Source organism: Bradyrhizobium sp. GW821-FHT13H05 (assembly GCF_058804065.1).
In genome coordinates, this window is sequence record NZ_JBXAPO010000003.1 from 188273 (window position 1) to 245943 (window position 57671).

Here is a 57671-nt window from a genome sequence, read left to right on the forward strand (position 1 = left end):
ATGCGGCCGGCAGCAGCGCGGCGGTGGGGTCACTGGAGACAACGCTCCACCAGGATCTCAATGGCGATGGGATGATTGGTCTGCCCTCCAGCACAATCGAGTCCGCGGGTTCGACCAGCTTGGTCCAAGCTGGTTCGAACTTCTACCTCGACAGCATCAGCACCGGGACCGGCCCGATGCTGAAATACCTGGGCTCGTCGGTCACGGTGGGCTTCTTCGGCGCGGCGTGGTCACCGGTCGGCGCCGAGCAGGTCTCCGGCGGCGGCTATGACGTCGTCTGGAAGAATTCGGCGACCGGGATGTTCTCGTTCTGGAGCGTGGACACCAACGGCAGCTACGTCACGAACTTCGCGTCGGATGCGGCCGGCAGCAGCGCGACGGTGGGGTCACTGGAGACAACGCTCCACCAGGATCTCAATGGCGATGGGATGATTGGCAATGCAGCTTCAGCTGATACGAACGCGGCGTTCGTATCGGATCAATCTGCGCTCCACGATATTCATGTGACGGACCCCGCGAGCCCCCTGCTCCTGGATGTGCACGATGGAGGCTTCTTTATCCGTTGACGATGCCGGGCGGGTGACCCGATGATCATGGTTATGCAAACGACTCTAGTGCACCCCATCAGCCGCTCAGCCCCTTTAACTGGCAGAAATGCCGCATTTGATGTCAAGATGGCCCCTTCGACAGGATCGAGGGCGGGGCGCCGCCGTGGCCGATGTGACATTCCCCGGCTCTTGAAAGCTGACGGCGGCCAAATCTCCAATCTGTCATTCTCGGGTAGCCCTTCTACAACTTGACGTCGCATGTGCGTCTATACCAAAGCTGGCCAGACGTTCAGGGTGCTACATGAGCCGCTTGAATGGCTCAGCCGTTGGTCGGCTGTCTACGTTGGCGGCGTCAGCGCTCGTGCCTCCTTCAGAACTTCAATCTGCCAATCGCCCGGTCCGATGCTTATCGGCCCGAATGCAACTTTTCGTTGCCGCTCCGCGCCTGCCGGCTTGCAGAGTTCGCCCGACTATCGGCGCGGAGATCTACAAGGATCGTTCATGCCCAGCGAAGCGTTTGCCTCGGCGCAGGGCCAGATGCAAGCGGCGATCAATTTCGTGATCGGACTGATCCTCGGCTGCACCAGGGCAAGCATCGTGCAGCTTGCCAATCTCGGCAACGGATGCGGCGTTGGGCTTCGCCTACAACGCAATTTCTGACAACAACGAGGCGCGGGCCCGTATCGACAAACGCCAGCGGCGGCTTGTATCTCGTTACCTGACGATCGCGCTTGCGTCACAGGCCCAGCATCAAGCATTTGCGATAGCTCGTCGCAAGCCGAACAGCCGTGTAGACGCGGTTGTGTCAAAATCGAGCCGTGTACAAGTGAACACTCGCGCGACAACCAGTCGATTTCAACGGTCGCGAGAGCTCCGAAATTCATTTTTCCTCTCATCAGCGCGAAGCGGTAGAAAAAGCATCCAGAGGCTTGAACCTCGCTCTGGTTGCAAAGACCAATCCAAATAGGTTCCGACGTGCAGGGTGGTTGCGTCAGATCATTGTGGGCGTATCAATCTCTACGACGGCATATCGCAAGTGCGTTGCACGATCCGAATTAGGAGCTTGCGGAATAACGACAAGCCGAATGGCGAATTTGATAGGGGGGCTGTCCAATTTTCGAAAACGCATCCGTTGTCCCGTGCCTCCCCGAGCTACGAGTATCTGCTCGCGGAAAGACAGCATTTTCAAGCAAACCTCACTTCATTTAAAGGAGATACATCATGCGTCGCATTGCCCTGGTGGCTTTGGCCGTCGGATTGTTCCTGCCCTTTCTCGCGTCGGCACCCGCCAACGCGCAAGCGACCCGAACCTGGGTGTCCGGTGTCGGGGATGATGCCAACCCGTGTAGCCGCACTGCACCCTGCAAGACCTTCGCAGGTGCGATCTCCAAGACCGCCGCGGCCGGCGAGATCAACTGCCTCGATCCGGGTGGCTTCGGTGCTGTGACGGTCACCAAGTCGATGACGATTTCCTGCGAGGCGGGATCAGCGGGTGTGCTAGTGTCGGGCACCAACGGCATCATTTTCAACGGTGCCGCGACCGATTACCTGTTCCTCAAGGGGCTCGATATCGAAGGTCTCGGAACGGGCGTAAATGGAATCACCATGCTTAACGGCGGTTTCCTGCATGTCGAGGACTGCGTCATCCGTCGCTTCACGGGCAGCGGCATCTCGATCACGGCGGGCGGCGCCACCGGCTTCGAAATTACCCGCACGACGGTGTTCAGCAACGGTAACGGCTCCACAGGAGGCGGAATTCGCATTGCACCGGCAGCCGGCGGGACGAGCAAGGGTGTGATCGACCGCGTGATCGCTGATCGCAACACCTTCGGAATCGCTAGTGATACGACCGGCGGCAGCCTGAACCTCAACATCAACGACAGCACTGCGACCAACAGCACGCTTGCCGGTATCATTGCCACCGGCGGAGCGTCAGGCCTGAATGTGATGGTTATGCGCTCAACGGCCTCCAACAACGCCACTGGCATCCAGAACGCCGGCGGCAACACCTCAGTTCGGGTAGGCGAGTCCACGATCCAAGGCAACACGACCGGCGTGTCGGGTACAGTGTCGTCCTATTCGACAAACCAGCTCGACGGCAACGCCTCGAACGGGACCATGTCCGCGACCTCGTTGAAGTAGGCTGCTGCATTAACGCTTCGACCAAGGCGCCCCGGACGATTGTCTCGTCCGGGGTTTTGTCGCAATAGCCTTCAGGCGCGTACGATATGGCGCTTCGCTTCTGATCGGGAGCCTCACAGCAGGTCGAGTGCTGTGACTGACGTATGAAGTCGCGACGCCGCGGGCGGTGTTCGGGATAGCCGCGGTGTCTCATCCATTCCGTTGTCACGCCGTCGGCGTGGAATATCACCACGTCGAAATGGGTGCAGGCCGCGGGACGCTCGGATGGCGCGCCCCGCGCCGGCGGCTCCGTCAAAGCGTCAAATCGAGGGCGCGGCCGTGCTCTGGATTCCCTTACAGCGGCGGACTAGTCTGGCGCACAGGCAGGGAAGGAGCGGCATGACATCTCTCGGCGAATGCAATTCCAGGCGTTGGCGTCAGGCCGGCCTCATCCGGCGGGCCGGGTGGGCCGTCGCGATTGCGCTGCTTCTGCTAACGGCGATGCCGGCCCACGCCCAATCGGTCCGCCAGGGCCTCGCGGCGTTCCAGCGCCAGGACTATGTCGCGGCCTCCCGCATCTTCATTCCGCTTGCCGAGCGCGGCAATGCGGCGGCGCAGACCCATCTCGGCTTGCTGTTCGAGACCGGCCGCGGCGTGCCGCAGAATTATACGGAAGCGGCGATGTGGTACCGGCGGGCGGCGGAGCAGGGCGACAGCCGGGCCCAATACTCCCTGGGCCTGCTCTACGACCGCGGCTTTGGCGTGCCGCAGGATATCGTCGAGGCCTCCAAATGGCTCAATCTGTCGACGGCCGCAGCGCCGCCGCCGGTGCGCGAGGCGCGGGCCCGGATCCGCGATGCCGTCACCACCAAGATGACGCGCGGAGAGATCGCCCAGGCCCGTCTGCGGGCGTTGGAATGGGCACCGAGCCGCGAGCACTGACGGCCTTCCGGCGCCCGCTTTCTCCGGGCGTTCCGGCCTCCCAAAACAAAAAACGCGAAAACAACCCCATGCACAGTAGAGGGCGCCCGCCGGCGCGGCGCGCCGGCAGGACGATTCTGGCCGGTATCATCAGGCCTTAGCCGGGCCAGCTGCCGAGCCAGTCCGCATACCAGGTTTCGCCCAGCCAACCGACCCAGATGGCCGGAGCCAGGAACAATCCGAACGGCAGGAAGGCGGTCGCGCGCAGCGCTTTTCCTTGCAATGCAGCATTGGCGGCATAGGCGCCGATCGCGAGCAAGGCCGCCAGCTCGATCACGGCGACCACGGTCGCAAGATCGAGCCAGGCCCCGCAGACCGCGGCGAGCTTGACGTCGCCGAGCCCGAGCCCGTCGCGACCGCGCCAGCGCCGGTAGAGCGCCATCAGCAGCAGGAGCGGGATCGCCACCGCGGCCGCACGGGCCAGCGGCCAGAGCAGGGCCTCGGTGCCGACGTCCGGCACGAACGCGGCGGCACGGAGCAACGCAAGGGCGAAAGCGGCGCCCGTCAGCGCGTTCGGAATGAGATAGTGGCGAGCATCGTGCGCGGCGATCGCCAGCATCAGGGCAGCCAGGAACGCGCCAAACAGGCCTTCGGCACCCGGCGCGGCGACGAGGCTGGCGAACACCCCGAACAGCAGCGCGATGCCCAGCGCGAGCGCAGGGCCCGTCCCGTCATTCGCCTCCGGATCGGTCACGCGATTAGCGTGCCGCCTTAGGCACGGTGACCACAGGATTGCTGGTGCCGACCAGGCGGCTGTTCATCTTGCTGCGCATCTCCTCGGCGATGACATGCGCATCGACGCCGTCCTTGATGACGGTGGGGCGGATGAACAGGATCAGCTCGGTGCGGGCGCGGGCGTTGGTCTGGTGCGAGAAGGCATCGCCCACGCCGGGAATGGAATCCAGGATCGGCAGGCCCTGGCGCTGCTTGTTCTCGGTCTCGCTGATCAGGCCGGCGAGCAGCACGGTCTGCCCGCTCGTCACCGCGATCGAGCTCTTGACCCGGCGCTGCGAGATCGTCGGCGTCAGCGAATTGGCGCTGCCGGCGGCGATGTTCGAGATCTCCTGCTCGATGTCGAGCACGACATTGCCGTTGGCGTTGGCGCGCGGCAGCACGCGCAGGATGATGCCGGTGTTCTTGTAGTCGATGGTGTTGACCACGGTGTTGTTGGCGGTCAGCACGGTTGCGGTGCCCGTCGAGAACGGCACCTGATCGCCGACCTGCAAGGTGGCCGGCTGGTTGTCCAGCACCACCAGCGACGGATTCGACAGCACCTTGACGTTGGTGACGCCGTGCAGCGCGTCGAGCACGACGCGCGGCGAGTTTTCCGAGCCGATCAGGAAATTGAAGCCGGGCAATGCGCGCCCGAGTAGCGCGCCGGCCGCGGCATTGACGGCGTTGCTCGCCGGCTCGGTGTTGCTGCCGACCGTGGCGCTGTTGCTGATGCCGGAGATGGTGTTGGAAATCGAGCCTTTCTGGCTCGCCAGGAAGAATTGCACGCCGTAGTTCAACTGGTCGTTCAGCGTGACCTCGGCGATGGTCGCCTCGATCGCGATCTGGCGCTGCGGCCGGTCGATCTGCCGGATGGTCTGCTCGACGATGCGCTGCGCCTCCTGGTTGGCGTAGACGAGCACGGCGTTGTTGGTGACGTCGGCGGTGATCCGCACGTTCTGGAGGATGCCGTTGACGCCGGGCTTCGCTCCGCCGCCCGACAGTCCGCCAAGGCCGGTGTCTTGCGCTGGCGCCGCCGAGGCGGCCGGAGCGGGGCGGGCGCCGAGCGACGAGCCGGCGGGGCCGCTGACCGGTGTTGTGGCGCCGGCGGCGGCTGTCGGCAGCGCGCTGAGCGAGGCCACGGGATTGCTCGACGACGAGTTCGAAACCCCGGCGCCGGGTGAGATCTGGCTCGAGGCGTTGTCGAGCGTGGAGCTGCTCGTCGCGCTCTGGTTGAGCAGCATGTCGTTCAGCAGCGCCACGATCAGCTTGGAGTTGCCGTAGCGCAGCGGATAGGACTTCAGGTTCACTCCTTCGGTATCGGAGCGATCGAGCCGCGCGATCCAGGTCTGCGCACGCTTGAGATATTCCGGCTTCTGGCTGACCACGAGGATCGAATTCTGCCGCGAGATCGGCTGGAACTTGATCATGTTCTGGCTCATGCCGCCTTCACCGGAATCCATGATCTTCTCGATCTCGGCGATGACGGGCTCCGGTGACGAATTGCGCACCGGGAAGATGCCGACGGATTGCCCGCGCATCCAGTCGGCGTCGAAGGACAGAATGGTGTCGACCGCGGTCGCCCGGTCGGTGCCGCCGCCGCTGACGATCAGCGTGTTGCGGGCGCTGTCCGGACGCATGGTCGAGGCCTTCACGCCGAAGGCGTCGAGCAGCTTGAAGATGTTCTGTGCCGAGACATAGCGCAGTGGCACCACCGTGATGCCCTGGCCCGCTGCAGCATTCAACGAACGGTCGATCCCGCCGGGACCGGCTTCCGGCGCCGGCAGCAGGCGATAGCCGGTGCGATCGCGCACCAATGCGACGCCGGACATGCGCAGCGCGTTTTCCAGCACATAGAGCGCGTCCGCCTTGGGCACGGGCCGTACCGAGGCCAGCGTGATGGTTCCCTGCACCCGCGGGTCGATCGTGTAACCGACGTTCAATACGTCACCAAGGATGACCTTTGCGACGGTGGCGACGGGCGCGTTCTCGAAATTGAGGTCATAGCCGCTGCCGCCGGCATCGTCGCGCTCGGCAAGCGCGCCGCCTTGCGGCGTTGCACCATCGCTGAGATAGATCGCGGGCTTCGACGATTTCGCCTGCGCAATGCCGCCCGCTCCGGTATCCCCGGGCTGCCGCGGCTGAAGATCGAGCGAGCGAATCTTGTCGGCGATGTCCTGGGCGCGGGGATCCTTCGGGTCAGCTTCGACCGACTGATCAGCCGTGACGATGCAGGCCGTGAGAAGGAAGGCAGACGAGCAAAGGACGAGCGTTCCAGTCAACGCTGAGCGCAGGCGCGAAAGCGGCTGGACCACTTCAAACAAAATACGCCCACCAACGCTGCGAGAAAAAAGCATCCGATCCCCCTTGGCTCGGACGCGCAATAATTTGCGCCACGATTATGTTTTTGCTAAGAAATAAGTCAAGGGCAAAGGGCCTCCTGTGACCCGTCGAAGTTGTTGCATTCAAGTAACAAGGTCAATGCTGTGAATGCGATGCGCGACCGCTCCGCAGATAGCTTCCGGCAGCATCTCCTCGACAAATACTCACTGCCGCCGCGGGCGCATGCCCATATCGACAAGTCAGCCAATCCCGCGCTGACGCGTCCCTTGCGCGAATTGTGGGAAGCCACCGATCTGTCCGCAGCCGAATTCGCCGACGAAGTCTCCGATTATTTTGCTCTGCCGCGGCTGAGCCTTCCGCAATTGCTTGCGGCCACGCCCCGTCTTGACGGCTTTTCGCGCCGTTTCCTGCGTGAATCCACCATCTTTCCTTTCAGCGCGACGAATGACGTCTTCCGGCTGGCGGTCGCCGACCCCTCCGACACGGCGGCCATTCGCGCCGCCGAAATCGTGTTCGGAACTCCGGTCGATGTCGTCGTGGCGTCATATGAGGACATTACCACAGTCCTCGATCAACGGGCCGATGCCGATGACGCCAATGCCGATCGAAGCGGCAGGGGCGTTGCGCAACAGTCCGACGACGACATCGAAAGTCTGCGCGATCTCGCCAGCGGTGCGCCGGTGGTGCGCGCGCTCAACGACCTCCTGGAGCGCGCGGTGGATTTGCGCGCGAGTGACATCCACGTCGAGCCGTTCCGCGCCGGGCTTGCGGTGCGCATGCGCGTCGATGGTCTGCTCCGCGCGCTGCCCTCGCCGCACGGCATTCCGCCGCAGGCGTTGATCTCGCGCATCAAGATTCTCGCCAGCCTCAACATCGCGGAGCGGCGGCTGCCGCAGGACGGTGCCGCGCGCGTGCGTGTCGGACGCAGCGAGCTCGACGTCCGCGTCGCGACCATGCCGACGCAGCATGGCGAAAGCGCCGTCATCCGCCTGTTGCCGCGCGACCGCGGCCTGCTGGAGATGAGCAAGCTGGGTCTTGCCGCACGCGACGAGAGCGTGATGACGCGGCTGTTGGCGATGCCGCACGGCATGATCGTCGTGACCGGCCCGACCGGCAGCGGCAAGACCACGACGCTCGCGACCATGCTGTCGATCCTCAACGAGCCGACGCGCAAGATACTCACGATCGAGGATCCCGTCGAATACGAAATCCCCGGCATCAACCAGTCCCAGGTCAAGCCGTCGATCGGACTGACTTTTGCGACCGCGATGCGCGCCTTCGTGCGCCAGGACCCCGACGTGATCATGGTCGGCGAGGTCCGCGATGCCGAGACCGCGCATATCGCGATCCATGCCGCACTCACCGGCCATCTCGTGCTGACGACGCTGCACACCGAGACGGCGGCGGCCGCCGTGCCGCGTCTGATTGATCTCGGCATCGAGGGCTTTCTGCTCAAGTCGACGCTGCGTGCTGTGGTCGCGCAGCGCCTGGTGCGCATGCTCTGCGACCGCTGCAAGGTGCCGCACACGCTGACCGAGGCCGATATCGCCAAGGACCCGCGCTTTGCCGTGATCGGATTCAAGTGCGGCGAGGTCGTGCACGAGGCCGGCGGCTGCGAACGCTGCGGCGGTACCGGCTATCGCGGCCGCAACGGCGTGTTCGAGATCCTGGAAATGTCCGACGAGGTGCGCACGCTGGTCGGCCCGCAGACCGACTCCCATTCGATCGACGCGGCCGCGATGCGAGGCGGCATGACGACGATGCTGGAGGACGCGGTCGCCAAATGCCGGGCCGGGCTTACCACCGTGCCCGAGGTCTTCCGCGTCACGACGGTGCGTTGACGCTCATGCCGAACTATCGTTATCGCGCGCTCAATGCCAACGGCGAACTGGTCTCCGGCGCCATCGCCGCGCCCGCGCCGGGTGACGTCGCGCAGCGGATCGAACAGCTTGGTCTCGTGCTGGTCGACAACGTCACGCCGGAAGAGGGCGGCGCGACCGGCAGTGTGTTCAGCCTCTTCAACCGGCCGAAGCCGGAAGACGTTACCATCCTCACCCGCGATCTTGCCTTGCTGCTGCGCGCCGGCGCCCGCATCAATGACGGATTGGAGCTGCTCGCGGCCGATCCCGATCTCGGCCGGCTGCGCCCGGTCGTCGCCGACATCCGCTCGCGCGTCGTCTCCGGCGAGAGTTTTGCCGAGGCGCTGGCGCGGCACGAAGGTCTGTTTCCGCCGATGTATATCGCGCTGGTGCGGGTCGGCGAGGCCTCGGGATCCCTGGATCAGGTGCTGGAGGTGCTGGCCGGCGAGCGCGCGCGCAGCGAGGCCTTGAGGCGCCGGCTGTCGGATGCGATCCGCTATCCCCTGTTCGTGCTCGGCGCGGCCGGCTGCGTGCTGCTGTTCTTCCTCACCTTCGTGCTGCCGCAGTTCGCATCCGTGCTCCAGGATTTCGGCGCCAAGGTCGATCCCATCGTTGGCGTCTTCCTCAACATCTCGACCTTCCTGCGCGGCAATTCCGATGCGGTGCTGGCGGGGCTGGCGGCGGCCATCGCAGCCGTGTGGCTGCTGCTGCGGCAGCAGCGCATCCGCCACGGCCTCACCAATGCGATCACGCGGCTGCCGGCGATCCGCAACATCATGAGCGCGTATCGCACCGCGTTGTTCTGCCGCAATCTCGGCCTGCTGCTCGGCAGCGGCGTCAATCTCACCATCACGCTGCGCATTCTGATCGACATGATGGCGACGACCGGCCCGTCCGCGGTCTGGAGCGATGCCGCAGACCGCGTCCGTCATGGTTCTAAACTTTCCGACGCGCTGGCCGAGACGGAGGCTTTGCCCGCCATGGCGGTTCGCATGCTCCGGCTCGGTGACGAAACCGGGCAATTGCCGATGTTGTCCGGACGCGTCGCCGAATTCTACGAGACCAAATTGCAGCGGACGCTCGACCGCGCCGTCGGCATCGCAGGCCCTGCGGCGATCATCGCCATCTCGCTGGTCGTCGGCGGCCTGATCACCTCGGTGATGACGGCGCTGATGTCGGTGAGCCAGATTGTTGGTTAGGGCAGGAATGGGCAAGGAACAAGTGAGGCTTGAAGTGACCAAACATCGATCCGCAACGCGCGGCCGCCGGCGAAGAGGCCGAGGCGAGGCGGGCTTCACCCTGGTCGAGATGCTGGTCGTCATCACCATCATCGGCATGATCATGGCGCTGGTCGGCCCGCGGGTGCTGAACTATCTCAGCGAGTCCAAGGCGAAGGCCGCGAAGATCCAGATCGAGAGCTTCTCCAGCGCGCTCGACCTCTATTATCTCGATCTCGGGCGCTATCCGACGTCGAACGAAGGCCTCGCTGCGCTGACCCGCAACACCAATCAAGCCGGCTGGAACGGGCCGTATTTGCGCGGCGGCCTGGTGCCGAACGATCCCTGGGGCCACGGCTATGTCTATCGCTCGCCGGGCGCGAGCGCACCCTATGACATCATCTCGCTGGGCTCGGACGGTCAGGAAGGCGGCAGTGGAACGGCGGCCGACATTGTCAGCGGCACGCGCTGAGGACATCCGCGATGCGCGCGGCTTCGCGCTGATCGAGATCCTGTGCGTGCTCGCGATCATCGGCCTGCTTGCGGCGATCATCCTGCCCGCGATCCCGCGGACGACGACGCGCGCCAGGCTGGAGAGCTATGCGGTCGAGACCGCGGCGCTGCTGAAGGGAGACCGCAACGCGGCGCTGCGCCGGCAAGAGAGGGTGGCGACACAGGTGGATGCGGAAGCACGCTCGATCCGCTCCGGCGTGACCGGGCGGACCATTCGCCTTCCGGGCGACGTGGTCGTGCAGGCGACGCTGGCCGCACGCTGTGCCGATCGCGCAGTGGGGCGGTCGATCGATTTCTTTCCGTCGGGCATGTCGTGCGGGGGAACGATTGCGCTGGCGCGGCCCGGCATGGGCTATGAGGTGCGCGTCAACTGGCTGACCGGAGGCGTCGAGATTGTCCCGCAGAAGCTGCTCTGACGCCGCCGGCTTCACCCTGATCGAGGCGCTGGTCGCGCTCGCGATCATCACGGTCGTGCTCGGGGCGATCGGCTCGGTCATTGCCACGACGACGAAGGGCACGCGCGCGATCGACCAGCACCTGGCGCTTGCAGGCACGGCCGAGACGCTGCTTGCGGACCTTCCGGCGCGGGGGCTGCTCAAACCCGGCCGGCAGAGCGGCGAGCTCGCCGGCAGCCGCTGGCGCGTCGACGTTGCGCCGATGAACGTGGCTGGCGGCAATCCCGACACCGATCGCTTCGTGCCGATGGCCGTCAATCTGCGCCTCCAGCGGGCCGACGGAGCTGCGATCCAGATCACCACGGTGAAGCTGGTGCCGAGGGCATCGCAGTGAAGGGCTTTTCTTTTCAAGGCTTGTCCATTCAAGGCTCTTCCTTTCAAGGCCTGGCCACGAAACGGCTTCACCGCGCGCTCGCCGATGAGGCAGGTTTCACGCTGCTCGAAGTGTTGCTCGCGACGCTGCTGATGACCGTCATCCTGGCGGCGCTGGCGACCGTGACGGCGCAATGGCTGCCGAACTGGAATCGCGGCATTGCCCGTGTGCAGCGGGCCGAGCGTCTTGCGACGGGGCTCGACCGCATCGTCGCAGACCTCTCGGTCGCCGAGCAGATGACGGTCAACGGCGACGCCAAGGTGCCGCTGTTCGACGGCGCCGAATTGTCGGTGACCTTCCTGCGCACGGCGCTCGGCCCGAGCGCGCGCCCGGGCCTCGAATTCATCCGCCTGATCGAAAAGGCCGATGCGCAGGGGCTGGCGCTGGTACGCGAGCGCGCGCCGTTCCAGCCGATGCCGACCGACGGGCAGATCCGTTTCGTCGACCAGGTCGTGCTGATCCGTGCGCCGTTCCGTGTCAGCTTTACCTATGCCGGACCGGACGGTCAGTGGCAGCCGACCTGGCGCGGCCAGACCCAACTGCCGGACCGCATCCGCATTACCGTGCGCAACAGCGCCACCGGGCAGGTGCTGGCCGTGTCGGCCGCGGCGATCCCGCACATCACGGCACCGGCCGAATGCGCGCGGGCGAAGAATCCGACGACCTGCGTGGCGTCGCGCACCCGTCCGCAACAGGCTGAGAAAGAGGAGCAGCAGCTGTGAGCGGCGCGAGGTCCGACCAGGCGAGGCTTGGTGACGACCGCGGCTTCATCGTCGTCGTCGTGCTCTGGATGCTGGCGGCGCTGGCCGCGCTCGCGCTGATCTACCTGACCTATGTCACCAACACCGCGGTCACGGTCGCCGTCAACGCCGACCGACTGCAGGCGGATGCGTTGGTGAACGCAGGCCTCGAGCTTGCGGCCTACCGGTTGACGGCGCAGAGCGAAGCGACGCGTCCGACCAGCGGCACCTTCAATGCGCGGGTCGGAGCCGGCCGGGTGAGCGTGACCTTCCGCTCGGAGGCCGCACGTGTCGATCTCAACATGGCGCCGAAGCCGATGCTGGCGGGCCTGATGACGGCGCTCGGCGTCTCCGCGACGGATGCGCCCGCCTATGCCGATCGTATCCTTGCCTGGCGCTCGTCGACGGAGCCGGGTCTCGATAATCCGGAAGATTCCTACTACCGCACGCTCGGTGCGTCCTATCTGCCGCGCCATGCGCCGTTTCCGCACAGCGACGAGCTCTGGCTCGTGCGCGGCATTCCGTCCGCCGTCGTCGAACGCGTGCTGCCCTTCGTGACCGTGTTCAGCAACATGCGGACGGTGAACGTGCTGGACGCCGCGCCGCAGGTGGTGGCGGCGCTGCCGGACATGACGCCGCAGACGCTGCAACAGCTGCTGCGCGACCGCACCGATCCCAATGTCGACCCGCGATCCCTGGTCGGACTTGCCGGCAGCACCAATGCGACGATCGAGGGCTCGAAGGCCTATCGGATGACGGTCGCCGTCGAGGCGCCGTCGCATCGCCGGAGCTCGGCCGAGATCGTCATCCTGCTTCTCGAAAGCGGCGATGAGCCCTATCGTGTATTGTCGTGGCACAACGCCTTCGACGGCTCCGCCGGAAAGCCCCTGTGAGATGAGCTCGCTCAATTCCATTCGCGGCATTCTCGATGCCTGGACCGGCACCGTGGCCGGCGCAATCGTCGCCGGGCTGGAGCGCGTGGTGGCGCCGCGCGTGGTGCGGCTGGTGGAGACCGAGACCGGTGCGTTCGCGCTCGAGGTGACGAAGGCGGAGAATGTGCCGAAGGAGATCGCGTTCGAGGACGGCAAGTTCGCCGGCGCCAATCTCGGGCAGATCGTCCGCGGCAGCCGCGTCGAGATCGTGCTGCGGCCGACGCGCTTCCTGTTCCGCCCGCTGGAGTTGCCGGCCCGCGCGGCCGGCTTCCTCGACGGCATCGTGCGAGCGCAGATCGACCGGCTGACGCCGTGGAGCGCGGCCGAAGCCATGTTCGGTTGCAGCGCCCCGGTGGCGCATGGCAGCGAGAGCATCACCACGGAGATCGCGGCCGTGCCGCGCAGGCTGGTGATGGGCTATGTCGAGGCGGTGACCCCGTTCCATCCGTCGGCGATCGCGATCGTGACGGAGGCGAGCGGGGGCGGGCGCATCAAGGTGTTCGAGCAGAGATCGCGCGGCGCGATCGACCCGGTGCGGCTGAGCCGGACGCTGCAAGCGGTGCTGGCGCTCGCCGCGGTCGCCGCGGTCATCGGCTCGGTCGCCGCCGGTTACCTCGCCGACAGCCTCAGTGCGCAGGAGAGCGAGCTCGAACGTCAAATCACCCAGCGCCGTGCCGCGCTGCGCGGCAGCGATGGCGGCGAGCGCTCGCCGCTCGCGCTGCTCGAGCGCCGCAAATACGAGATGCCGGCGAGCGTGATCGTACTGGAATCGCTGAGCCGGCTATTGCCTGATCATACCTATGTCACCGAGCTGCACCTGTCCGGCAACAAGATCCAGATCGGCGGCATCACCCGCGATGCGCCCTCGCTGATTCCGCTGATCGAGCAGTCCCAGCATTTCACCCGCGCGACCTTCTACGCCCCGACCACGCGGAGTTCCTCTGATCCCGGCGAGCGCTTCCACATCGAGGCGCAGGTCGAACCGAGAAATGCGCCATGAACAGCAGCATGAGCAGCACCAAGGTCGGCGGCGGAAATGTCCTGGCGCGGCTGACCGGCTCGCCGCTGATCGCAGTCACGCTCTATCTCGCCATTGCGGGCGGGCTGTTGCTGATGGCGGGTCTGTCGATCGCCGAAATCATCGCTCACCGTCAGGCATTGGCGCAGACCGCCGACCTGCTCGACCAGCTGCGCGGCCGCAAGGGCGGCGCCAAGAATGCCGCGGCCATCTCGGCCGAGCATCCGGGCACGCCGTTCCTGGAGGGGCCGACGGTGACGGTTGCGGGCGCGAATCTGTTGCAGCGGGTTGCAGCCGCCGTCGGCAATGTCGGCGGCTCGGTGCAGTCGTCGCAGGTCGACGTCTCTGGCGCGCAAACCAAGGACGGCTTCGTCGGCCTCGTCGTGAGCTGCGAGCTGGAGCAGCCGGCACTCCAGAAGCTGCTCTATGATCTCGAAGCCGGCATGCCGTTCCTGTTCGTCGACCAGCTCGACGTCCAGGTGCCGCAGACCACGGCGCTGAGCGAGCTCGCCACCGGCCGCGTCAGGGTGATTTTGGGCGTCTCCGGCCAGTGGCAGGCGGGGAAGTAGGGCGCTGGGCTTTTGTTTGGACGCGTTTTCTTGACGCGAACCGGTCCCCACGTCGCTCGAAAACGCTCTGGATCACCAGCTGTATTTGAACACGCCCTTGCCGGAATAGCTGGTGACGTTGCCGGAGAACTCGCCGTCGAACGTGCCGGCGATCGAGAAGCCGCTCAGCCACTTCATTTCGGCGCTGGCGCTGACGAGCGCGGAGTCGGCATCGACCCTGGCGCCGTTCACGACGAAGCTGGTGCCCGGCAAGGTCTGGAACAGTGCGGTGACGGCGCGGCTCGGATTGTAGTCGTGCGCCCAGGCGGCGCGGCCGCGCAAGGTCAGCACGCCGTTCTGCATGGCGTAGGCCTTGTCGGTGCGCAGGCCGAGCTCGGAGCGGGTGTCGGTCAGGGATTGCGAGGCGTAGTTCAGCGCGAACAGGCCGCCGCCGTTGAGGCTGACTTCGGAATAGTTCGGCAGGTTGAAGTTCGTCACCTGGGCCGCCGCGTAAGGCGTGATGCCGATCCAGGGCGTTGCGAAGCGGTAGCCGCCTTCGAAGCGGGCCGAGAAGGTGTCGGCCTTGAAGCGGCCCTGGAGCTGGTCGAAGCCGCCGGGCGCCACGGTGCGGTTGGTGGTGACGTCGTGCCAGCCATAGGCGAGCGCGGCCGAAACGTAGGCGGGTCCGAAATTGTGCCGGCCGTAGATTCCGGCCTGGAACATGTCGGCGGAGCCCGAGCCCATTGCATTGGCGAGCGAGTAGTTCAGCCCGCCGCCGCCGAGCGCGAAGCCGACCAGCGTGTCCACCGAGATCCTGTAGTCGGCGCCGGCGGCGCCGCCCCAGACCCGCGCGGTGAGGTCCTGCGAGCCGACCGCCGCATTGCCGCCGACGTCGGCCGAGCCGCCATAGCCGGCCGCCCAGACGCTCCAGCGGCTGCTCGGCTGCGAGGACAGCAGCGGCGCCTTGGTCGCCATCGCATAGGCCTCGCGCTCGCGCGCGTTGGCGAGGCGCATCGTGGCATAGGCGGCCGCGTCATCGCCCTCGGCGAATTGCGCGACGCTGCCCGCCTTGGCGAAGCCGCCCGAGCGGCCGATGATGGTCGGATCGAGCATCAGGTTCAGGAACTGGCCGTCGGCGTTGATCGCGGACTGGATGATGCCGGTGCCGAGCTCGCCCGAAGCGGTGGTCAGCCCCGCAGGCGACAGCGCGGCGAAGGCCGCGGGAATGCCGCCGGTGGTGTTGAAGAAATTGGTCAGCGTGTTCGCGACGTTCTGCTGGTTGACGTTGAGGCCGCCGGCTTGCGCGAAATTGACGTTGACGTTGAGGAACACGTTGCTGGTGTCGTAGCTCAGCGTCGCGTTGAGCGTCGGCATGTTGGAGACGACGGTCGAATTGAAGGTGGTGTTGGTGAGCGTGCCGGCCGCAGTCAGGATCGTGTACTGCTTCTTGACCGTGCCTGAGAGGAAATTCACGTTCACCGTCGCGCCGCCCAGATTGGCCGCGCCGGTGACGTTGGTGAGGCTGGCATTGGTCGAGGAGACCTGCACCAGATAGGTCGAGGCGGCGGTGAAGATCAGCGATCCGTTCACCGTCAGCGGGCCGAACGGGCTCGCGGTGCTGCCCGGCGCCAGCGTGCCGCCATTGACCGCGACGTTGCCGACGGTGCCGGAACCTGCCAGCGTGCCGCCGGTGTTGACGGTGCTCGCGCTGACGATCGAGCCGTTCACCTCCAGCCTGCCGCCGTTGACGGTGGTGGGGCCGGTGTAGGTGTTGTTGCCGGACAACGTCTGCGTGCCGCCGGCCAGCGTGAGGCCGCCGCCCGCGCCGGCATCGTCGATGACGCCCGCAAACGTGCCGTTGCCGTTGGTGATGGTCAGCGTGTTGGCGCCAAGATTGACGTTGCCCGAGCCCGAGAGCGACCTGATCGAGGTGCCGGCGCTCAGGCTCGCGATGTCGAAGATGCCGTTGGCGATGACGTTGCTGGAGGTCGCGATGCTGCCGTCGCCGCCGCCGAAATTGATCAGGTCGAGCTCGCCACCGCTCGCGATGGTCGTGGTGCCGGTATAGGTGTTGGTGCCGAACAGCTGCTGCGTGGCGCCGTTCGAAATAACGACGTTGCCGCCGGTGCCGCCCGCGATGCCGCCATCCTGAATGACGCCGCCGAAGAAGCTGCCACTGGTGATCGTCAGTGTCTTCGATCCGAGTGCGACGATGCCGCCAGCGGTGAACGAGACCAGAGCGTTCACAGTGGCGCCGGAGGTGGTTTGCGAGATGTCGAACGTACCGCCTGCGCCTGGCGTGAACGTGACGCTCGCCGAGTTCGCAATCGATCCGCTGCCCTTCAGCGCCAACGTCGCACCGGCATCGATCTGCGTCGTATTGGAGTAGGTGTTCACCCCGGAGAGGGTCTGCGTTCCGCCGAAGACGTCCAATCCACCGGTGCCCTGGATCACGCCTGCAAACTCGGTCGAGCCGTTGGTGATGAGCAGCCCGTTGGTGCCCATGTTGACGACACCGCTCGAACTGCCGGCGAGCGTCGTGATAGCGCTGAGCGAGAACGAAGATGACGAGATGTCGAACGTCGCGTTCACTGTGACAGAGCTCGAGCTGGAGATGTCACCAAAGCCCGACAGCGCCAGCGTTCCGGCCGAGACCGTCGTCGCGCCTGTGTAGCTGTTGAGGTTGGTCAGGGTCAGTGTGCCGGTACCGACCTTGGTCAGTCCGCCGCCGGTGCCGGAGATCACGCCGTCGACCTGGGTCGAGGTGTTGAGGCTGCCGGTGGTGAGCGTGTTGGCACCGAGCACGTAATGGCCCGCGCCTTCGATTGAACCCGCGGTCGTGCCGCCGTTGGTCAGGCCGGAAATATCGACAGTGCCGCCGGCATTGGTGATGAAGCGCGCGCTGCCGCCGGTCGAGGTGCCGGTGAAGCTCGTGGTGCCGCCGCTCTCGGTGGTGATAGTGGAACTGCCGGCGGTGGCGGAGTTGCCGAAGGTCAGCGAACCGCTGTTGGAGATCGTCGAGGTGGCCGCCGTCGCCGTGTTGTTGAACGCCATGAAGCCGGCGGTGGCGTTGGTGATGTTGGCGCTGGCGGCCGAGGTGGTGTCGTTGAAGTTCATCACCACGTTGTTGACGATCGTGGCAGTCCCGGCATTCGAGCTGTCGTTGAATTCGACGTCGCCGTTGTTGGTGATGTGTGCCGTGCCTGCAGTGCTCGTGTTGGTGAAGGCGATTGCGCCGCCGTTGACGTTGTACGTCACGAAATTGCTGCCGCCGCTCGCGCTGCTCGAATTGGTGAACACCATGCTGGAGCCGACGTTGAACGTCTGGACGTTGGTCGAATTGTTGGAGATGCCGGCGCCGTTCAGCACGAAGATGTCGTTGGTGTTGACGGTGTAGGCCTGCGCGTTGGGGGCGGCGGTGAAAACCACGGCGCCGAGGTTGACGAGGCCGTTGCTGTCGACCGTCGTCGGGCCGGTGTTGGTGAAGGTCGCGGTGCCGACGGGCACATCAGGCGTCGACGTCCAGTTCGTGCCATCCGTCCACTCGGTGGAGGTGGCGCCGGTCCAGGTGCCGTCGTCGAGCGCATGCGCGGCGACGACGCCGAGCGCGGTGGTCGCGAGCAGGGTCGCCAGCGTGTGACGGAGGAGGGACCCCAGCCTGTTTCCGATTCTCTCCCCCGCCATTGTCGGTCCGGCCATCGGTGTTCTCAAATTGGAAAATGAAATCATCGCAAAGTTGCAACTGGCGCGGGTGGCGAAACCACGCGCGCGTCATAATCTCAGGCGTCACCGCGCCCCGCAATGAACGGAGGTCCAATAGGGCTGGGTTCCGGCCTGTTCCAAGTGCTATTTCGGCAATCGTGGCTGTTGGGCAACATTTTCATGCATCGCAACATGTTCCGGATGGAAAAGGCGCTTTTCGATCGGCGTTGCCCGACTCGACGCGGCTTGATGGTCAGGCTCATCGGAACTAGTTTGCTGCGGAAGGCTTGCCGTGCGCTGGCGGCTGCAAGGGAATTTCCGAAGGACTTTTTGATGTCCGCCTGGCTGAGAGCGATCGGATTGGCTGCGCTGTGGGCGGTGCCGGGCATTGCCGCAACCTCGGCCGCCACCTCCTCGCGCATGGATATCCTGTCCGACGATGCCGCTGGCAGCCCCGCCGAAAGCGTCGATGTCGGTGCGGTGAGGCCGATCGCGCGGCCGGCACAGGCTGTGAGCAAACCCGTTCCCCGCGGCAATCCGCTGTGGGCGGTGCCGCTCTCGGCGCTGACCATGACCCAGGAGCGCCCGATCTTCTCGGCCTCGCGCCGGCCGCCGCCGCGCGCGGTCGCCGCCGCTCCGGCCGAAGAGGCGCCGGCCCCCCCGCCGCCCAAGCCGGTCGATGCGCCGCCGCCGCTGATGCTGGTGGGGGCCGTGGTGGGTGAGGGCGAGGCGATCGCGATTCTCGTCAACCGCACCGACCAGAAGGTGGTGCGCCTGCGACAGGGCGAATCGCTCGGCGGCTGGTCGCTGATCGCGGTTCAGCCGCGCGAGGTGACGCTCAAGCAGGGCGATCGCAGCGAGGTCCTCGCGCTGCAGCGGCCGGACGGAACGGCGACAGCTCCGCCCGCGTCTGCCACCCCACCTGCGGACGTCGGCGGCAAGCTGACGATGCCGACCACGACCGATACGTCGTTCACGCCCTTCGTGCCGCGCTCCACGCCGAAGAACGGCGAGTCGGACGGACTCTGAACGCTGAAGCGCCGATCAACATGCAACCAGGTTCTCAGTGCTCAAGTGACTGATGGCGTGTGGAGAACGGGCGGCCAGACGGCGGATCTTGCCCCCTATGCGGTTCTCCTTGGGTTGGTGCTGGCAAGCCTGTGCGTGCTGGGCTGGGTGCTGCTGCTCTGCAGTTCCGGCTTAGACCTCACGGACGAGGGCTTCTACCTACACTGGATCTCCCGGCCGTCGGACTATCCTTATTCGGTAAGTCAGTTCGGGTTTGTCTATCATCCTCTGTACCTGCTGGTGGGTGGCGACGTCTCGCTGCTGAGGCGTGCCAATCTCCTCATTACATTTGGCCTCGGCTTCACGCTTTCCTTCGCGATGCTGCGGCCTGCCTTCGGGGCATGGGGTTTGGCGGACTGGAGCACGCGCGCTGTCGCTGTCGCTGTCGCGTTTGTCACAGCCATCGCGTCTCTTTCGTTCGTCGCCCTTTGGCAGCCGACGCCCAACTACAATTCGCTTACTTTTCAGTCATTGCTGATTGCCGCGACGGGATTCGTTCTCATCGGCCAGCCGCGCCGACGGCTGCTCGGATGGCTGCTGATCGGCGTCGGAGGCGGGCTGGCATTTCTGGCCAAGCCGACCAGTGCTGCGGCGCTTGCGGTGATTCTGGTGCTGCACACGGCGATCGCCGGCCGGTTCAAGGTCCGCGAGGTCCTGATCGCGCCCGCCGCCGCCGTTTTGCTGCTTGCAGCCGCGGCCTTGTCGATCGACGCGTCGTTTCGCGTATTCTTCAGCCGGCTGGCCCAAGGCCTTGAGATCGGTCAGCTGCTGTTGCCCTTTCAGGCCGACGCTCTCAATAGCTTTGCCTGGAATTCTCTCCATTTCGGCGACGAGCTGTCGCGCAAGTTTGACTATCTTGTCGTTGCCTACATGACGCTGGCGGCGCTGTGCTCCGCTCTCACCCGACCTGCGCGTGCGTCGGCTGCGGTCATCATATTGTCGAGTTCGGCTCTGTCGATTTTCGTACTGCTTGGAGTTGTCTCCAGCGCCATCTCGGATGAATCCGGTCAACCCTATCTTTTTCTGGCAGGCGCTATCGGAATGACCGCCTCGGCAGCGGTGCTCGCTTCGCAAGCCTGGCCGTCCCGCAATGCGATCGCTATCGTTTGCGTTCTCTTTCTACTTCCGTTTGCGTTCGCAGTGGGAACGAACACGAGCGGTTGGATGGCTGCCGGTCGAGCCGGCTTCTTCTGGCTCCTGATCGGTCTCGTCGCGGCATGCAGATTGGCCGTCGCGCGGGCCAATTGGCGTCCACTGCTTGCGGTCGGCTGCTTGTCCCTGGTGGGCACCACGATCGTGATCTATGCCGCGGTGGAGTTTCCATATCGGCAGACGCAGTCCGTCCAACTGCAACAGCGCGCCGCCGATGTCGGTCCGGCGCGGTCGCGGCTTCTGCTGACCGAGCAGAACGGCATGCTCATCTCCGCCCTCCGTCAGTTTGCGACTGCTGGCGATTTCGAATCCGGTCTGCCGATGCTCGATCTCACCGGAGCCAGTCCCGGACTGGTTTATGCCATGGGGGCCCGTCCGCTCGGCGTCGCTTGGGTCCTCGGCGGCTATCCCGGATCGGTGAAGTTCGTGGAGGCGGGGCTTCGCTGGGAAACCTGTGCGGCGATCGGCGCGTCATGGATATTGTCGTCGTCGCAGACGACGAATGCGATTGCACCGGATTTCCTGCGGAAGGTCGGAATAGACGTTCGCGCGGACTATGAGGAGGTCGGAATCATCGAGTCCGCCTTGCCGTATCCACCATTCGCAAAGATCGACTATCATCTCCTCAGGCCTGCGAGAAGTCGGGCCGCAGCCAGGTCGGCTTGCGACAGTGCCCGAGGCGGATAGCAGATGGCTCTAAAGCGCGTGCTCTAGCTTTGCAGATGGCGTCCGAGCACCTCGACGACGCGCTGCTGCTGGCCCTCATCGAGGCCAAGCCACATCGGTAATCTCACAAGCCGCCCCGCGAGCGAGGTCGTTGCCTTGAGTTCGCCATGCGCTCGGCCGACCCGCATGCCGGCCGGCGCAGAGTGCAGCGGAACGTAGTGGAACACCGCGCCGATCCGCTGACGTCTGAATTCGTCGAGGACGCTCTGACGGTCGAACTCGGGCGCCAATATGACGTAGTACATATGCGCATTGTGCTCGCAGCCATCGGGCACGACGGGGCGCCGAATGAGACCGGCTTGCTCAAGTGGGGCAAGCAGGTCGTGATATCTGGCCCAGAGGGCAAGGCGTCCTTGCGTGATCTCGTTGGCCTGCTCGAGCTGGGCCGCGAGGAAGGCCGCCGCGAGTTCGCCCAGCAGGAACGAGGAGCCGACATCCTGCCAGGTGTATTTGTCGACCTCGCCCCGGAAGAAGCGGCTGCGGTCGGTGCCCTTTTCACGCAGGATTTCCGCGCGCTGAACCAGGTTGCGCGCGTTGACGAGCAGGCTGCCGCCTTCGCCCGAGGTGACGTTCTTGGTTTCGTGAAAGCTGAAAGTGCCGAGATCCCCGATCGAGCCCAGGGCGCGGTCCTTATAGCTTGCCATCACGCCCTGTGCGGCGTCCTCGACGATGCTGAGATCATGGCGCCTGGCGATCGCAACGATCGCGTCCATCTCGCAGGCGACGCCGGCATAGTGGATGGGGACGATCGCGCGCGTGCGCTTCGTGATCGCGGATTCGATCAGGCGCTCGTCCAGGTTCAGGGTGTCGGTGCGAATGTCGACGAACACCGGGACGGCGCCGCGGAGCACGAAGGCATTCGCCGTCGAGACGAATGTGTAGGACGGCATGATAACTTCGTCGCCCGGCTCGATGTCCACCAGAAGGGCAGCGAGTTCCAGCGCCGCCGTGCAGGAGGGGGTCAGCAGGGCCTTGGCGCAGCCGGTCTCGCGTTCGATCCATTGGTGGCAGCGCTTCGTGAAGGGGCCGTCGCCCGAAAGCTGATGGTTGGCGACCGCCTCGTCGATGTAGACGTGCTCTTTGCCCGTCGCGTGGGGGCCGTTGAAGGGAATATGGATCAATGCCGGTCCGTGACTTGTTCACGGCAATGCGTGCCGGAGGAGCTGCAGTCTGTTACCGAGCTTGGCTTGGTTTGGCAGCATGTTACGAGGTCGACTGGCAATTACACCGGCTGAGGTCAGTAGGTTTAAGGTATCATAATACTAAAATTGCTGTCGCCCGAGTGCGATCCGCTTGCAACTTGACGTCGTGTGCGCGGCTGTGCCAAAGGCGATCTCACCGGCAGGGGGCGACGTGAAACGTGTGAATGATGCAGTCGTTATTTGGCTGTCTGCGGCGTTGAGGCTGATACGCTCGATCGTCTCGGGACTGCACTCTGCGCTCCGTCTAAACGTATATTGGATGGCTTGGATCCCTCGTAGGCTTGCCGGGCCTTTTCGGACGAGGTCCGCAACGTCCATCATCGCTCGACGAAGCTCAGTCGATCTGGGCGAATTGAAGAAGGTCCTTCATGTCCACTGAAACGTTTGCGATGGCGGTTGAGCGTTCCAAAGCCAACGTCAGGGGACGAACGGTCTGGATCGTCGCGACCGCGATCCCAGCGATATTCGTCCTCTTCTTTATCGCCCTGACATTGCTGGCGGCGCCGGAGCACGATGACTATTGCATCGCCAGTCGATATCTCGCCGACGGTTTGGTGCGGAACGTCATCGGTCTCTATTTCGAGTTATCGGGTCGCGTCGTGCCGTTCGTCCTCATCGAACTGCCTGCTGCAATCGCCTGGGCTACACGCATCAATCTGTTGTCGGCCTACTCCTTGACGATGGCTGCCATTGCACTTCTGTTCCTGGCTGGAACTTCGGTCGCAGTCGCGCGCGCCTGGCCACATGTTCGCGGATTGCCCCTCGTCTTCCTGTCGTTCGCGTTCACGGCCACTATCATTGGCGCATCGCCCAGCGTGCGCGATTTGCTCTACTGGCTACCCGCAGTGTCTTGCTATGTGCCGCCGGCGGTCGCCTCCATTCTGATCCTCGGCGAGTGCGTGCGGGCGCTGGATCGCGAGAGCGAATTCTCGCCGCTCGCGACGATGGGCATGGCGATGCTCGGTTTCGTCGGTGCGCTCTGTAACGAGTATACCGGGGTATGGCTGCTCGTTTTCGTCGCTGGCTCGTTGTTTGCCCGCCGTGCTTTCGGGGACAAGCTCCAGGTCACCCATCATGCCGTTATCGGTGGCGCGATCCTGATCGGCTGGTTGATTGCTGTCCTGGCCAAGGGCAACAGCATGCGTATGGGACAGATGAAGGGGGCCGGCAATATCGTGCGGTCGCTCGGCGAGGGACTGAACTTCTCGCTCATCGGTCTCGAACAGTTCGTTCGCGAACCCGTGATCATTGGCTGGTTTCTCGTCGTGATCGCCGTGACCTTGGCCGAACCCCAGCTAGTCCGGCGCGAAGGCTCCCGGCGTGGACTATTGGCACTCGGAGTGGCGGTGATCTGCCTTGGCTGCTGCTATTTCGAATACTTCACACACGAATATTCCACGGGTACCCGTCTCGTGGAGAGGGCGCAGAACCAGGCCCTGGCTCTGCTCCTGTTCGGCCTCACGTTGAGCGTGTCGCTGCTGGTGCGCTCATATCCTCCGAAGTTCCGCCTCCAGTTTCTTTCGCGAGATGGAGCCCTTGCGCTCGATTCCGCCGAGCTGGCAGCCGCACTAGCCGTCGTGATGCTCGTAGCTATCTCGTTCAGCTCGACAGCCGCGCTGGTCCGCGCCGAGGGGCGGAGCCTGTACCCGTATTGGCGCGAGAGCGTCGAGCGCGACAGGGTGCTATCGACGAGTTCGCAGGCGACCGTAACCGTTTCCAAGCATCGATGGACGCCGTCTTTGCTGATGACGGCGGACATGAACATCGCTTCCGGCTGCGTCGCCGGCTACTATGGCAAGACCGAAGTCCTCGCCGTCGATCCCTCCAGCAAGTGAATTCTGGTGGGACAAGTTAAAGTAATATAATAGCTCATGGCGGGAGTAGCTTGCCCTCGGAGCATGATCGTATAGAAGCGGCTGCGCGGCCACTTGCGGTTGCCGTCGGAGACAGCGGATGAAAGTGGTTATCCTTGCGGGTGGTCTGGGCACGCGCATAGCCGAGGAGACGACGACCCGTCCCAAGCCCATGGTCGAAATCGGCGGAAAGCCGATCCTTTGGCATATCATGAAGATCTACAGCCGCCATGGTTTCAATGATTTCGTGATCTGCGTTGGCTATAAGGGCTATTTGATCAAGGAGTATTTCGCCAACTACTTCCTGCACATGTCCGACGTCACGTTTCATCTCGCCGAAAACCGGATGGAGGTGCATCGTGAGACGGCCGAGCCGTGGCGCGTGACCCTGGTCGACACCGGCGAAGAGACCCAGACCGGCGGCCGCCTCAAGCGGGTGCTTCCTTACGTCGCCGACGAGCCTTTCTTTGCCTTGACCTACGGTGATGGCGTCGCCGATATCGACCTCCAGGCCGAGATCGCCTTCCACAAGGCCCATGGCCGCAAGGCGACCGTTTCCGTGGTGCGGCCGGCGCGAAGGTTCGGCGCGGTGACCATCGAGAACGACCGGGTCGTCAATTTCGAGGAGAAGCCGAATGACGACGGCGGCTGGATCAACGGCGGATTCTTCCTGCTGTCGCCCTCGGTCGGCGACCTGATCGCGGGCGACGAGACCGTGTGGGAGCGCCAGCCGATGGAGCAGCTTGCCCGCAACGACCAGCTCCGCGCCTTCGTGCATCACGGTTTCTGGCACCCGATGGATACCTTGCGCGATCGCAACTATCTCGAAGATGAGTGGGCCAACAACCGCGCGAAGTGGAGGGTCTGGTGACGGATCCGGCGTTCTGGCGTGGCAAGAAGGTCTTTCTGACCGGGCATACGGGCTTCAAGGGCGCGTGGGCATCGCTGCTGCTGCGACGCTTCGGTGCTGAGGTCTATGGCTACGCGTTGCCGCCGGACCATCCATCGTCGCTGTTCGTGGCGGCGAGGGTCGCCGACGACCTCAGGCAGTGCCTTGCCGACATCCGCGATCTCGGCAAGCTGCGTGCGGCGCTGTCGGAATCCCAGCCCGACGTGATCATTCACATGGCGGCGCAAGCGCTGGTGCGGCCGTCCTATGCCGAACCGGTCGAAACCTTCGCGACCAATGTGATGGGGACGGTGCACGTTCTGGAAGCTGCGCGGCATCTGCCCTCCGTGAAGGCCGTGCTGATCGTCACCAGCGACAAGTGTTACGAAAACAACGGCCAGCAAACCGCCTTTCGCGAGGGCGATCGGCTGGGCGGCAACGACCCCTACAGCAACAGCAAGGCTTGCGCCGAGCTCGTGACCCATTCCTACCGGCGCAGCTTCTTCGCCGAGAGTGGCGCAGTGCGCATTGCCAGCGCGCGCGCCGGAAACGTGTTCGGTGGCGGCGACTGGGCTCGTGACCGCCTGGTGCCGGATGCGATGCAGGCGTTCCTGGAGCGTCAGCCGCTGCGCATCCGCAACCCCAATTCGGTGCGCCCATGGCAGCACGCGCTCGATCCCGTTCTCGGCTATCTCACGCTCGTCGAGAAGCTGGTCGCCGATGCGAGCCTTGCCGATGGCTGGAATTTCGGTCCGGACGCGGAGAGCGAGCAGCCGGTACGCAATGTCGTGGAGCATTTGCAGTCGCTGTGGGGCGATGGTGCCGCCTGGACCAGCGATGACGGCCCGCATCCGCATGAAGCCGCATTTCTGAGACTCGACTGCGCGCGCGCCCGCTCGCAGTTGAACTGGACGCCGCGTCTCGACTTGGTCCAGGGACTCGGTCTCACCGTCGACTGGTACAAGGCGTGTCAGCGTGGCCAGGATCTGCGCCAAATCTCGCTCGAACAGCTCGAACTCGTCCTGGACGGTGCGGTCACGACCAGCACGTCGCAGACGCCATCGGAACCATCTCGCGGCGAGGTTGCCGCAGCCAACGCGAAGTGACTGACATGACATCGGCGCCAGCCCCCGCACGCGCGGGTCAACGAAGCCCCGAAGAGATCAGGGCATCGATCATGGAACTGGTGGAGGAATACTCCGCCCTGGCGCATGCGCCGAAGCCGTTCGTCGCGGGCCAATCGCCCGTGCCCGTGTCGGGACGGGTGTTCGATGCGAGTGACGTCAAGTCGCTGGTCGATTCCGCGCTGGATTTCTGGTTGACCACGGGGCGCTTCAACGAGGAGTTCCAGCAGAAGCTCGCCAAGCGCGTCGGTGCGCGTTACGCGATGACCGTCAATTCCGGTTCCTCGGCCAATCTGGTCGCCTTCTCGGCGCTGACCTCACCCTTGCTTCGCGACCGTCAGGTTCCCCCCGGCAGCGAGGTGATCACGGCCGCGACCGGATTTCCGACGACCGTCAATCCCTCGATGACGCAGGGCATGGTGCCGGTGTTCGTCGATGTCGACATTCCCACCTACAACATCATTCCCGAGCGCGTGGAAGAGGCGATCACGCCGAATACGCGTGCGATCATGGTGGCGCATACGCTCGGCAATCCGTTCGACGTCGGCAAGATCGCCGACATCGCCAAGCGTCACAAACTGTGGCTGATCGAGGATTGCTGCGACGCGCTCGGCGCGACCTATGACGGGCGTCACGTCGGCACGTTCGGCGACATCGGCACGCTCAGCTTCTATCCGGCGCACCACATCACCATGGGCGAGGGCGGGGCGGTGTTCACCAGCCATCCGGGCTTGCGCCGTGCGATGGAGACCTTCCGCGACTGGGGACGCGACTGCTATTGCGATCCGGGCAAGGACAACACCTGCCAGCGCCGCTTCGACTGGCAGCTCGGCGAGCTGCCGCGCGGCTACGATCACAAATACATCTACAGCCATCTCGGCTTCAATCTGAAGATCACCGACATGCAGGCCGCGGTCGGCGTGTCCCAGCTCGAGCATCTCGAAGGCTTCATCGCCGACCGGCGGCGGAACTTCGATCTGTTAAAGAGCGGGCTGAAGGAGCTCGAGGAGTTCTTCATCCTGCCCGAGCCGACGCGGAACAGCGATCCCTCCTGGTTCGGCTTCGTGCTGACGCTGCGCGACGGTGCGCCGTTCGAGCGTGACGCCATCGTGCGCCATCTCAACGAGCGCGGGATCGGCACGCGGCTGCTGTTCGGCGGCAATCTGGTGCGGCAGCCCTACATGATCGGACGGAATTTCCGCGTGCACGGCTCGCTCGCCAACAGCGATACGATCATGAACCGGACCTTCTGGATCGGCGTCTATCCGGGGCTCGGCGACGAGCACATCGGCTACGTGCTCCAGGTGATCCGCGATTTCTGCGCTGCGCCGATCCGCAGCGCCTAGTGTGGGAATGACGCGATGAACGGAGCACAGTACATTGCGGAGTTTCTCGCCCGGGTCGGAAGCGATCGGGTCTTTCTGCTGACGGGCGGCGCCTGCGCGTTCATGATCGATGCGGTCGCGCAGCACCCGAAGCTCAGCTACACCTGTTTCCAGCACGAGCAGGGCGCGGCAATGGCCGCGGACGCGCTCTGGCGCGTCAATCACAAGGTCGGCGTGACGCTCGCGACCTCCGGCCCGGGAGCGACCAACCTCATCACCGGCATCGCCACCTCCCATTTCGATTCGATTCCGTCGCTGCACATCACCGGCCAGGTGAACCAGCGCGAGAGCAGCGCATTCCACGGGGCAAATGTGCGCCAGGCCGGGTTCCAGGAAACCAGGATCGTGGACATGGTACGGCCGGTCACCAAATACGCGGTGATGGTCACGAGCGCGGCTGAGCTCCGCGAGGAACTCGCCAAGGCCTATTCGATCGCGACCTCCGGCCGGATGGGGCCGGTGCTGATCGACGTTCCCATGGATATCCAGCAGACTGAGGTCGGAGACGACATCCTGCTCCCCTCGAAACTGCCCGAGACGACGGATACGCCGGCACAGGTGCTGGCGGATCTCAAGCAGACGCTGGGCGAGGCGAAGCGCCCGGTGGTGCTGTGGGGCGCGGGCGTCGGGCTTGCAGGCGTCGAACGGGACGTTGCAGACTGGCTGCAGCGCAGCGGCCTGCCGTTCGTCTCGAGCTGGGCCGGGCTCAGCTATTTCGACCACGATCACCCGGGTTTTGTCGGCCAAATTGGCGTCTATGGCAATCGCGGTTCGAACTTCGTCTTGCAGAACGCCGATGCGGTGATCGTGCTCGGCAGCCGGCTCGACAACCGCCAGCGCTCCGGCAACACCAAGCAATTTGCGACCGGTGCGACCGTCCACGTCGTCGACGTCGACAAGGAGGAGCTCGCCAAATACCGCAACGACGGCTATCGCGTCAGCCATCTGGATTTCGCCGCGCTGCCGGAGGTGTTGCGCCAGCTCGATGTCAGCCCGGCGGGCGCGGAGTGGAGCGACTACGTCGCCGAGATGAAGCAGCGCTATTACCACAAGGAGGTCAGCACCTCCGCGGCGCGACTGAACTCATTGTCGCCCTACGACGTGATTCGCCGGGTCAACGAGATCATCGCGGAGGATGCGATCGTCATCGGTGACACCGGCGCTGCGGTCTGCTGGCTCTACCAGGCGTTCAAGGTGAAGCGCCACACCCTGTTCAATCCGGGCGGCAACTCGCCGATGGGCTACGCGCTGCCGGCTGCGATCGGCGCCAAGATCGACCGGCCGGACCGGCAGGTCATTTCCTACAATGGGGATGGCGGCTTCCATCTCAACATCCAGGAACTGCATACCGTCCGGCACAACAATCTCGATATCGCGATCATCGTCATGAACAACGGCTCGTACGGGATCATCAAGCAGTTCCAGGACAGCTACATGCAGAGCCGCTACAGCGCCTCGCGCGACGGCTTGAGCTTTCCGGATTTCGGCGCGCTCGCGGCCGCCTACGGCCTGCGCTACGCGCGCATCGAGCGTCTCGAGCAGATCGAGCCGGGATTGTTCAGGGGCGGGCCGATCGTGATCGACGTGATGCTGAGCGAGCATACGCTGATCGAGCCCAAGCTCGAGATGGGGCGCCCGATCAACGATCAGTTCCCCTATCTCGGTGAAAACGAATACGCGGAAGGCAACCGCTTCGTGGATTATCCGAGACCGGCGTCATTGCGCACCGTTTAGGATGGCCCCGGCAGCAGGTCACTCCATGGGATCGGCGGGATCGCGATGCGCGTCTTCGTAACGGGCGCCACGGGCTTTCTGGGCTCTTACGTCGCCGAAGACCTGGTCGGGCAAGGGCATGATGTCGCGGTGCTGCTGCGGCCCGGCAGCAAGCCGTGGCGGCTTGCCACCATCCTGGATCGCTTGACCGTCATCGAAGGCACGCTGGATGATCTGGTCGCACTCGGGACGGGGCTTCGTGCCTTTGCGCCGGATGCGGTCGTGCACATGGCCTGGCGCGGGGTCGGCAACAGCGAGCGCAACAGCAAGGATCAGGCGCGCAATATCGCAGACACCGTGGAGCTGGCCGATCTTGCGGCCGATGCGGGTGCGACGATCTTCGTTGGCGCGGGGTCGCAGGCCGAATACGGTCCCTACGATCGCGCGATCGCCGAGAGTGACGTGCCGCGCCCGACGACGCAGTATGGCATCGCCAAGCTCGCGAGCGGGTTGATGGCCGAGCGCCGCTGCGCCGAGCGCGGGCTGCGCTTCGCCTGGCTACGCATCTTCTCCGCCTATGGTCCCAGGGATGGCGAGGCCTGGCTGATTCCAAGCCTGATTCGCACCTTGCGCGCCGGTGGACATATGGCACTGACCGCCTGCGAGCAGCGCTGGGGCTTCCTTCACGCCCGCGATGCGGCGGCCGCCGTCCGCATCGTGCTCGAAAGCCCGGCGGCGCATGGCGTCTACAATCTAGGCAGCCCCGATGCACCGCAGCTTCGCGAGACGGTGGAGCAGATTAGGGACCTGATCGGTCGCGGCGAGCTCGGCCTTGGAGAGGTGCCGTATCGGCCCGACCAGGTCATGGTGCTGGCGGCGGACGTGAGGCGGCTGGAAGCTTTGGGCTGGCGTCGGGCGGTCGGGCTCGACCGGGGACTGCGCGAAACAACTGCCTGGCACGAGGCCGCGGAGCGGGGCGCGAGTTAAATCCTATGGCTGCGGCGGGTCGAAATTGACGCGCTCGCGCTCGAACACGACGGGCTTCTCGCGGACCTGACCGTAGATCGCCAGGATGTATTCCCCGATCATTCCCATGAAGAAGAGCTGGACGCCGCCGAAGAAGAACATTGCGACGATCAGGGTCAGGATGCCGGGCTCGGCAAGGCGCTGATAGAGGAGCAGGCCGAGCAGCAAATTGGCGACGGCATAGCCGATGCTCAGGAGCGAGAGAGTGAAGCCCGCATACAGGCCGAAGCGGAGCGGGGCCGAGGTGAAGGAGACCAGCCCGTTGAGGCCCTGGTCGATGAGCGCTGCCGCGCGATTTTTCGACAGTCCCTTCTTGCGCGCGCGCCAGGTGTAGGGCACGCCGACGGCGCGGCCGCCGCATTCGAACGTCATCATGCGCATGAACGGATATCCGTCGCGCACCTGCCGCATCCGGTCGACCACCTTGCGGTCGACGAGCTGATAGTCACCGACGCCGGGCGGCACCTTGATCTCGGAGAAGCGGGTGAGGATCCGGTAGTAGGCGTTGCGGATGCCGCGCATCAGTCGCCCTTCTTCGCGGACCGCCCGGATGCCGTAGACGATCTCGTTGCCCGCTTCCCACAGTTTGACGAAATCCGGCAACAATTCCGGCGGGTCCTGGAGGTCCGCCGGCAGGAACAGCAGCACGGCATCGCCGCTCGAGGCCATCACACCGTTGAAGGTGTTGCGGAGCGGTCCGAAATTGCGCGCGTTGACGATGATACGCACCGACGGGTCCGCGGCGGCGATCTCCCGCAGGATGTCCACGGTGCGGTCCTCGGAGGCGTTGTCGCAGAAGATGTGCTCGCGCCGATAGCCCTGGAGGTGCTCGTCGAAGACTTTCCGGACTGCTTCGTAGCAATCCCTGACGTTGATCTCTTCGTTGAAGCAGGGGGTCACGACAGTGATTGTCTTCACGGATGGCTTCTCACCAAATTGATATCGGGGCGGGGTAGTGTACGGGTCGGAAGGTGCGCCCCGCCGCACATTCGATCGCGGAACAGGGACGTCGTGATCACGTCAGTCCATCCTGCTCCGCACGGCAAGTGCGTTTCATCGGTTTCGCGCGAGCAGAACCTCGGAGCTGTTTTCGATGACCAGTGACCAGCCTGATCCGGGGGAGAGCAGGTCGTTCACATAGGCTTCGACCTCGGGGGTCGCCTCATAGCGGAGGTCCCGGACGAACCGTCTTTCCTTAAACGAAGTTCCCGGCCGCTTCCAGATATAGTTGCCCGTCGCACCGCGGGTGAGGACGATCAGATCGGGAGCTTCGTCGCCGAGCTGCTTGCGGGTCTGCATGTTCGTGTAGACCACGTTCGTCATGGCCGGCGGGAGATAGGTGTAGGCATCGGCCAGGATCTTGGTCTCGGCGGGGTAATGCAGCGCGACGTAGCTGCCGAGCTTGACCGATTCCGCTTCCGGCTTCTCGGTGGCCGCCGCCATGACGCGCAGATCAAATCCGACCTGAACAGAGACGTAAGCGAGCAGGAGAGCTGCAAATGCCGCGCTGGTCCAGCCGGGCCGAACCACGCTCCTGGTCAAGTTCTCCAACACGTTCAACCATGTTGCCGTGCTGAGCAGAAGGACGAACGGGACGATATGATAGGTGATGCGGGCCTCGCGATCGTGGACGAAGATCGCCAGATGCGCGGAGGCGACGAGGATATAGAGCGCCAGCACGATGCCGCAACGCGTCTCCGCCGACAGGCAGGCCGCACGCCAGCCGACAAGGCGCACACGATCGAGCAGGATCAGGCAGGCTAGGACCCATCCGCTGAATAGGTAAATGAGGCCGAAGCCGAATTGCTGCTTGAGGGGAACAAGCCATAGCGTCGGATCGGACGGCTCGACGAGACCATGGCCCGTACTAGTGTATTTCATCTGCCAGACGAAGGTCGCGACGAAGCTCGGGAAATCCCTGATCGCGTACGGGTTGGTGATGGCGAAGACGGCCACGACGACCGCGATCATCGCCAGGCCCTGCCGGAGGAGCTGCGTCAGGATCCGAACCGAGAACGGATGGCTTGCAAGAGTGGTCAGGGCGAGAGGAAGAAAGCTGAACGGCAGGACGGCGCCGCCGACATACTTCGTGCTGAAGGCGAGACCGGCCCAAAACGCCGACAGCAGCGCGAACCCGAAGGTCGGCCGGACGAGGGACGTGCCGAGGCCGAGAATGACGAAGACGGTCTGCAATGTGTCGGGGTGCATCGTGCGCGAAAAGGCCACGAAATCCGGCATGGAGGCGAGACCTAGCCCCACGCCCATCGCGACGATCCGAGGCAATCCGAGATGCTCGCTCAACCTCCACAACGCGAGAGTGGCGAGAACGCCTGCGATGATGGACATCAGGCGCAGCGTGAAGCCGACGAGCTGGGTGTTGACTGTCCATCCGAACCGCTCGAAGAACGAGATGCAATAGTAGCCGATCGTATCGTAGAGATTGCCGTAGCTGAAGAACATGTCCGGATCGAGCGAGCTTTGCTCGAGGCTCACTTTCAGCTTGGTCACGTATCGTGCTTCATCCAATCCGAACGGTTTGAAGGATTGGACCATGCCGATATTGTCGAGGCCGTAGATCGAAGCGACGGTGTTCGCCGCGATGACGATGGCAAGCAGGGCGAGGGCGTAACCAAAAACGATCCTGTTGATCGCGCTGAGCATAGACTTCCTTCGATATGTCGGGAGCGGATACCGGATCGGCTGACGGATCATCGGATCGCGAGTTTTCGCGACTGGCGCGCCGCGTAGTCCTCGGGCGTCATGAGCCAGCCGACATATCCCACGCCACGGAGCAGGGGGCGTCCTCTCCAGGAATAGTCGAGCTGGATGTTGCCGGCGGTGAAATGACGCCAGGCGCGCGAAAAATCGATGGCATCGGGATCGACGCCGCAAGTCTCGGCCGGCTCGCGATCATCGTTGCGCCGGACCTGCTGACACCAGCCCCGCTCGCCGGTCTTTCGAAATTGGACCGTATAGCTGTCGCCGCATTTGAAGTCGCGCGAGGTGCTTGGACAATCGGGCACGAACAGGATGGGGAGGCCGCTCAAGGCCCGTTCGCGCCATTCGTTGATGACGAATTTCCGATAAGGGCCGCCGAGGAGGAATACTGCACCCGTGATTGCGACCAGGATGCCCACGATCGCGTTGCGGACATGATTGGTCGTCCGCATGGTTCCTGTTGGAAGCGGGCGGTCGAGAGTCCCCTGGCTTTGCAGCATTGCCCCGGCTTTCGAAGCGCTCTAAAAGGCCATCCGAGCGCGGAGTTACGATTTCGCCAAATTGGCGTTTTCTACCGAGAGAATCAACTACCGATTGGTCGAATTGGGTGGACAGCCGTGTTGCCGAAACCGGCGTGGATATCTCACATCTTGTGCGTTGACGAGGAGGGGGTTTGACGAGCGCGTCACACGATGTGCGGGCCAAGTCGGCGGAGCTTGGCGGCGGCGGCCGCTTTCAGCGGTTGATGCAGGGTTGGTCGGCAAATCTGGTTCAGACCATTCTTGGTCTCGTCCAGCAGCTTCTGCTGGTCCCGGTCTTCCTGCACGTCTGGACGGGGGAGATGCTTGCGGCATGGTTGGTCATCTATGCGGCGGGGAGCTTCGCGGTCGTCGCGGATGCGGGACTGCAATTACGCGCCATCAACCGGTTTCTTGCCTTCAAGGCCTGTCGCGGCTGCGACGGACGGACCGCAAACTACTACGCCGCGATGCTGCGGATCTATGTTGTGGTCGACGTCGGGCTCGGCGCGATGGTGCTCGCGGGCGCTCTTGTTCTGCCGCCATCCCGGAGTCTCGGGTTTCATGCGATGGCGTCGTTCGATGCGGCGCTGCTCGTCATGACCGTCGGTGTCCTGCTCGTGCTGCCCGCCAATTTGGTCTCGGGACTCTATCGTGCACAGGGCCGATACAGCCGGAGCGTCTGGTTGCAGAACGGCGCACTTCTGTTCGGACAGATCGCGCAGTTGATTGCTCTCGCCACCAACGGCGGCCTGGTCGCGGTGGCGGTGGCCTTCGTATCGCCCCAGATCCTGTTGATGATCTATCTGGTCGCGTATGACGCGCCGCGGCTGTTTCCGTTCCTGCGTGCGGGCCGCGGCGGCCGGACCTGGCGTTGGCGGCTCGGCCAGTTTCGCCGGGCGTTTCCCTTCGCCGTCGCAAACCTGTCCGAATTGGCGCTGGTGAATGCGCCGGTTCTGATGGTTTCCGCCTTCGTCGTGGATCGCGTCGCGGTCGCTCAATGGGGGCTGACGCGCGTGGTCGCGAGCTTTCTCCGCGGGCTCTGCGCGCAGGTGACGCTGCCCATTGCGGCCGAGCTCGGTCACGACTACGCCATCGGCGACAGGGAGCGGCTGCGTCACCTCTATGCCCGTGGTTCGACATTGGTCGCGGTGATCGCCAGCGTCATTGTCGCCGGTCTGCTGCCGTTCTGGCCCGACTTCTTCACCCTATGGACGCATGGCAGCATCCCTTATGACGCGCCGCTGGCGCACACCTTGCTGCTCGGATCGGCCGCCGTGGCGCCCTCGCTGCTGGCGCTCGCCTTCGCCAATCACAGCAACCGGGGTGGTCTGCTGGTTCGAACCAAGGGACTGCAGCTCGTCGTATTCCTGGTGCTCTCGATCGTGCTGGTCCGTCTGCTTGGACCGCTCGGCGCGGCAATTGCCGTCGTTGCCAGCGATCTTTGCGTTCAATTCGGTCTGCTCGGTTTCGTCATCATGGGAGCGACGTTGCGGCACCCGATCCGCCATACCCTGTTCCTGGCGGCGGTCATGGCGGCTATCATCCTGTCGGGCTGGGCCATCGGCATCGGGGTCGCGTCGCTGGCGCCGGGAGCCGGGTTCGCACATTTCGTTGCCGAGTGCGCGATCTGGTCGATGCTGGTCGGCCTCGTTGCAAGCCCGCTCCTCAACAAGCGGTTTCGCGATGCGCTGATCGTCCGCATTCCGGCCTGAGGCGCGATGGCTCAGTGCGGCGCCAGCGCCAGGCGATGCTTCAGCCGCTCCATCAGCCGCGCGAACTGCGCCCGCCCGATGGCGGTCTCTTCGACGAACTGCTGCAGCCTTCGCTGACCTGCGGTCCGAAGCCTGTCCCGCGTTCCCTCGACGCGAAGCGCGAGGATCGCGTCGGCCAGCGAGCGCGGATCGTCGTAGTCGAACAGGATGGCGGCATCACCCGCCTGCACCTTGAACGCCTCGGGGTAGATCACGGGTGTCCCGACCGCCCAGGCTTCCAGCGGCGGCAGATTGGTCGGCCCGAAATAGGTCGGCATCACCAGCGCCGATGCGCCGCGATAGAGCGCGCCGAGCTCGGTGGAATCGACGAAGCCGATGATGGAGACCTGCTCGCCAAGACCGTAATGCGTGATCGCCCGATCGATGTTCTCGCGGCCGCCCCGGTCGGATCCGCACAGCACGAGCCGTTCGACGACGCCCTGCTCGCGCAGCAGCGCAAGCGCCGCCAGAAGGGTGATGTGGTTCTTGTGCGGCCAGAACTGGGCCGGATAGAACAGATAGCCCGGCTCGAGGCGGTGCTTGCCGAGGACCGCTGCATCGGCCGCAGCATCGGCGGCGGATTGATCGATATAGGTCGATGGCGAGAACGGGATGCAGACCGCGCGGTCCCGCTCCATGCCGTAGCGCCGGCACAGATCCTCGATCAACCCTTGCGCGTTGACGATCACCAGGGCGGCCTTCATGCTCGCGAGGCCGAACAGGATCTCGCGGCGTTCGAACTCGCCGAATGCGCGGACCTCGGGAAATTCCGGCGCATCGCGATGACAGCCGTCGAAGATCGTGATGATGAACGGAAGCTGGTAGAGCAGCAGGTGCCGCTTCGACGTCGAGGTGAAATGCACGATATCGATGCCGTCGCGGACGAGGGCCCGCTCGAACGGCGATTTCAGCCGCCAGGCGATCTGGGCGAGATCGAACGGCCGACAATATTTGAGGAACAGGAACAGGTAGTCGATGACGCTGAATTTGAGCAGCCGGGCCTCGATGCCGAACTGCTTCAGGATCTCCAGCGACTTTTCGTAGGGCGAATACACCACGACTTCGTTGTTGGACTTCGCGGCCCAGTCGCGCAACCAAAGCACGTCGTTCAACGGCTGCTGGAACCCGCCGCCGACCTCGACGGCCTGTTCAAGCATCACGGCAAGGCGCAACGGTCTCACGACGCAGCGCTCTTTCTGGCGACCGAATAGGCGGCCCACGTCTTCGAGCCGGGCGCCTCACTGGACAGCCACGCATAATCGCCGAGAGGCTCGAAGCCGCAGGCCTCGAGCGAGGCGTTGATCTCGAACGGAAACCAGTATCGCATCCGATGAGTCTCATCGACGCGCCGGATGGTGGCGTGATCCGTGTCCTCGCAGAACAATGTGTAGTTCACCAGAACGGTCGCATTCACTTCGTCATGATCGGACTGAGCGATCCGGGTGAGACGCAAGGGCTTGCGTTCGATGACCTTGACGCGGGTCTCGACCCCCTGTGCGAGCACGGCGCCGCCGTACCAATAGTCGAACAAGAACACGCCGGCCGGCTTCAGCGCCGCATGAGCGGTCCTGAACAGCTGCTCGAGGCTTTCGCGGTCGTTCTGGTAGCTCGCCACATGGAACAGCGACACCACGGCGTCGAAGCCTTGCTCCGGACCGGTCTCGCAGGCGTTGCCCTGACGGAAAGGAATGCCAAGCCCGGCCTGCTCGGCCCGGGACTTCGCACGCGCAATCATTTCGTGGCTGAGATCGATGCCGGCGACGCTCCAGCCGCGCCGGGCGAATTCGATCGCATGCAGCCCGGTGCCGCAGCCGAGGTCGAGCACCTTGCCCGATGCGACGCCGTGGTCGCGCAGACGCGTCTCGACGAAATCCACCTCCGAGGCGTAGCTCTTGTCTTCGTACAAGAGGTCGTACCAGGGGGCGTATTCCGCGAACACCGTCACGCCAGAATCTCCTTGAGAGCCTGCGCCGAGCGCGCGATCTCCGCCTCGGTCAATGCAAGGCCGCTCGGCAGGTAGAAGCCGCGGCGGGCGATGCGCTCGGCGTGCGGGTGGGATTCGTCCAGCATGAAGCCCATCCGGCGCAGCACGGGCTGCTCGTGCATGCACCAGAAGAACGGCCGCGTGCCGATGCCCTTCTGCGCCAGGCGCCGCATCGCCTCCTTGGCGTCGAACGGAACGTTATCGTCGAGCACGAGCGCGTAGACCCAGTAGATGTTGTCCGCGTAGTTGGTCCGGGGGACAGGGCGGCGGATGCCGGCAACGCCTTCGAGATGTTCGTCGTAGAGCCGGCCGATCCGGTGCTTGATCTCGACGGTCCGGGGCAACTGCTCGATCTGCGCGACGCCGAGTGCCGCCTGCAGATTGGTCATGCGCGCGTTCCAGCCGAGCTCTTCGTGAATGAAGCGCTGCTGCGGCAGGAAGCAGAGATTGCGCAGGCTCGCCAAACGTTCCGCCAACGCGTCGTCGTCGGTGAGGATCATGCCGCCTTCGCCGGTCGTGACGTGCTTGTTGGGATAGAAGCTGAATGTCGAGACGTCGCCGAAGCTGCCGCACGGCGCGCCCCGATAGGTCTGACCGTGCATCTCGGCCGCATCCTCGATCACCTTCAGGTCGTGCTTGCGGGCGAAATCGAGGATCGGCGCGAGGTCGACGGGCAGGCCGTAGATGTGCACGAGCATGATCGCCCGCGTTCGCGGCGTGAGCGCGGCCTCCACGCCTTCGATCGTCATGTTCCAGGTCGCGGGATCGCAGTCGACTCCCACCGGAACGAGGCCTGCACGGACCACGGCTGCAGCGCAGCTGATGATGGTGAAGGTCGGGATGATGACCTCGCTGCCCGGCTCAAGGCTAAGCGCGTGCACGGCGATGTCGAGCGCCACGGAGCCGTTGGTCACGGCGACGCCGTGCCGACGTCCCGCAGTCTCGGCCATCCCCTGTTCAAAACGTTTGATGAAGGGTCCTTCGGACGAAATCCATCCGGTCCGGACGCATTCGGCCAGATAGGCGGCTTCGTTCCCGTCGAGCAGCGGGGTGTTGACCGGAATGAAATCCAGGCTCACGAGACCGGACCCTTGATCTGGATTTCCGATGCCGGCACTTCGTCGAAGCGGGTCTTGTCGTTTTCCCCGGCATAGGGACCCTGCTTGATCTCGAACATCTCGAGCGGCTCCAGCACGTGGAAGCCGTGGGCGCCGCTGCACAGCAGGATAATGTCGCCCGGGCCAAGCACGCGGCTCTCCAGATAGCGTTCCGCCTCGGTGTAGAAGTCGACCTGAAGCTTGCCCTTCTGGATCAGCAGGACTTCCTGGGTGAAGTGCACCTCCCGCGTCACCTTGTTGTGGCGATGGGGCGCGATGCTCTTGCCCTCGGGGTGGCTCATGAAGGCAAGCTGCTGCGACAGCTCCGGCGGCGAAAAGAACGTGATGCCAGGCTGGCGGAAGGAAGCCCGCACGATGATCGCATACAACTGACCATCGAATCGGCAGTGTTCGATGCTGTCCACCCGAGTTTATCCTAAAATGTGAGAAATTGCAGCATGTTAGCGGCAGTTCGGCATGACTTTGGCCATTTTCGGTGGTGCCGTCAAGACCGCCGGCGAACCGCGAAAGCTAGCGCTTGATGCGCTCGACGAAGTCGAGGATCTCCCGGACGCGCAGGTTGAAGTTGTGTCGCGAAAGTGTCGTCTGCTGCCCCGTTGCGGCGATGGCAAGCCGGGCGCCGTCGTCGCCCAGATAGCGCTCGATCGATGCGGCGCAGTCTTCCGGCGTTCGCCACACCTCGACGTCCCCTGGTGCCTCGAAAAGGGTATTCAGATTTCGCTTGTAGTCCGTAAGCAGGAAGGTTCCGACGCCGGTCGCCTCGAAGAGGCGCATGTTGCCCGCCTCTTCGCCCGCGATGTCGATGTGCGAGTTCAGTGTGATGCGGGAGCGTCTCAGCACCTGATACATCTCGGTGCCCCAGACCTCGCCCTGGAAGCAGCGCCAGAGCGGAGACGAGGCGGGAAGGGAACTCGAGATGTTCCCCCAGAGCTTGAGGTCGAAACGGTTGGCGATGAATTCCAGCAGCGCAATGCGCTCGCGATGATCCTCCGATACCGAGCCGACGAAGGACACGTCGACGTCCTGCTCAGCGACGGGAGGCAGTCTGTCGAGGATGACAGGTTCGAACGCCAGGTGACTGACTTCCGCCGCCACGCCCGCGGCGCGGAAGGCCCGAACGACCCGCGGCAATTGCGACAGCATGAGGTCGTAGACACGCCAATTCTCTCCGCGGGACGGCTCGATGCCGACCTGGCCGACGATCGTCGAGACGCCCATCCCCCTGATGCGCTCGATCAATTCGGTCGTGACGTAAAATACGTCCTGGTTGAGGATGAAGTCCGGCTTGAATTCCTCGATCTGCGCGATGAGAACGCGCTGGAGCTGCTCGCTGAGACGCGGGCTGAGCCCGATGGTCCTTGCAAGCGGCCTCAGCATCGGTTTGAGAGGAGCGACGGCGCGTTGCAGCCATCCCGGCAGGCGGTCCTTCCGGCTGCCCGCGAGCTCCGGCGACATGTCGAAAGCCATGCCGTGTTCGCGGGCCCAGGCCGATTGAAGCCATACGTTGTTGACGTGAATCTCCGCGGCTTCGTGCCCCTGTGCCTTGAAGTTGCTGGAATAGAAATTGGCGACGCCGAACAGGCTCGCGTTTCTCGCCGCCATCTGGTCGGCGTAGGAGGCCGTGGTCAAATTGGGGTCGGCGGCATAGAGCCACTTCAGAAAGCGAGGATAGTCGCCGTTCAGGATAAGCACGCGCATCAAGCCTGGTCCTCCGAGTCACGCCTTGCCGCGGACTTGAGTGAGCCACGGGCCGGGGGTGATGTACCACAGGAGGAATATCGCTGCCGCGCCGTTCGTGACCAACAGAATCGAGAGCGGAACATTGAGCAGGGTCTGCACCAGCACCCCACTCGACAGGATCACGAATCTCGCGGGCAGCCTGTTCGACGTGCAATTGCCAAGCGACAGGACAAGGCCCGACAGGAACGCGCTCAGCGGTGTCCAGGCCGTGCTGACCGAGGCTATGCCCTCGGTCGCGAGCAGGGATGCATTGATATTCCCGACCGGATAATTCCGGGCCAGGATGGCCGGAAGCTGTTCGGCATAGGGGCAGCCGATATACGATCTGATCAGCGAGATCTGACAGAAATGCGTGACCTCGTGCCGCGAGAAGAAGTCGTTGTAGACGTCGAGCGAAATCGACGGAAACGCGATCATCCGGAAGTTGACGGACCCGAAATAGTCGATGAGGTGAGCAAGCGATATCACGCCGACATAGTACAGCAGCGCCACGAGCACGCCTGCGAGGAGCGGAGTGAGCAGCGACAGGATCACGACAAGCCTTGCCTCCATGTAGCTCGTCAGAAGCCACAGGAACGCGAGCCAGCACGGAGCGAACAGCGTCGTCTTGGTCAGGGTGATCGGATAGAAGCCCAGGATCAGGAGCAGGGTTGCACAGGCCGAAATACGCGCGCCCGTCTCGACAAAACAGGCGAATGCAAACGGCAGCAGAGCGCCGAGCGTAATTCCGATCGCGTATCTGAGCGGGACGGGAAAATCGAGCTGATCGCGGAAGCGGTAAATGTCGGCAAGACCCACCAGTTTGAAATTGTAGTACATGCCGGCGGCGAGCGTGATGACCGCGATCGTCATGATTGCGGCGATGAGCCCGTTCATGCCTCTCGGCGACAAGCTGATCGGAAGCTTCACCGGCCAGTTGATCAGCATGGCCGGGACCAGGAAGCCGGCAAGAGAGGCCAATGCGAATAGTCCGGCCGCGGTATGGTCGTAGCTGAACAGCGAGAATGGGATGAGCCAGAGATACCCCAGCACCACCGTGTAGAGATAGAAGCTCGTGAGGTATCCGAAGCTGAAGGGAGCGTAGGCGAAGACGATCGACAGTGCGATTGGCGAGAGCACGATCAGCGCCGCTGAAACGATCGAACGCGGCTCGAACGCGAAGATCTGCAGGTAGCCATACAGGTGGACGACGATTGTCAGCGATATGCAGCAAACCACCGCATATCCGATCAGGAATGAGAGCAGACCGCCGTTCAGTTTGCCGGAATAGCTGGACATCTGCATCGTACCGCCCTAGGGCCCACCGGAGCGCTGGTCTCCCAGGATGTCCCTTGGTGCAAGGTACCAAAGCAGGAACAGGACCAATGTGCCGTGCGTCACGAGTGCGACCGTGAGCGGAACGTTGATCAGAATCTGTAGCAGCAATCCGCTGGACAGAAGAATGAACCGTCCGGGGAGGCCCGCCGAAGCCCGATTGCCCAGGCTGACGATGAGGCCGCAAACGGCAGCCGAAACGGGCGCAAGCACCGTGCCGACCGAGGCGATGCCTTCGGTGGCAAACAGCGACGCGTTGAAATAGCCCAGGTGATAGCTGTCGGCCATGAAAACCGAGAGCTGGTCCTTGTACGGGCAGGACATGACCAGCTTGAGCGGCGTGATCTGGCAGAAATGGGTCAGTTCATGGGTGGAGAAGAAGTCATTGTAAAAATCGAGCGCGCTCGAAGGCATCGCAATCATCCGAAAATTGACGGTTCCAAAATAGACGAAGATCCTGTCCGAGACCAAACCATAGCGATAGAGCACGGCAATCAGCACGCCCGCCACGATCGGCAGAAGCAGGGAGAGAATGACGGCCATGCGGGATTCGAAATAGATCGACAAAAGTGTAAGGAATAGCAGCCAGCTCGGTGCCAGCAGCGAGACCTTCGTCAGGGTCACGGGATAAAACAGGCCGAGCAGCACCAGGCAGATCACCGCTGGCAGGTATCGCCTGAGCTGGGCGAAGCAGGCATAGGCGAACGGAAGCAACGCGCCCGAGACGATGCCGATCGCGTATTGAAGCCACCTGGGCAGATCGATGTCGTTGCGGAACTTGTACATGTCCGCCGGGCGGGCCAGTTGAAACTGGAACGTCATGCCGATCGCCAGGACGACGACCGACAAGGCGACGATGACGGCGAGGAGGGCGTCGAGCTGTCTTGCAGACAGCGTAAAGCGCCGGGGAAGGGGAGAGCTGACGAACAGTGTCGGGATGAGGAAGGCAATTCCCGAGGCGAATGCGGAAATCGCCGCGGTTCGATGGTCATAGGGAAAAGTCGAATACGCGACCAGCCAGAGGTAGCCGAGAATGAGGGTGTAGAAGTAAAGGCCGATGGCATACCCGAAGCTGAAGCGCCTGATCGTGAACACGACCGAGCACAAGGCGAAGGGGGCCGCGCCTATCGCCGCCGATACGATGAGACCAAGGCTGTTCGGAGCCAGAGGCAGCAGGCGGCGATAGTATTCGACGACGAAGATCAGGGACACGCAACTCGTCACGATGTGACAGAGGATTGCGAGACCCAACCTGTATCGATCGCGCGCAGGCAATGGGGCTGCGGCGACGTCGGAAACGGCATTCATTGGTGGGCGAGAGTGAGCAGGTTGCGTTCCGTGCCTAGTACCATGAAAAACGGATGCAGGAACAAAAACTTGGCCTGTCGCTGGGATGCCACAGGTGTCATGTGGGCAATATTGTCTTGATCGGCAACGAATTTTTCGAATATACGCTTTGATGTCCGTGCCTTGGAAAGCGCAATCAACCGGTCCGGCAAGGGACTACCCAAGAGGATGGGCGGATGATCAGATTTGGCTTGCTGGGCTGCGGACGCATCGCGAAACGCCATGCGGATCTCCTCGGTGGCAATCACATCGAGCGGGCGAGCCTCGTCGCCGTTTGTGACAACGTCAAACCTCGCGCCGATGCATTCGCGGCGAAGTTCGGCGTCACCGCCTACCATGATCTGGACGATATGCTCGCGAGCAAGGATATCGACGCGGTCGCCGTCCTGACGCCGAGCGGCATGCATCCGCAGCACGCGATCGCGTGCGCGCGCGCCGGAAAGCATGTCGTCGTCGAGAAGCCGATGGCGCTGCGGCTGCAGGACGCCGACGACATGATCCGCGCCTGCGACGAAGCCGGCGTGAAGCTGTTCGTCGTCAAGCAGAACCGTTTCAACGTTCCGGTCGTCAAGGCGCGCGAGGCGCTGGACGCCGGCAGGTTTGGCCGGCTCATCCTGGGCACCGTGCGGGTGCGCTGGTGCCGGGACCAGGCTTATTACGATCAGGACGCCTGGCGCGGCACCTGGGCCTATGACGGCGGCGTGCTGACGAATCAGGCCAGCCACCACATCGACATGCTGGAATGGTTCTTCGGGGACGTCGTCAGCGTGCATGCGCGGGCGACGACGGCCATGGTGAAGGTCGAGACCGAAGACACCGCGGTGGCGACGCTGAAATTCCGCAACGGCGCGCTCGGTATCATCGAGGCGACCACGGCGGTTCGCCCGAAGGACCTCGAAGGTTCGCTTTCGATCCTCGGCGAAAAGGGCACGGTGGAGATTGCCGGCTTCGCGGTCAACGAGATCAGGCACTGGAATTTCGTCGACGAGCTGCCGAGCGACAAGGTCGTCGTGGAGAAGTTCTCGGTCAATCCGCCCAACGTCTACGGCTTCGGCCACCAGGCCTATTATCAGCACGTCGTCGACTGCCTGTTGCATCAGCGCGCCGCGCTGGTCGACGGCCTTCAGGGCCGCAAGAGCCTCGAGCTGATCTCGGCACTCTACGAGTCGATCGAGACGGGGCAGGAAGTGGCGTTGCGCTTCGAGCCGCGGCGGAGCAAGCTCGGTGTGATCTCGTGAGCGGCAAGCCGCAGGTGCATCAGGTCGCCGTGCGCGACGTCAAGTTCGGTGAGCGCGTCAAACTGGTCGAGCCCTGCAATCTCTACGACTGTGAGATCGCGGATGACTGCTTCGTCGGCCCCTTCACGGAGATACAGACCGGCGCCATCGTCGGTGCGCGGACCCGCGTGCAGTCGCACGCCTTCATCTGCGAACTGGTGTCGATCGGGGAAGACTGCTTCATCGGCCATGGCGTGATGTTCATCAACGACACGTTTTCCACCGGCGGACCTGCGCGGGGCCGCCGCGAATTGTGGCGCTCGACGAAGATCGGCAGCCGGGTTTCGATCGGTTCGAACGCCACCATCATGCCGGTGTCCATCGCAGACGACGTCGTGATTGGAGCCGGGGCGGTCGTTACGAAAGACATCACCGAGCCCGGCACCTACGCTGGAAATCCCGCCCGCCGCCTCAAGGGCAAGACCTAGGGAATAGCATTCATGCCGGTACCTTACGCGGATCTCCAGCTCCAGTATCAGTCGATCAAGGATGAGATCGACGGTGCGATCGCTGCGGTCATTCGCGACAGCGCGTTCATCCGCGGTCCCTATGTCGACGCCTTCGAGCGGGAGTTCGCGGCGGCGGCGAGCGTCAAGCACTGCGTGTCCTGTGCGAACGGCACCGATGCGCTCTACCTCGCGATGGCGGCGCTCAAGGTCAAGCCGGGCGACGAGGTCATCACGACCGCGCATTCCTGGATATCGACGTCCGCGATGATCACGCATGCGGGCGCGACAGTCGTGTTCTGCGATACCGACGGCGAGACCTTCACGATCGACCCCGCCGCAATCGAAGCCGCGATCACGCCGCGCACGGTCGGCATCATCCCGGTGCATCTTTACGGCCAGCCGGCAGACATGGACGCGATCATGGCGATCGCGCGCAAGCACGGCCTCTGGGTCATCGAGGACTGCGCCCAGGCGCATCTGGCCCAATACAAGGGCCAGCCGGTCGGAACGTTCGGGGCAGCCGCGACCTACTCGTTCTATCCGGGCAAGAATCTGGGGGCGTTCGGCGATGCCGGCGCGGTCGTGACCGACGACGCCGGGCTTGCCGAGCACATGACCATGCTGGCCCGTCACGGCGGCCTCGTGAAGCACAAGCACCTGATCGAAGGCATCAACAGCCGGCTGGACGGACTACAGGCGGCGATCCTGTCGGCCAAGCTGAAGCACCTGAAGGCCTGGACCAAGGCGCGTCAGGATGCGGCGGCGATCTATGATGCCGGTCTCAATCAACTTGATGGCGTGGAGGTGCCCCGCGTCGCTCCCGACCGCACCCACGTCTACCACCTCTACACGATCAAGCATAAGAAGCGTGATGCGCTTGCGGCGTATCTTGGCGAGAACGGGGTGCAGACGGCGATCAACTACCCGACGGCCCTTCCGCTGCTGCCCGCCTATGCGCGATTTGGACATCGGCCCGAGCAGTTTCCGCGCGCGTTTGAAGATCAGAACAAGATCCTCTCGCTTCCGATGTTCGCGGAGATCACGCGCGAGCAGCAGGACGAGGTCATCCGGCTGATCAAGAACTTCTAGCGGTCGTCTTCGTGCAGGCGCCGCACGATGTCCCGGTAGCGCTGCGTCGAAGCGTGCTCGCTGTATTTCAGCGCGGCCACCGCCGCCAGGCGGCCTCGTTCAAGCGTTGCCTCGCGATCGGATGCGGCCTCGGATATCGCTTGCGCGAGCTTGCCGGAATCCTCCGGCGGCACGACCCAGCCGATGTTCTCCTCGGCGACTGCAAGCCCGGCCTCCGCATTCGGCTCGGTGCCGACGATGACGGCCCGCCCGACGGCGAGAAAATTGTAGAGACGGCTTGGAATCGACACCCCTGCGACGTTGCGCCGGTAGGGGATGGCCCAGGCATCCGCCGCCGCCAGGAATTCCGCAAGCTGGTCCTCGGGCACGGGATCCAGCAGGGTGACGTTCTCCAGATTTTCCGCGGCCTGAAGCGTCGTCAGCTCGCTCCAGCCGACACCCCAGCCGGACAGAACGAAGTGGATGTTCTTCTCATGTCGCAACAGCCGTGCGGCTTCGAACACGGTGCGAGGTGCATGGGTGAAGCCGAGATTGCCGCAGAGGCCGACGACGAACTTCGCCGCATAGGGCTTCCTGAAACGGCCGCCATCGTCGGGAGCGCGGAATCCGAACGGCAGCAGCGACCAGTTGGGCACGAAATGGATGGTGTCGGCGCGGACGCGCGGATAGCGCAGCAGCAGCGGAGGCACGTCACGGCCGATTACGAAGATCGCGTTCAGGGACCTGAACAGCCAGCCATTGGCGAGGCGCAGGACGCGCGTGGCCAGCGAAGTCTGCCGGGCCATGCCGGCGGCCACCAGGGCTTCCGGATAGAGGTCGTAGATCAGCAGCGCCGTCTTGGCGCGGCGCAGCCTTGCGGCGAGCGTGATGGTGTAGGGCAGGGTGAAGGGGCTCGTGACCGACATCACCACGTCGCCCGGCCGTGCGCGCCTGTAGACGGCCCAGAACAGGCGCATCGCCAATATGGAACTGGCGATGAGGCGTTTTGCCAGCGCGTGCTTGGGCGGTCGCCAGTTCGCGATCTCGACGATCTCGGGCGCATTGCTGCCGGTCGCCGCCGGCCTGGCGGAGCCCGGCGTCCCCGACAGGACGACCGTCTGCATGTCGAGGGCGATCGCATTCGCGATCGCACCGAGATAGGTCGCGGTCGTGCTCGAATCCGGCGGATAGAATTCCGTCGCGAGGATGAAGTTGGGAGCTCTCTTCACGACGTTAGCCGCTCGCCAGAAGCGGCAGGATGAAATCACGCAGATTTCCGCCCGCAAAGAGATGGCCCGGCAATCCGGCGGCGCGGGCCGCCGCGATGTCGGACGGCCTGTCGCCAACCACGAAGCTCCTGGCCGCATCGACGGGAAATTTCTTCAGGAGGTCCGTGATCATGCCGGGTTGCGGCTTGCGGCGATCACTGTTGCGCCGGTAAGGGGCGACCAACCCGTCCGGATGAAACGGGCAATATTCGAACGCATCGATTCGTGCATTGTGGGCCGCGAGCTGCTTGGCCATCCAATCGTGCAGACGATGAATGTCGGCCTCCTGATAGAAGCCCCTCGCGACGCCCGACTGGTTGGTGATCACGAAGGCGAAATAGCCGGCATCGTTGACCGCCTTCACGGCTTCGATGGCGCCGTCGATCCAGAGGAATTTATCGATCTCGAACAGATAGTCGCTATCGACGTTCAGAACACCGTCGCGATCAAGGAAAACGGCAGGGCGCAGCACCTGGTTGATCGCCGTGCTCTCTCGGTCTCGGGACATTTCGGCTCGACATTGCGTTCTCTGCGGGGGGGCGGGCAAGCCGCCAATGCAGCCCGGTCGCCCCGTGCGCTCAGTATCACGATTGTGTTCCAGGTCCAATCTGTCCCTGCGCTCCCGGCTCGCCCGTTTCCGGGCCGCTCCCGGGGTTGACCAGCGGGGGGCGATATGGCCAAGAAGAAGGCCGGGATGCGCTTCGCCCGGCGCTTTGTGTGCATCCATCCATTTCAAATGCTACGGGAATAAGGTTGGCCATGACTCAACGTGTTGCTCTGATCACCGGCGTGACCGGGCAGGACGGTGCGTATCTTGCCGAATATCTGCTGTCGCTCGGCTATGTCGTGCACGGCATCAAGCGGCGGTCGTCCTCGTTCAACACCGCCCGTGTCGACCACCTCTACCGGGACCCGCATGTCGGCAACGTGCCGTTCCTGATGCATTATGGCGACATGACGGACTCGACCAATTTGATCCGTCTCGTGCAGCAGATCCGGCCGACCGAGATCTACAATCTCGCTGCCCAGAGCCACGTCGCCGTCAGCTTCGAGAGCCCGGAATACACCGCGAATGCCGACGCGATCGGCGTGCTGCGCCTGCTGGAGGCGATCCGCATCCTCGGCATGGAGAAGGAGACGCGGTTCTACCAGGCCTCGACCTCCGAGCTCTATGGCCTCGTGCAGGAGATCCCGCAGAAGGAGACCACGCCGTTCTATCCGCGCTCGCCTTACGGCGTGGCAAAGCTCTACGGCTACTGGATCACGGTGAACTACCGCGAAGCCTACGGCATGTTCGCGAGTAACGGCATCCTGTTCAACCATGAGAGTCCGATCCGCGGCGAGACGTTCGTCACCCGCAAGATCACCCGCGGCGTTGCCCGCATCGAGGTCGGGCTCGAGCAGACGCTCTATCTCGGCAATCTCGAGGCCAAGCGCGACTGGGGCCATGCCAAGGATTACGTCGAGGGCATGCACAAGATCCTGCAGGCCGACAAGCCCGACGATTTCGTGCTCGCCACCGGCGAGACGCGCTCGGTGCGCGAGCTGGTCGAGCTGTCCTTCGCACATGTCGGCCGCCGCATCGCATGGCGCGGGGAGGGGGTCGAGGAGACCGGCATCGACGAGACCAGCGGCAAGGCGGTCGTGAAGATCGATCCGACCTATTTCCGCCCGACCGAGGTCGATCTGCTCGTCGGCGATGCCAGCAAGGCGCGCGACGTGCTCGGCTGGAAGCCGAAGCGGACGTTCGCGCAGCTGGTCGAGGAGATGATGGCGAGCGATCTGGCCGATGCAAAGCGGGATGCGGCGAGTGGCAAACGTACCGTTTGAGCTGAAGGGCAGAAGCGTCTACGTCGCCGGCCATCGCGGCATGGTCGGCAGCGCGATTGCACGCCGGCTCGAACGGGAGGACGTCAAGCTCGTCACGGTGGACCGGCGCGAGGTCGATCTGCGCAACCAGGCCGCCGTGTTCGACTGGTTTGCGAAGGTACGGCCGCAGGTGGTGTTCCTCGCCGCCGCCAAAGTCGGCGGCATCGTCGCCAACGACACGCTGCGCGCCGAGTTCATCTACGACAACATCGCGATCGCGGCGAACGTGATCCAGGCCGCGCATCAGAACGGCGCCGAGAAGCTGATGTTTCTGGGCTCCTCCTGCATCTATCCGAAGCTGGCGCCGCAGCCGCTGCGCGAGGACTCGGTATTGACCGGTGCGCTGGAGCCGACCAATGAGCCCTATGCGATCGCCAAGATCGCCGGCATCAAGATGGTCGAGGCCTATCGCAGCCAGTATGGCAGCGACTTCATCAGCGTGATGCCGACCAATCTCTACGGCCCCGGGGACAATTATCACCCTGAACTGAGCCATGTCGTCGCCGCGCTGATCCGGCGCTTCCACGAGGCGAAGGTGGCGGGCGCGAAGGGCGTCGTGGTCTGGGGCACCGGCAAGCCGCGGCGCGAATTCCTCTATGTCGACGACATGGCGGATGCCTGCGTGCACCTGATGAAGACCTATTCAAGCGCTGAGCTGGTCAACATCGGCACCGGCGAGGACATCACCATCGCCGAATTCGCGCGTGTCGTGGCTGAAGTCGTCGGCTATCGCGGCGAGATCTCCTTTGATGCCTCGCGCCCCGACGGCACCCCGCGCAAGCTGCTTGACGTCAGCCGGCTCGCAAAGCTCGGCTGGCGCGCGACGACGTTGCTCGAGGACGGCTTACGGCGGGCGTATCAGGCGTACTGTCGATCAGCCGAACCGTCGTGAGCTGTATGTCACAGCAGGCGCGCTGCCGAGGCAGCCTCTTCGAAGGGCGGACCAGCTTCCATTCCGGCAGTTGCAGCCGCAGTCCGAAGCTTGCTTTTTGCTGAATCGCGATGAAAAGAGTTTCCGAACTGGATGGACTTCGTGCCGCCGCGATACTCAGTGTGGTGGCCTGGCACTATATGGGGGCCGGTGACGGCTCGGACTCGGCGACCTGGCGGATATTTTATGTCGGTCGAGCCGGCGTCGATCTCTTCTTTGTGCTGTCGGGGTACCTGATCACCCGGATACTGCTCGATCACAGGAGCTCGGCCAGTTTCTTTTCGGCCTTTTACGGCCGCCGGGCAGCGCGGATTCTACCGATCTATTCCGTCATGGTGGCGGTCTTCCTCATAGGGCGGCAGCTCGACTGGCACCTTTTATGCGACGGTGTGCTGCCGTGGTGGTCCTATTTGTTCGGCTTGCAGAATATCTGGATGGCGATTGACCAGAACTACGGTGCTCCGCTTTTGGCCGCGACATGGTCGCTTTCGATCGAGGAGCAGTTCTACTTGTTTTTCCCGTTGGTCGTCCGTCTCATGCCGAACCGTCTGCCTCGGCTCTTGCTCGCGCTGATGATCATCTGTCCCATCGCGCGCGTGGTCTGCGCGCTCGAAGGGGATGCTTATGCCTACTATGTGTTGATGCCTCTGCGCGCGGATGTGCTAGCGGTCGGCGCACTCATCGCGTGGCTCGAGGCCTTCGAGCGGATTACGCCGATGGTCCGCCGTGCCGTTACCGCGAGTTTCTGGTGCGCGGCCGCGTTTTTTCCGGTGTTTGCCTGGGGCATTCGTGGGTCCGATTCGGTCAACGCGATTTGGGGCCACACCTACCTTGTGGTTCTTTTCGGCTCGATGTTGTTCGTCGTTCTTCAAAACAAGGGGAGCGCGAAGTTCGCCTTCCTGCGCTCGGAGGTCGCCGCCTATTTCGCACGGATATCATATGCGCTCTATCTTGTGCACATGCCGATGATATTGCTCTTTTCGGCAGCCGTCGGCTGGCGCGGCGGCCACACCATCCTTACCTGGCAGGGTGCTTTGGTAACGATGCTGGCGCTCATCGCCTCGCTTGCAATTTGCAATGCGAGCTATCGCTGGTTGGAAGGGCCGACGATCCGATATGGACACGAGTGGTTTCGCTTCTGATGAGCCATGATCTGGCTCCAACAAGCAGATTGAGGTGCGAACTCGGCTGGTCGCTCGTCTGAAGCTACCGCTCGTCCGCGATGACCTTGCCGTCGTTGGGCAGCGCGCCCGGGCTGACCAGCTCGACATTGCCCCCGAGCTTCGTCACGGCGCGCAAGGTGCCGGCGACTTCCTCGCGCAGGGCATCATTCGCGGCTGCTGTTTCCGCCCTCAGCGTCATCGCGTCGGTCTCGCCCTGCCGGCTGACGACGAGGCGCAATCTTCCGAGCGCGGAATGGCGCTTGGCGATTTCGGCGATCTGCTCGGGGCGGACGAACATGCCCTTGACCTTGGTGGTCTGGTCGGCGCGGCCCATCCAGCCCTTGATGCGCATGTTGGTGCGCCCGCATTTGCTCGGGCCCGGCAGCGCCGCTGTGAGGTCGCCGAGCGCAAGCCGGATCCAGGGATGATGCGGGTCGAGCGAGGTCACCACGATCTCGCCGACGTCACCGGGCGTCACGGGATCGCCGGTGCCGGGCTTGACGATCTCCATGATCAGATCCTCGTTCACGACCATGCCGTCGCGCGCCTCGGTCTCGAAGGCGATGAGGCCGAGATCGGCGGTGCCGAAGGCCTGGTAGGCGTCGATGCCGCGGGCCTTGATCTCGGCCTGGAGCGAGGGCGGGAAGGCCGCGCCCGAGACCAGCGCGCGCTTGATCGAGGAGACGTCGCGGCCAGCACTCGCGGCGGTATCGAGCAGGATCTTCAGAAAGTCCGGCGTGCCGCTGTAGCCGACCGGCCGGTAGGCCTCGATCAGCTCGAATTGCTGCTCGGCATTGCCCGGGCCAGCCGGAATCACGGCACAGCCGAGCGCACGCGCCGAGGCATCGAAGATAAAGCCGCCGGGGGTGAGGTGGTAACTGAAGGTGTTGAGCACGATGTCATTGGGGCGGAACCCGGCTGCGAACAGCGCCCGGGCGCCGCGCCAGGGATCGGCCTGACGCCCCTCCGGCTCGAAGATCGGCCCCGGGGAGGTGAACAGGCGGGCGAACGAACCGGGAGCCGCTGCCACGAGCCCTCCGAAGGGCGCCGAGGCCCTGTGCAGGGCCGGCAGTTCCGACTTGTGCAGCACCGGCAGGCCCGCCAGCGCCGCCCTGGAGGTCACCGCGGCCGGATCGACGCCTTTCAGCCGCTCGGCATAGGCGGGGGCCGCCATCGCGCTGCGCAGCACGCCCGGCAGGCGGGAGAACAGCTCGGCCTCGCGGGCGGCTCGCTCGCGCGTCTCAAGGACGTCGTAATGGGCGGTCATGGCTGGTCTTTCCGTGTTGGCGTCCGTTGCGCGCCGCCCCTTGCATGGGTATCAGACGGCCATTGGCGAGGCTTGAAGGGGACGCGATGGCGGACGAGGTAAGCATTGCGGCGGGGGAAGCGGCCGACGTCGTCGCGCGCCTGAAGCGCCGCATGATCGAGGAGGCGCTGCCGCTGTGGTCGACCGTGGGCTGGGACCATGCCGCGGGCGGCTTCATCGACCGGCTGCACCGCGACGGCACGGCGGATGCGGCCGCCCCGCGGCGGGTGTTCGTGCAGGCCCGCCAGATCTGGTGCTACGCCAAGGCGGCGCAGATGGGCTGGTACCCGGAAGGCCGCGCCATTGCGCTGAAGGGGCTGGAGCACTTCCTGGCAAAGGCGAAGTCGCCGGACGGCAAGCCCGGCTATGTGCACCGGCTGACGCCGGAGGGCGCGGTGCTGGACGCGAGGCGCGATGCTTACGACCACGCCTTCATCCTGTTTGCTCTCGCAACCGTCTATGCGATGGACCATGACGCGCAGGTCCTTGCCGAGATCAATGCGCTGCTCGCCTTCCTCGACGGCCATCTGCGCTCGCCGCATGGCGGCGTGCATGAAAGCCTGCCGGTCTCGCTGCCGCGCCGGCAGAACCCGCACATGCATCTGTTCGAGGCGATGATCGCGTGTTTCGATGCGACCCACGATCTCTCGTTCCAGAACCGCGCCGGCGAGTTCTTCGCGCTGTTCCTCGCCAATCTCTACGACAAGCAGAAGCGCGCGCTCGGCGAATATTTCGAGGAGGACTGGTCGAGGATCGAGCCGGTCAGCGTCGAACCGGGCCACCAGGCGGAATGGGTCTGGCTGCTGAAGGGATTTGAGCGCATCACGGGATGCCCGACCGGGCAGCGCCGCGCCGAGCTGCTTGCGACCGCGCTGCGCTATCGCGACGAGGCCACCGGCTGCGTCGTCGACGAGGGCGATGCTGCCGGCAACATCCGTCGCAGCACGCGCCGGCTGTGGCCGCAGACCGAGATGGCGAAGGCGTGGATCGCGCAGGCCGAATCCGGCGAGGCCGGCGCGGCGGACGAGGCGCGCGCGGCGCTGGTACGGCTCGAACGGCATTATCTCAGCCATCCCGCGAAGGGCGGCTGGTACGACCAATTCGATCGCGACGGCAAATCGCTGGTCGACACCATTCCTGCGTCGTCGTTCTATCATGTTCTCTGCGCAGTTACGGAAGCGGAGCAGGTATTGGGTTAAAGCCAGCGCTTGCGCCGCTTGAAGCTCTTCAGGTTCTTGAAGCTCTTGCGCTGGTCGCCGGCGCCGCCGAGGTAGAATTCCTTGACGTCCTCATTGTCGCGCAGTTCGTCCGCGGTGCCGTCGAGCACGACCTTGCCCTGCTCCATGATGTAGCCGTGGCTCGCCACCGACAGCGCAGCGCGCGCGTTCTGCTCAACCAGCAGGATGGTGACGCCGAGGTCGCAGTTGATCTTCTGGATGATCGAGAACACCTCTTTCACCAGCAGCGGCGACAGGCCCATCGACGGCTCGTCCATCAGGATCATCTTCGGACGCGCCATCAGCGCGCGGCCGATCGCGAGCATCTGCTGCTCGCCGCCGGAGAGATAACCGGCAAGGCCGGTGCGCTCCTTCAGGCGCGGGAAATAGTTGAAGACCATGTCGAGGTCGGCATCGACCTCGCGGTCCCTGCGGGTGAAGGCACCGAGCTTGAGGTTTTCCAGCGACGTCATGTCGGCGACGATGCGACGGCCCTCCATCACCTGGAAGATGCCGCGGCGGACGATCTTGTCGGGATCGATGCCGTTGATGCGCTCGCCCTCGAACAGGATATCGCCGCGCGTGACCTCGCCGTCCTCGGTCTTGAGCAGCCCCGAGATCGCCTTCAGCGTCGTCGATTTACCGGCGCCGTTGGCCCCCAGCAGGGCGACGATCGCGCCCTTGGGCACGTCGAGGCTGAGGCCGCGCAGCACCAGGATGACGTCGTCATAGACGACCTCGATGTTGCGCACGCCGAGGAGGGGCGGCGGCGCGACAACGGTGGGAGCTGTTCGAACAACTTCTGCGGTCTGGGTCATGCTTCGTAACTCTCCGCTGTCGTCGCCCGGCTTGACCGGGCGACCCAGTATTCCAGAGACGCCTGAGATTCTTCGAGAGGCCGCGGCGTACTGGATCCCCCGCTTTCGCGGGGGATGACGGTAGTGTGGGAGGGAATAGCCGGGCTCACCAGCCCAACAGCTCCGCCTTGCGCGGCAGCTCGACGGTCTTGACCTTCTCGAGCTTGATCGCTCCCTTGGCCATGAGGTCGTTGAGGTCGCCGTCGGTCGCGCCTGCGATCTTGGTGCGATAGAGGTCGACCTTCAGCGTGCCGCGATGATCCTTGTCGGTCCAGGTCGAGGGATTGCAGACGCCTTCCATTCCCGCCGGCACCCAGTCCTTCTTCTGATAGAAGCCCTTGGCGACGTTCTCGCCGGTGGCGCCGCCGTTCTTGGCGGCCCAGTCGATCGCTTCCTTCATGTACAGCGCCGAGCAGACCGCCGCGATGTAGTGCACGGGGCGATAGACCTTGCCGGTCGGGTCGGACATCTTCGAGATCTCCATCACCGTCTTCATCCCGGGCGCATCGCCGCCCCAGCTCACCGCGGTGCGCAGCGGGAAAATCACGCCGTCGGCGGCATCGCCCGCGGTCTTGGCGGCGTTCTCGTCCATGCCCCAGACATTGCCGAGGAACTGCACCTCGGCGCCGGCGGTCTTGCAGGCCTTCATCACCGAGATGTTGGAGGCGGCGGTGTTGCCGAGATAGGCGTAGTTGGCGCCCGAGGATTTCAGGCTCAGGCACTGCGCGCTGTAGTCGCCCGGTGCGAGCGCGAACACCAGCGGCGGCAGCACCTCGAAGCCGAGCTCGGTCGCCATGGCTTCGCCGGCGGCCTTCGGCGCGTTCGGGTAGGGGTGGTTGGCGCCCATGTGGACGAACTTCGGCTTGCCTTGCTTGCCCTTGGCCTTCCAGTCCTCGGCCGCCCAGATCAGCATCGCCCGCAGCGAGTCCGAATAGCTCGGGCCGTAGAAGAAGTTGTAGGGCGCGGGCTTGGCCTTGCCGCTGACGCCTTCGGGATCGGTGAGCGCGGCGGCATAGGAGCCGGAGAGGTCGGGGATCTTGTCCTGGGCGAGGAAGCCGGTCAGCGCTTCGGTGTCCGCGGTGCCCCAGCCCATGATCGCGGCGACCTTGCTATCGGGCGCCGACCATTTCTTGTACAGCGCGATCGCACGCGGCACCTGGTAGCCGTAATCGTTGGTGTCGACATTGAGCTGCTTGCCGCCGACGCCGCCATTCTTGTTGACCCAGGCGAAGGTGTCCGCGATGGCCTGGCCGTAGGGCGTGCCGACGTCGGAGGTGCCGCCGGAATAATCGGCGAGATGCCCGATCGCGATCTGCGCCTGCGCGCTCGCCGAAAAGCCTGCGATCGTCAGTGCAAGTGATGCGGTGCTCAAAAGGGATTTTGTCTTCATTGGTTGCCTCCTCCTGTTTATTCGTTGGTTAGAGAGTTTGCCGCACTCAGTGCGAGAACGGGTAGAGTTTCCAATACGCCTTGATCTGCCGCCAGCGATGCGCGAGGCCGTCGGGTTCGAACATCAGGAACGCGATGATGATCACCCCGATCGCGATCTCGCGCAGGAAGGTGATGTTGTTGTTGAGCGACAGCGCCTTGTCGATCGCGCCGCCCTTGAGGGAGACGCTGAGGAATTCCATCGTCTCGGGCAGCAGCACCACGAAGGCGGTGCCCATCAGCGTGCCCATGATCGAGCCGGTGCCGCCGATGATGATCATGGCCAGGAACAGGATCGAGCGCTCGATGCCGAAGCCTTCCTGCGACACCACGAGCTGGTAGTGTGCATAGAGCGCGCCGGCGATGCCGGCGAAAAAGGCGGCCAGCCCAAATGACAGCGTGCGGTATTTGGTGAGGTTGATGCCCATGATCTCGGCGGAGAGATAATGGTCGCGGATCGCTACCAGCGCGCGGCCGTCGCGTGTGCGCATCAGATTGGTGACGAGGATGTAGCTCGCGACCACATAAGCCAGCACGACGTAGAAATATTGCCTGTCGCCGCGCAGCGTGTAGCCGAAGATCGAGAATGGATTGGCGCTGGCTGGCACCGATCCGCCGGTGAACCATTCCGCGCGGGAGAAGAAGTCGAGCAGGATATATTGCGCGGCGAGCGTCGCAATGACGAGGTAGAGCCCCTTCAGCCTCGCCGCCGGAATGCCGAAGACCAGCCCGACCAGCGCGGTGACGATTCCCGCGAGCGGGATCGCAAAAAACACCGGGATCGCCGCGTTGTTGGAGATGTAGGCCGAGGTAAAGGCGCCGAGCAGGAAGAAGGCAGCGTGCCCGATCGATATCTGTCCGGTGAAGCCGACCAGGATGTTGAGGCCGAGCGCTGCGATCGAGAAGATGCCGATCTGGATCAGGATGCTGAGCCAGTAGCCGCCGAGGACTTGCGGCACGAGGCACAGCGCCAGCACGCCGGCGATCGCAAAATTGCGGCTGGTCGTGGTCGGGAAGATCGTGGTGTCCGCCGCATAGGAGGTGCGGAAATCACCAGCAGGGATGAGGGCAGGGCCGGCCATGAATCAGATCCGCTCGATGTCGTGGGTGCCGAACAGGCCGTAAGGCTTGATCATCAGCACGATGATGAGGACGTAGAACGGCGCGATCTCGTAGAGATTGCCCCAGTGCAGATATTCGCTGTCGACATATTGCGCGATGTTTTCCAGCAGGCCGATGATGATGCCGCCGAGCACGGCGCCGCCGACGGAATCGAGCCCGCCGAGGATCGCTGCCGGGAATACCTTGATGCCGTAGGCCGCAAGTCCCGAGGACACGCCGTTGACGACGGCAACGACGACGCCTGCGACCGCCGACACGGTGGCCGAGATCGCCCAGGCCATCGCGAACACGCTCTTGACTGAAATGCCGAGCGACTGCGCGACCTGCTGGTTGAACGCGGTGGCGCGCATCGCAAGACCGTATTTGGAGGCGCGGAAGAACCAGGCCATGCCGATCATCATCGCGACCGAGACCACCAGGCTCATGACATAGACGGTCTGGATCTGGAGCCCGAGCAGACTGACCGACTGGCTCTCGAACACGCGCGGGAATGGCTGCGGATTGACGCCGAACATCCATTTCAGCGTGGCCTGGAGCACGGTGGAGAGGCCGATCGTCACCATGATCACGGAGATGATGGGTTCGCCGATCATCGGCCGCAGGATCAGGACCTGGATCGCGATGCCGAACACGAACATGAACACCAGCGTCATCGGCATGCCGATCCAGAACGGCACCTGGTATTTGGCGAGCAGCGTCCAGCACACCCAGGCGCCGACCAGCAGCAGCTCGCCTTGCGCGAAATTGACGACCTGCGTCGCCTTGTAGATCAACACGAACGACATCGCGACCACGCCGTAGAGCGTGCCGACCACGAGGCCGTTGACCAGGAGCTGGATGAGGAAGGCGGTGTTCATGTATGGTGGACCTTTCGCCTCTCCCCGCTTGCGGGGAGAGGCCGACGCGCAAAGCGCGGCGGGTGAGGGGGAGCCTCCGCATGCGAGGTGCAAATGAGTCCAAGACGGAACGCGCCAGAAGCCTGCGGGCGGCTTCGACAGACGCGGAGGGAGTGCTCTGGTATCGC

At 64.1% G+C, this 57671-nt stretch carries 51 protein-coding genes and 1 pseudogene (1 of these 52 cut by a window edge); 30 read left to right on the forward strand and 22 right to left on the reverse strand.

Annotation, left to right across the window (positions count from 1 at the left end):
• The 4 genes and pseudogenes from AC1RR3_RS09775 to AC1RR3_RS09790 all read left to right on the forward strand — a co-directional run.
• Positions 1-566 (forward strand): annotated as a pseudogene (locus AC1RR3_RS09775) (hypothetical protein); the annotation flags it as partial.
• A gap of 483 nt (positions 567-1049) precedes the next feature.
• Entirely contained in the window at positions 1050-1208 is a 159-nt protein-coding gene (locus AC1RR3_RS09780) for a hypothetical protein (RefSeq protein WP_492821818.1), read from the forward strand.
• A gap of 561 nt (positions 1209-1769) precedes the next feature.
• Positions 1770-2690, forward strand: coding sequence for a right-handed parallel beta-helix repeat-containing protein (locus AC1RR3_RS09785; RefSeq protein WP_492821820.1), 921 nt, complete (start codon positions 1770-1772; stop codon positions 2688-2690).
• Positions 2691-3068: 378 nt separating this feature from the next.
• Positions 3069-3611, forward strand: coding sequence for a tetratricopeptide repeat protein (locus AC1RR3_RS09790; RefSeq protein WP_492821822.1), 543 nt, complete (start codon positions 3069-3071; stop codon positions 3609-3611).
• 136 nt (positions 3612-3747) lie between these two features.
• Here the strand turns inward: AC1RR3_RS09790 and AC1RR3_RS09795 are convergent, their stop codons facing one another.
• Positions 3748-4344, reverse strand: a complete 597-nt coding sequence (locus tag AC1RR3_RS09795; RefSeq protein WP_492821824.1) for a prepilin peptidase — start codon at positions 4342-4344, stop codon at positions 3748-3750.
• Between the two features lie 4 nt (positions 4345-4348).
• Positions 4349-6718, reverse strand: coding sequence for a type II secretion system secretin GspD (gene gspD, locus AC1RR3_RS09800; protein WP_492821826.1), 2370 nt, complete (start codon positions 6716-6718; stop codon positions 4349-4351).
• 138 nt (positions 6719-6856) lie between these two features.
• Here gspD and AC1RR3_RS09805 point away from each other — a divergent pair, with 138 nt between their 5' ends.
• The 9 genes from AC1RR3_RS09805 to gspM all read left to right on the forward strand — a co-directional run bounded on the left by AC1RR3_RS09805 (position 6857) and on the right by gspM (position 14380).
• Complete coding sequence (locus tag AC1RR3_RS09805; RefSeq protein WP_492821828.1) at positions 6857-8545, forward strand: GspE/PulE family protein; 1689 nt, start codon at positions 6857-6859, stop codon at positions 8543-8545.
• 5 nt (positions 8546-8550) lie between these two features.
• Entirely contained in the window at positions 8551-9762 is a 1212-nt protein-coding gene (locus tag AC1RR3_RS09810) for a type II secretion system F family protein (RefSeq protein WP_492821830.1), read from the forward strand.
• 34 nt (positions 9763-9796) lie between these two features.
• Positions 9797-10252, forward strand: coding sequence for a type II secretion system major pseudopilin GspG (gene gspG / locus AC1RR3_RS09815; protein ID WP_492821832.1), 456 nt, complete (start codon positions 9797-9799; stop codon positions 10250-10252).
• The gene (locus AC1RR3_RS09820; protein ID WP_492821834.1) at positions 10215-10709 is read left to right on the forward strand and encodes a prepilin-type N-terminal cleavage/methylation domain-containing protein; all 495 of its coding nucleotides are present in this window, start codon (positions 10215-10217) and stop codon (positions 10707-10709) included. Before gspG ends, AC1RR3_RS09820 begins: the two co-directional genes overlap by 38 nt.
• Complete coding sequence (locus tag AC1RR3_RS09825) at positions 10687-11082, forward strand: PulJ/GspJ family protein (protein ID WP_492821836.1); 396 nt, start codon at positions 10687-10689, stop codon at positions 11080-11082. Before AC1RR3_RS09820 ends, AC1RR3_RS09825 begins: the two co-directional genes overlap by 23 nt.
• A gap of 131 nt (positions 11083-11213) precedes the next feature.
• A complete protein-coding gene (locus AC1RR3_RS09830; RefSeq protein WP_492821838.1) occupies positions 11214-11843 on the forward strand; it encodes a hypothetical protein in 630 nt (209 codons plus the stop codon).
• Positions 11840-12754, forward strand: coding sequence for a type II secretion system minor pseudopilin (locus AC1RR3_RS09835; protein ID WP_492821840.1), 915 nt, complete (start codon positions 11840-11842; stop codon positions 12752-12754). The genes AC1RR3_RS09830 and AC1RR3_RS09835 overlap by 4 nt, the downstream gene beginning before the upstream one ends.
• Before the next feature lies 1 nt (position 12755).
• Positions 12756-13793 (forward strand): PilN domain-containing protein, encoded by a 1038-nt coding sequence (locus AC1RR3_RS09840; RefSeq protein WP_492821842.1) that lies wholly within the window; start codon positions 12756-12758, stop codon positions 13791-13793.
• Positions 13790-14380, forward strand: a complete 591-nt coding sequence (gspM, locus tag AC1RR3_RS09845) for a type II secretion system protein GspM (RefSeq protein WP_492821844.1) — start codon at positions 13790-13792, stop codon at positions 14378-14380. Before AC1RR3_RS09840 ends, gspM begins: the two co-directional genes overlap by 4 nt.
• A gap of 72 nt (positions 14381-14452) precedes the next feature.
• Here the strand turns inward: gspM and AC1RR3_RS09850 are convergent, their stop codons facing one another.
• Complete coding sequence (locus tag AC1RR3_RS09850) at positions 14453-18058, reverse strand: autotransporter outer membrane beta-barrel domain-containing protein (protein WP_492821846.1); 3606 nt, start codon at positions 18056-18058, stop codon at positions 14453-14455.
• A gap of 336 nt (positions 18059-18394) precedes the next feature.
• On the opposite strand from AC1RR3_RS09850, the gene AC1RR3_RS09855 reads away from it, so the two are divergent.
• Positions 18395-19090: a hypothetical protein gene (locus AC1RR3_RS09855; RefSeq protein WP_492821848.1), complete on the forward strand. Its 696-nt coding sequence runs from the start codon at positions 18395-18397 to the stop codon at positions 19088-19090.
• Between the two features lie 45 nt (positions 19091-19135).
• Entirely contained in the window at positions 19136-20968 is a 1833-nt protein-coding gene (locus AC1RR3_RS09860) for a hypothetical protein (protein ID WP_492821850.1), read from the forward strand.
• A gap of 23 nt (positions 20969-20991) precedes the next feature.
• On the opposite strand, the gene rffA is transcribed toward AC1RR3_RS09860, so the two are convergent.
• Positions 20992-22128, reverse strand: a complete 1137-nt coding sequence (gene rffA, locus AC1RR3_RS09865; RefSeq protein WP_492821852.1) for a dTDP-4-amino-4,6-dideoxygalactose transaminase — start codon at positions 22126-22128, stop codon at positions 20992-20994.
• Between the two features lie 449 nt (positions 22129-22577).
• On the opposite strand from rffA, the gene AC1RR3_RS09870 reads away from it, so the two are divergent.
• From AC1RR3_RS09870 to AC1RR3_RS09895, 6 genes are all read left to right on the forward strand, one after another.
• Positions 22578-24044 carry a DUF6056 family protein gene (locus tag AC1RR3_RS09870; RefSeq protein ID WP_492821854.1) on the forward strand — a complete coding sequence of 489 codons (1467 nt, stop codon included), beginning with the start codon at positions 22578-22580 and terminating at the stop codon, positions 24042-24044.
• 118 nt (positions 24045-24162) lie between these two features.
• Positions 24163-24933, forward strand: a complete 771-nt coding sequence (gene rfbF / locus AC1RR3_RS09875; protein ID WP_492821856.1) for a glucose-1-phosphate cytidylyltransferase — start codon at positions 24163-24165, stop codon at positions 24931-24933.
• On the forward strand, positions 24930-26057 hold the full coding sequence (gene rfbG, locus AC1RR3_RS09880) for a CDP-glucose 4,6-dehydratase (RefSeq protein ID WP_492821858.1): 1128 nt from the start codon (positions 24930-24932) through the stop codon (positions 26055-26057). The genes rfbF and rfbG overlap by 4 nt, the downstream gene beginning before the upstream one ends.
• 5 nt (positions 26058-26062) lie before the next feature.
• Positions 26063-27421, forward strand: a complete 1359-nt coding sequence (rfbH, locus tag AC1RR3_RS09885) for a lipopolysaccharide biosynthesis protein RfbH (RefSeq protein WP_492821860.1) — start codon at positions 26063-26065, stop codon at positions 27419-27421.
• A gap of 15 nt (positions 27422-27436) precedes the next feature.
• Complete coding sequence (locus tag AC1RR3_RS09890) at positions 27437-29194, forward strand: thiamine pyrophosphate-binding protein (protein WP_492821862.1); 1758 nt, start codon at positions 27437-27439, stop codon at positions 29192-29194.
• Between the two features lie 45 nt (positions 29195-29239).
• Positions 29240-30160: an NAD-dependent epimerase/dehydratase family protein gene (locus tag AC1RR3_RS09895; protein ID WP_492821864.1), complete on the forward strand. Its 921-nt coding sequence runs from the start codon at positions 29240-29242 to the stop codon at positions 30158-30160.
• A gap of 3 nt (positions 30161-30163) precedes the next feature.
• Here the strand turns inward: AC1RR3_RS09895 and AC1RR3_RS09900 are convergent, their stop codons facing one another.
• The 3 genes from AC1RR3_RS09900 to AC1RR3_RS09910 form a co-directional block, all read right to left on the reverse strand.
• The gene (locus AC1RR3_RS09900) at positions 30164-31117 is read right to left on the reverse strand and encodes a glycosyltransferase family 2 protein (protein ID WP_492821866.1); all 954 of its coding nucleotides are present in this window, start codon (positions 31115-31117) and stop codon (positions 30164-30166) included.
• Between the two features lie 135 nt (positions 31118-31252).
• Entirely contained in the window at positions 31253-32860 is a 1608-nt protein-coding gene (locus AC1RR3_RS09905; RefSeq protein ID WP_492821868.1) for an ArnT family glycosyltransferase, read from the reverse strand.
• A gap of 47 nt (positions 32861-32907) precedes the next feature.
• Positions 32908-33369, reverse strand: coding sequence for a hypothetical protein (locus AC1RR3_RS09910; RefSeq protein WP_492821870.1), 462 nt, complete (start codon positions 33367-33369; stop codon positions 32908-32910).
• Between the two features lie 221 nt (positions 33370-33590).
• Here AC1RR3_RS09910 and AC1RR3_RS09915 point away from each other — a divergent pair, with 221 nt between their 5' ends.
• Positions 33591-35150, forward strand: coding sequence for an MATE family efflux transporter (locus AC1RR3_RS09915; protein WP_492821872.1), 1560 nt, complete (start codon positions 33591-33593; stop codon positions 35148-35150).
• Between the two features lie 11 nt (positions 35151-35161).
• Here the strand turns inward: AC1RR3_RS09915 and AC1RR3_RS09920 are convergent, their stop codons facing one another.
• The 8 genes from AC1RR3_RS09920 to AC1RR3_RS09955 all read right to left on the reverse strand — a co-directional run bounded on the left by AC1RR3_RS09920 (position 35162) and on the right by AC1RR3_RS09955 (position 42916).
• Positions 35162-36370: a glycosyltransferase gene (locus tag AC1RR3_RS09920; RefSeq protein WP_492821874.1), complete on the reverse strand. Its 1209-nt coding sequence runs from the start codon at positions 36368-36370 to the stop codon at positions 35162-35164.
• Positions 36367-37134 carry a class I SAM-dependent DNA methyltransferase gene (locus AC1RR3_RS09925; RefSeq protein WP_492821876.1) on the reverse strand — a complete coding sequence of 256 codons (768 nt, stop codon included), beginning with the start codon at positions 37132-37134 and terminating at the stop codon, positions 36367-36369. Before AC1RR3_RS09925 ends, AC1RR3_RS09920 begins: the two co-directional genes overlap by 4 nt.
• Positions 37131-38252 (reverse strand): DegT/DnrJ/EryC1/StrS family aminotransferase, encoded by a 1122-nt coding sequence (locus AC1RR3_RS09930; RefSeq protein ID WP_492821878.1) that lies wholly within the window; start codon positions 38250-38252, stop codon positions 37131-37133. Before AC1RR3_RS09930 ends, AC1RR3_RS09925 begins: the two co-directional genes overlap by 4 nt.
• On the reverse strand, positions 38249-38695 hold the full coding sequence (locus tag AC1RR3_RS09935) for a cupin domain-containing protein (RefSeq protein WP_492821880.1): 447 nt from the start codon (positions 38693-38695) through the stop codon (positions 38249-38251). Before AC1RR3_RS09935 ends, AC1RR3_RS09930 begins: the two co-directional genes overlap by 4 nt.
• Positions 38696-38801: 106 nt before the next feature.
• Positions 38802-39989, reverse strand: coding sequence for a CgeB family protein (locus AC1RR3_RS09940; protein WP_492821882.1), 1188 nt, complete (start codon positions 39987-39989; stop codon positions 38802-38804).
• A gap of 18 nt (positions 39990-40007) precedes the next feature.
• Positions 40008-41315 (reverse strand): hypothetical protein, encoded by a 1308-nt coding sequence (locus AC1RR3_RS09945; protein WP_492821884.1) that lies wholly within the window; start codon positions 41313-41315, stop codon positions 40008-40010.
• Between the two features lie 9 nt (positions 41316-41324).
• Entirely contained in the window at positions 41325-42557 is a 1233-nt protein-coding gene (locus tag AC1RR3_RS09950) for a hypothetical protein (RefSeq protein ID WP_492821886.1), read from the reverse strand.
• Positions 42558-42649: 92 nt separating this feature from the next.
• A complete protein-coding gene (locus AC1RR3_RS09955; RefSeq protein WP_492821888.1) occupies positions 42650-42916 on the reverse strand; it encodes a hypothetical protein in 267 nt (88 codons plus the stop codon).
• On the opposite strand from AC1RR3_RS09955, the gene AC1RR3_RS09960 reads away from it, so the two are divergent.
• Genes AC1RR3_RS09960 through AC1RR3_RS09970 form a run of 3 tightly spaced genes read left to right on the forward strand, consistent with a single transcriptional unit; the run spans position 42869 to position 45507 of the window.
• A complete protein-coding gene (locus AC1RR3_RS09960) occupies positions 42869-43930 on the forward strand; it encodes a Gfo/Idh/MocA family protein (RefSeq protein WP_492821890.1) in 1062 nt (353 codons plus the stop codon). The genes AC1RR3_RS09955 and AC1RR3_RS09960 overlap by 48 nt on opposite strands.
• Positions 43927-44397: an acyltransferase gene (locus tag AC1RR3_RS09965; protein WP_492821892.1), complete on the forward strand. Its 471-nt coding sequence runs from the start codon at positions 43927-43929 to the stop codon at positions 44395-44397. Before AC1RR3_RS09960 ends, AC1RR3_RS09965 begins: the two co-directional genes overlap by 4 nt.
• Before the next feature lie 12 nt (positions 44398-44409).
• Positions 44410-45507 carry a DegT/DnrJ/EryC1/StrS family aminotransferase gene (locus tag AC1RR3_RS09970; protein ID WP_492821894.1) on the forward strand — a complete coding sequence of 366 codons (1098 nt, stop codon included), beginning with the start codon at positions 44410-44412 and terminating at the stop codon, positions 45505-45507.
• Here the strand turns inward: AC1RR3_RS09970 and AC1RR3_RS09975 are convergent.
• Both AC1RR3_RS09975 and AC1RR3_RS09980 read right to left on the reverse strand, forming a co-directional pair.
• Complete coding sequence (locus AC1RR3_RS09975) at positions 45504-46715, reverse strand: glycosyltransferase family 4 protein (RefSeq protein WP_492821896.1); 1212 nt, start codon at positions 46713-46715, stop codon at positions 45504-45506. The two genes, AC1RR3_RS09970 and AC1RR3_RS09975, sit on opposite strands and share 4 nt — an antisense overlap.
• 4 nt (positions 46716-46719) lie before the next feature.
• Positions 46720-47361: a D-glycero-alpha-D-manno-heptose-1,7-bisphosphate 7-phosphatase gene (locus tag AC1RR3_RS09980; protein WP_492821898.1), complete on the reverse strand. Its 642-nt coding sequence runs from the start codon at positions 47359-47361 to the stop codon at positions 46720-46722.
• A 152-nt stretch (positions 47362-47513) separates the two neighbouring features.
• Here AC1RR3_RS09980 and gmd point away from each other — a divergent pair, with 152 nt between their 5' ends.
• The 3 genes from gmd (at position 47514) to AC1RR3_RS09995 (ending at position 50696) form a co-directional block, all read left to right on the forward strand.
• The gene (gene gmd, locus AC1RR3_RS09985; RefSeq protein ID WP_492821900.1) at positions 47514-48584 is read left to right on the forward strand and encodes a GDP-mannose 4,6-dehydratase; all 1071 of its coding nucleotides are present in this window, start codon (positions 47514-47516) and stop codon (positions 48582-48584) included.
• Complete coding sequence (gene fcl / locus AC1RR3_RS09990; protein ID WP_492821902.1) at positions 48556-49515, forward strand: GDP-L-fucose synthase; 960 nt, start codon at positions 48556-48558, stop codon at positions 49513-49515. The genes gmd and fcl overlap by 29 nt, the downstream gene beginning before the upstream one ends.
• A gap of 110 nt (positions 49516-49625) precedes the next feature.
• Positions 49626-50696: an acyltransferase family protein gene (locus AC1RR3_RS09995; protein ID WP_492821904.1), complete on the forward strand. Its 1071-nt coding sequence runs from the start codon at positions 49626-49628 to the stop codon at positions 50694-50696.
• Positions 50697-50760: 64 nt separating this feature from the next.
• Here AC1RR3_RS09995 and AC1RR3_RS10000 read toward each other — a convergent pair whose 3' ends face one another.
• Positions 50761-51984 (reverse strand): phenylacetate--CoA ligase family protein, encoded by a 1224-nt coding sequence (locus tag AC1RR3_RS10000; RefSeq protein ID WP_492821906.1) that lies wholly within the window; start codon positions 51982-51984, stop codon positions 50761-50763.
• A gap of 86 nt (positions 51985-52070) precedes the next feature.
• Between AC1RR3_RS10000 and AC1RR3_RS10005 the strand changes: the two genes are divergently transcribed.
• The gene (locus AC1RR3_RS10005; RefSeq protein ID WP_492821908.1) at positions 52071-53222 is read left to right on the forward strand and encodes an AGE family epimerase/isomerase; all 1152 of its coding nucleotides are present in this window, start codon (positions 52071-52073) and stop codon (positions 53220-53222) included.
• On the opposite strand, the gene AC1RR3_RS10010 is transcribed toward AC1RR3_RS10005, so the two are convergent.
• The 4 genes from AC1RR3_RS10010 to AC1RR3_RS10025 form a co-directional block, all read right to left on the reverse strand.
• Positions 53219-54058 carry an ABC transporter ATP-binding protein gene (locus tag AC1RR3_RS10010; protein WP_492821910.1) on the reverse strand — a complete coding sequence of 280 codons (840 nt, stop codon included), beginning with the start codon at positions 54056-54058 and terminating at the stop codon, positions 53219-53221. The genes AC1RR3_RS10005 and AC1RR3_RS10010 overlap by 4 nt on opposite strands.
• Before the next feature lie 145 nt (positions 54059-54203).
• Positions 54204-55487 (reverse strand): ABC transporter substrate-binding protein, encoded by a 1284-nt coding sequence (locus tag AC1RR3_RS10015; protein ID WP_492821912.1) that lies wholly within the window; start codon positions 55485-55487, stop codon positions 54204-54206.
• Positions 55488-55533: 46 nt separating this feature from the next.
• Positions 55534-56607, reverse strand: coding sequence for a branched-chain amino acid ABC transporter permease (locus tag AC1RR3_RS10020; protein WP_492821914.1), 1074 nt, complete (start codon positions 56605-56607; stop codon positions 55534-55536).
• Between the two features lie 3 nt (positions 56608-56610).
• Positions 56611-57504: a branched-chain amino acid ABC transporter permease gene (locus tag AC1RR3_RS10025; protein ID WP_492821916.1), complete on the reverse strand. Its 894-nt coding sequence runs from the start codon at positions 57502-57504 to the stop codon at positions 56611-56613.
• Positions 57505-57584: 80 nt separating this feature from the next.
• Here AC1RR3_RS10025 and AC1RR3_RS10030 point away from each other — a divergent pair, with 80 nt between their 5' ends.
• Positions 57585-57671: the beginning of an endonuclease domain-containing protein gene (locus AC1RR3_RS10030; protein WP_492821918.1), read on the forward strand. It continues 279 nt past the right edge of the window; the window shows 87 of its 366 coding nt (coding positions 1-87); the start codon lies at positions 57585-57587; the stop codon falls past the right edge of the window.

Bases quoted from the DNA above. Each gene is read 5' to 3' on its own strand.
- AC1RR3_RS09780 (WP_492821818.1), top strand. From the start codon at position 1,050: ATGCCCAGCGAAGCGTTTGCCTCGGCGCAGGGCCAGATGCAAGCGGCG.
- AC1RR3_RS09785 (WP_492821820.1), top strand. From the start codon at position 1,770: ATGCGTCGCATTGCCCTGGTGGCTTTGGCCGTCGGATTGTTCCTGCCC.
- AC1RR3_RS09790 (WP_492821822.1), top strand. From the start codon at position 3,069: ATGACATCTCTCGGCGAATGCAATTCCAGGCGTTGGCGTCAGGCCGGC.
- gspD (WP_492821826.1), bottom strand. From the start codon at position 6,718: ATGCTTTTTTCTCGCAGCGTTGGTGGGCGTATTTTGTTTGAAGTGGTC.
- AC1RR3_RS09805 (WP_492821828.1), top strand. From the start codon at position 6,857: ATGCGCGACCGCTCCGCAGATAGCTTCCGGCAGCATCTCCTCGACAAA.
- AC1RR3_RS09810 (WP_492821830.1), top strand. From the start codon at position 8,551: ATGCCGAACTATCGTTATCGCGCGCTCAATGCCAACGGCGAACTGGTC.
- AC1RR3_RS09830 (WP_492821838.1), top strand. From the start codon at position 11,214: ATGACCGTCATCCTGGCGGCGCTGGCGACCGTGACGGCGCAATGGCTG.
- AC1RR3_RS09840 (WP_492821842.1), top strand. From the start codon at position 12,756: ATGAGCTCGCTCAATTCCATTCGCGGCATTCTCGATGCCTGGACCGGC.
- gspM (WP_492821844.1), top strand. From the start codon at position 13,790: ATGAACAGCAGCATGAGCAGCACCAAGGTCGGCGGCGGAAATGTCCTG.
- AC1RR3_RS09850 (WP_492821846.1), bottom strand. From the start codon at position 18,058: ATGGCCGGACCGACAATGGCGGGGGAGAGAATCGGAAACAGGCTGGGG.
- AC1RR3_RS09855 (WP_492821848.1), top strand. From the start codon at position 18,395: ATGTCCGCCTGGCTGAGAGCGATCGGATTGGCTGCGCTGTGGGCGGTG.
- AC1RR3_RS09870 (WP_492821854.1), top strand. From the start codon at position 22,578: ATGTCCACTGAAACGTTTGCGATGGCGGTTGAGCGTTCCAAAGCCAAC.
- rfbF (WP_492821856.1), top strand. From the start codon at position 24,163: ATGAAAGTGGTTATCCTTGCGGGTGGTCTGGGCACGCGCATAGCCGAG.
- rfbH (WP_492821860.1), top strand. From the start codon at position 26,063: ATGACATCGGCGCCAGCCCCCGCACGCGCGGGTCAACGAAGCCCCGAA.
- AC1RR3_RS09890 (WP_492821862.1), top strand. From the start codon at position 27,437: ATGAACGGAGCACAGTACATTGCGGAGTTTCTCGCCCGGGTCGGAAGC.
- AC1RR3_RS09895 (WP_492821864.1), top strand. From the start codon at position 29,240: ATGCGCGTCTTCGTAACGGGCGCCACGGGCTTTCTGGGCTCTTACGTC.
- AC1RR3_RS09905 (WP_492821868.1), bottom strand. From the start codon at position 32,860: ATGCTCAGCGCGATCAACAGGATCGTTTTTGGTTACGCCCTCGCCCTG.
- AC1RR3_RS09910 (WP_492821870.1), bottom strand. From the start codon at position 33,369: ATGCGGACGACCAATCATGTCCGCAACGCGATCGTGGGCATCCTGGTC.
- AC1RR3_RS09940 (WP_492821882.1), bottom strand. From the start codon at position 39,989: ATGCGCGTGCTTATCCTGAACGGCGACTATCCTCGCTTTCTGAAGTGG.
- AC1RR3_RS09945 (WP_492821884.1), bottom strand. From the start codon at position 41,315: ATGCAGATGTCCAGCTATTCCGGCAAACTGAACGGCGGTCTGCTCTCA.
- AC1RR3_RS09960 (WP_492821890.1), top strand. From the start codon at position 42,869: ATGATCAGATTTGGCTTGCTGGGCTGCGGACGCATCGCGAAACGCCAT.
- AC1RR3_RS09955 (WP_492821888.1), bottom strand. From the start codon at position 42,916: ATGGCGTTTCGCGATGCGTCCGCAGCCCAGCAAGCCAAATCTGATCAT.
- AC1RR3_RS09970 (WP_492821894.1), top strand. From the start codon at position 44,410: ATGCCGGTACCTTACGCGGATCTCCAGCTCCAGTATCAGTCGATCAAG.
- gmd (WP_492821900.1), top strand. From the start codon at position 47,514: ATGACTCAACGTGTTGCTCTGATCACCGGCGTGACCGGGCAGGACGGT.
- fcl (WP_492821902.1), top strand. From the start codon at position 48,556: ATGCGGCGAGTGGCAAACGTACCGTTTGAGCTGAAGGGCAGAAGCGTC.
- AC1RR3_RS09995 (WP_492821904.1), top strand. From the start codon at position 49,626: ATGAAAAGAGTTTCCGAACTGGATGGACTTCGTGCCGCCGCGATACTC.
- AC1RR3_RS10000 (WP_492821906.1), bottom strand. From the start codon at position 51,984: ATGACCGCCCATTACGACGTCCTTGAGACGCGCGAGCGAGCCGCCCGC.
- AC1RR3_RS10005 (WP_492821908.1), top strand. From the start codon at position 52,071: ATGGCGGACGAGGTAAGCATTGCGGCGGGGGAAGCGGCCGACGTCGTC.
- AC1RR3_RS10010 (WP_492821910.1), bottom strand. From the start codon at position 54,058: ATGACCCAGACCGCAGAAGTTGTTCGAACAGCTCCCACCGTTGTCGCG.
- AC1RR3_RS10015 (WP_492821912.1), bottom strand. From the start codon at position 55,487: ATGAAGACAAAATCCCTTTTGAGCACCGCATCACTTGCACTGACGATC.
- AC1RR3_RS10020 (WP_492821914.1), bottom strand. From the start codon at position 56,607: ATGGCCGGCCCTGCCCTCATCCCTGCTGGTGATTTCCGCACCTCCTAT.
- AC1RR3_RS10025 (WP_492821916.1), bottom strand. From the start codon at position 57,504: ATGAACACCGCCTTCCTCATCCAGCTCCTGGTCAACGGCCTCGTGGTC.